57 protein-coding genes and 1 pseudogene (2 of these 58 running past the window's edge) are annotated in these 57,671 nt (G+C 39.5%); 16 read left to right on the forward strand and 42 right to left on the reverse strand.

All coding sequences use genetic code 11. From position 1 onward, the window contains the following. The 11 genes and pseudogenes from BTR25_RS08685 to BTR25_RS08740 form a co-directional block, all read right to left on the reverse strand. Positions 1–343, reverse strand: the 5' portion of a protein-coding gene (locus BTR25_RS08685) for an ECF transporter S component (RefSeq protein WP_075687670.1). It extends 209 nt beyond the left edge of the window; only the first 343 of its 552 coding nucleotides appear in the window; it begins with the start codon at positions 341–343; its stop codon lies off the left edge, out of view. Between the two features lie 24 nt (positions 344–367). Further along, the gene (locus tag BTR25_RS08690) at positions 368–1,210 is read right to left on the reverse strand and encodes an energy-coupling factor transporter transmembrane component T family protein (protein WP_075687671.1); all 843 of its coding nucleotides are present in this window, start codon (positions 1,208–1,210) and stop codon (positions 368–370) included. Then, positions 1,203–2,087, reverse strand: coding sequence for an energy-coupling factor transporter ATPase (locus BTR25_RS08695; protein WP_075687672.1), 885 nt, complete (start codon positions 2,085–2,087; stop codon positions 1,203–1,205). The genes BTR25_RS08690 and BTR25_RS08695 overlap by 8 nt, the downstream gene beginning before the upstream one ends. Next, positions 2,087–2,950, reverse strand: coding sequence for an energy-coupling factor transporter ATPase (locus BTR25_RS08700; protein ID WP_075687673.1), 864 nt, complete (start codon positions 2,948–2,950; stop codon positions 2,087–2,089). Before BTR25_RS08700 ends, BTR25_RS08695 begins: the two co-directional genes overlap by 1 nt. A 258-nt stretch (positions 2,951–3,208) precedes the next feature. Then, a complete protein-coding gene (tkt, locus tag BTR25_RS08705; RefSeq protein ID WP_075687674.1) occupies positions 3,209–5,221 on the reverse strand; it encodes a transketolase in 2,013 nt (670 codons plus the stop codon). Between the two features lie 66 nt (positions 5,222–5,287). Continuing rightward, a pseudogene (gene larC, locus BTR25_RS28095) lies at positions 5,288–6,829 on the reverse strand (nickel pincer cofactor biosynthesis protein LarC). Continuing rightward, positions 6,810–7,580 (reverse strand): nickel pincer cofactor biosynthesis protein LarB, encoded by a 771-nt coding sequence (larB, locus tag BTR25_RS08720; protein ID WP_075687677.1) that lies wholly within the window; start codon positions 7,578–7,580, stop codon positions 6,810–6,812. The pseudogene larC and the gene larB overlap by 20 nt, the downstream one beginning before the upstream one ends. A 302-nt stretch (positions 7,581–7,882) precedes the next feature. Continuing rightward, the gene (locus BTR25_RS08725; protein WP_075687678.1) at positions 7,883–9,355 is read right to left on the reverse strand and encodes a gluconokinase; all 1,473 of its coding nucleotides are present in this window, start codon (positions 9,353–9,355) and stop codon (positions 7,883–7,885) included. A gap of 95 nt (positions 9,356–9,450) precedes the next feature. Then, entirely contained in the window at positions 9,451–10,251 is an 801-nt protein-coding gene (larE, locus tag BTR25_RS08730) for an ATP-dependent sacrificial sulfur transferase LarE (protein ID WP_075687679.1), read from the reverse strand. A 136-nt stretch (positions 10,252–10,387) separates the two neighbouring features. After that, on the reverse strand, positions 10,388–11,158 hold the full coding sequence (locus BTR25_RS08735; protein ID WP_075687680.1) for an SDR family oxidoreductase: 771 nt from the start codon (positions 11,156–11,158) through the stop codon (positions 10,388–10,390). Between the two features lie 29 nt (positions 11,159–11,187). Continuing rightward, positions 11,188–12,456, reverse strand: a complete 1,269-nt coding sequence (locus BTR25_RS08740) for a nickel pincer cofactor-dependent isomerase, group 22 (protein ID WP_075687681.1) — start codon at positions 12,454–12,456, stop codon at positions 11,188–11,190. Positions 12,457–12,714: 258 nt separating this feature from the next. Here BTR25_RS08740 and BTR25_RS08745 point away from each other — a divergent pair, with 258 nt between their 5' ends. Then, a complete protein-coding gene (locus tag BTR25_RS08745; RefSeq protein WP_075687682.1) occupies positions 12,715–13,899 on the forward strand; it encodes an ROK family transcriptional regulator in 1,185 nt (394 codons plus the stop codon). A 45-nt stretch (positions 13,900–13,944) separates the two neighbouring features. On the opposite strand, the gene BTR25_RS08750 is transcribed toward BTR25_RS08745, so the two are convergent. The 8 genes from BTR25_RS08750 to uxaC all read right to left on the reverse strand — a co-directional run bounded on the left by BTR25_RS08750 (position 13,945) and on the right by uxaC (position 24,106). Continuing rightward, positions 13,945–15,411 (reverse strand): MFS transporter, encoded by a 1,467-nt coding sequence (locus BTR25_RS08750; protein ID WP_075687683.1) that lies wholly within the window; start codon positions 15,409–15,411, stop codon positions 13,945–13,947. Between the two features lie 470 nt (positions 15,412–15,881). After that, on the reverse strand, positions 15,882–16,745 hold the full coding sequence (locus BTR25_RS08755; protein ID WP_075687684.1) for a sugar phosphate isomerase/epimerase family protein: 864 nt from the start codon (positions 16,743–16,745) through the stop codon (positions 15,882–15,884). Beyond that, positions 16,742–17,752, reverse strand: a complete 1,011-nt coding sequence (locus BTR25_RS08760; protein ID WP_075687685.1) for a Gfo/Idh/MocA family protein — start codon at positions 17,750–17,752, stop codon at positions 16,742–16,744. The genes BTR25_RS08755 and BTR25_RS08760 overlap by 4 nt, the downstream gene beginning before the upstream one ends. Before the next feature lie 66 nt (positions 17,753–17,818). Continuing rightward, a complete protein-coding gene (locus BTR25_RS08765) occupies positions 17,819–18,979 on the reverse strand; it encodes a Gfo/Idh/MocA family protein (RefSeq protein WP_075687686.1) in 1,161 nt (386 codons plus the stop codon). A gap of 90 nt (positions 18,980–19,069) precedes the next feature. Further along, complete coding sequence (locus BTR25_RS08770; protein WP_075687687.1) at positions 19,070–19,948, reverse strand: sugar phosphate isomerase/epimerase family protein; 879 nt, start codon at positions 19,946–19,948, stop codon at positions 19,070–19,072. A 30-nt stretch (positions 19,949–19,978) separates the two neighbouring features. Further along, positions 19,979–20,884 (reverse strand): AraC family transcriptional regulator, encoded by a 906-nt coding sequence (locus tag BTR25_RS08775; protein WP_083652302.1) that lies wholly within the window; start codon positions 20,882–20,884, stop codon positions 19,979–19,981. A 238-nt stretch (positions 20,885–21,122) separates the two neighbouring features. Then, on the reverse strand, positions 21,123–22,535 hold the full coding sequence (gene gndA, locus BTR25_RS08780) for an NADP-dependent phosphogluconate dehydrogenase (protein WP_075687688.1): 1,413 nt from the start codon (positions 22,533–22,535) through the stop codon (positions 21,123–21,125). Positions 22,536–22,702: 167 nt separating this feature from the next. Then, positions 22,703–24,106: a glucuronate isomerase gene (gene uxaC, locus BTR25_RS08785; protein WP_075687689.1), complete on the reverse strand. Its 1,404-nt coding sequence runs from the start codon at positions 24,104–24,106 to the stop codon at positions 22,703–22,705. Positions 24,107–24,378: 272 nt separating this feature from the next. On the opposite strand from uxaC, the gene BTR25_RS08790 reads away from it, so the two are divergent. After that, a complete protein-coding gene (locus BTR25_RS08790; RefSeq protein WP_075687749.1) occupies positions 24,379–25,542 on the forward strand; it encodes an ROK family transcriptional regulator in 1,164 nt (387 codons plus the stop codon). A 279-nt stretch (positions 25,543–25,821) separates the two neighbouring features. Here BTR25_RS08790 and BTR25_RS08795 read toward each other — a convergent pair whose 3' ends face one another. The 3 genes from BTR25_RS08795 to BTR25_RS08805 form a co-directional block, all read right to left on the reverse strand. Further along, positions 25,822–26,427, reverse strand: a complete 606-nt coding sequence (locus BTR25_RS08795; protein ID WP_075687690.1) for an exonuclease domain-containing protein — start codon at positions 26,425–26,427, stop codon at positions 25,822–25,824. A gap of 93 nt (positions 26,428–26,520) precedes the next feature. Continuing rightward, complete coding sequence (locus BTR25_RS08800) at positions 26,521–27,090, reverse strand: TetR/AcrR family transcriptional regulator (RefSeq protein WP_075687691.1); 570 nt, start codon at positions 27,088–27,090, stop codon at positions 26,521–26,523. 14 nt (positions 27,091–27,104) lie between these two features. Next, positions 27,105–27,812 carry an MBL fold metallo-hydrolase gene (locus BTR25_RS08805; RefSeq protein ID WP_075687692.1) on the reverse strand — a complete coding sequence of 236 codons (708 nt, stop codon included), beginning with the start codon at positions 27,810–27,812 and terminating at the stop codon, positions 27,105–27,107. Between the two features lie 377 nt (positions 27,813–28,189). On the opposite strand from BTR25_RS08805, the gene BTR25_RS08810 reads away from it, so the two are divergent. Further along, complete coding sequence (locus BTR25_RS08810) at positions 28,190–28,696, forward strand: DoxX family membrane protein (RefSeq protein ID WP_075687693.1); 507 nt, start codon at positions 28,190–28,192, stop codon at positions 28,694–28,696. A gap of 36 nt (positions 28,697–28,732) precedes the next feature. On the opposite strand, the gene BTR25_RS08815 is transcribed toward BTR25_RS08810, so the two are convergent. Then, the gene (locus tag BTR25_RS08815; protein ID WP_075687694.1) at positions 28,733–28,963 is read right to left on the reverse strand and encodes a hypothetical protein; all 231 of its coding nucleotides are present in this window, start codon (positions 28,961–28,963) and stop codon (positions 28,733–28,735) included. A 204-nt stretch (positions 28,964–29,167) separates the two neighbouring features. On the opposite strand from BTR25_RS08815, the gene BTR25_RS08820 reads away from it, so the two are divergent. Beyond that, on the forward strand, positions 29,168–29,947 hold the full coding sequence (locus BTR25_RS08820) for a TerC family protein (RefSeq protein ID WP_075687695.1): 780 nt from the start codon (positions 29,168–29,170) through the stop codon (positions 29,945–29,947). Positions 29,948–30,012: 65 nt separating this feature from the next. On the opposite strand, the gene BTR25_RS08825 is transcribed toward BTR25_RS08820, so the two are convergent. From BTR25_RS08825 to BTR25_RS08860, 8 genes are all read right to left on the reverse strand, one after another. Next, on the reverse strand, positions 30,013–30,798 hold the full coding sequence (locus tag BTR25_RS08825) for an energy-coupling factor ABC transporter ATP-binding protein (RefSeq protein ID WP_075687696.1): 786 nt from the start codon (positions 30,796–30,798) through the stop codon (positions 30,013–30,015). After that, entirely contained in the window at positions 30,782–31,639 is an 858-nt protein-coding gene (locus tag BTR25_RS08830; protein ID WP_075687697.1) for an energy-coupling factor ABC transporter ATP-binding protein, read from the reverse strand. The genes BTR25_RS08825 and BTR25_RS08830 overlap by 17 nt, the downstream gene beginning before the upstream one ends. Beyond that, positions 31,636–32,403, reverse strand: a complete 768-nt coding sequence (locus BTR25_RS08835; protein WP_075687698.1) for an energy-coupling factor transporter transmembrane component T family protein — start codon at positions 32,401–32,403, stop codon at positions 31,636–31,638. Before BTR25_RS08835 ends, BTR25_RS08830 begins: the two co-directional genes overlap by 4 nt. Before the next feature lie 29 nt (positions 32,404–32,432). Continuing rightward, positions 32,433–33,038 carry an ECF transporter S component gene (locus BTR25_RS08840; protein WP_075687699.1) on the reverse strand — a complete coding sequence of 202 codons (606 nt, stop codon included), beginning with the start codon at positions 33,036–33,038 and terminating at the stop codon, positions 32,433–32,435. A 16-nt stretch (positions 33,039–33,054) separates the two neighbouring features. Continuing rightward, a complete protein-coding gene (locus tag BTR25_RS08845; protein WP_075687700.1) occupies positions 33,055–33,807 on the reverse strand; it encodes a nucleoside phosphorylase in 753 nt (250 codons plus the stop codon). A gap of 115 nt (positions 33,808–33,922) precedes the next feature. Beyond that, positions 33,923–34,414, reverse strand: coding sequence for a GNAT family N-acetyltransferase (locus tag BTR25_RS08850; protein ID WP_075687701.1), 492 nt, complete (start codon positions 34,412–34,414; stop codon positions 33,923–33,925). Between the two features lie 58 nt (positions 34,415–34,472). Further along, positions 34,473–35,789 carry a DUF4179 domain-containing protein gene (locus tag BTR25_RS08855; protein WP_075687702.1) on the reverse strand — a complete coding sequence of 439 codons (1,317 nt, stop codon included), beginning with the start codon at positions 35,787–35,789 and terminating at the stop codon, positions 34,473–34,475. Continuing rightward, on the reverse strand, positions 35,782–36,306 hold the full coding sequence (locus BTR25_RS08860; RefSeq protein WP_075687703.1) for a sigma-70 family RNA polymerase sigma factor: 525 nt from the start codon (positions 36,304–36,306) through the stop codon (positions 35,782–35,784). Before BTR25_RS08860 ends, BTR25_RS08855 begins: the two co-directional genes overlap by 8 nt. Before the next feature lie 361 nt (positions 36,307–36,667). Between BTR25_RS08860 and BTR25_RS08865 the strand changes: the two genes are divergently transcribed. From BTR25_RS08865 to BTR25_RS08895, 7 genes are all read left to right on the forward strand, one after another. Next, complete coding sequence (locus BTR25_RS08865; protein WP_075687704.1) at positions 36,668–37,462, forward strand: nucleotidyltransferase domain-containing protein; 795 nt, start codon at positions 36,668–36,670, stop codon at positions 37,460–37,462. A 242-nt stretch (positions 37,463–37,704) separates the two neighbouring features. Beyond that, on the forward strand, positions 37,705–39,006 hold the full coding sequence (locus tag BTR25_RS08870; protein ID WP_075687705.1) for an NCS2 family permease: 1,302 nt from the start codon (positions 37,705–37,707) through the stop codon (positions 39,004–39,006). Between the two features lie 152 nt (positions 39,007–39,158). Further along, on the forward strand, positions 39,159–40,340 hold the full coding sequence (locus BTR25_RS08875) for a chromate transporter (RefSeq protein WP_075687706.1): 1,182 nt from the start codon (positions 39,159–39,161) through the stop codon (positions 40,338–40,340). A 544-nt stretch (positions 40,341–40,884) separates the two neighbouring features. Beyond that, positions 40,885–42,393, forward strand: coding sequence for an ATP-binding protein (locus BTR25_RS08880; protein ID WP_083652303.1), 1,509 nt, complete (start codon positions 40,885–40,887; stop codon positions 42,391–42,393). A 124-nt stretch (positions 42,394–42,517) separates the two neighbouring features. Next, positions 42,518–43,081, forward strand: a complete 564-nt coding sequence (locus BTR25_RS08885) for a biotin transporter BioY (RefSeq protein WP_075687707.1) — start codon at positions 42,518–42,520, stop codon at positions 43,079–43,081. A 30-nt stretch (positions 43,082–43,111) separates the two neighbouring features. Next, positions 43,112–44,557 (forward strand): AMP-binding protein, encoded by a 1,446-nt coding sequence (locus BTR25_RS08890; RefSeq protein ID WP_075687708.1) that lies wholly within the window; start codon positions 43,112–43,114, stop codon positions 44,555–44,557. After that, complete coding sequence (locus BTR25_RS08895) at positions 44,553–45,653, forward strand: acetyl-CoA C-acyltransferase (RefSeq protein ID WP_075687709.1); 1,101 nt, start codon at positions 44,553–44,555, stop codon at positions 45,651–45,653. The genes BTR25_RS08890 and BTR25_RS08895 overlap by 5 nt, the downstream gene beginning before the upstream one ends. 42 nt (positions 45,654–45,695) lie before the next feature. On the opposite strand, the gene BTR25_RS08900 is transcribed toward BTR25_RS08895, so the two are convergent. Then, positions 45,696–46,730 carry a GGDEF domain-containing protein gene (locus BTR25_RS08900; RefSeq protein ID WP_075687710.1) on the reverse strand — a complete coding sequence of 345 codons (1,035 nt, stop codon included), beginning with the start codon at positions 46,728–46,730 and terminating at the stop codon, positions 45,696–45,698. 245 nt (positions 46,731–46,975) lie between these two features. On the opposite strand from BTR25_RS08900, the gene BTR25_RS08905 reads away from it, so the two are divergent. Further along, positions 46,976–47,752 (forward strand): alpha/beta hydrolase, encoded by a 777-nt coding sequence (locus BTR25_RS08905; RefSeq protein ID WP_075687711.1) that lies wholly within the window; start codon positions 46,976–46,978, stop codon positions 47,750–47,752. A gap of 48 nt (positions 47,753–47,800) precedes the next feature. On the opposite strand, the gene BTR25_RS08910 is transcribed toward BTR25_RS08905, so the two are convergent. Then, on the reverse strand, positions 47,801–48,256 hold the full coding sequence (locus BTR25_RS08910; protein ID WP_075687712.1) for a DUF2269 family protein: 456 nt from the start codon (positions 48,254–48,256) through the stop codon (positions 47,801–47,803). 203 nt (positions 48,257–48,459) lie between these two features. On the opposite strand from BTR25_RS08910, the gene BTR25_RS08915 reads away from it, so the two are divergent. The 3 genes from BTR25_RS08915 to BTR25_RS08925 all read left to right on the forward strand — a co-directional run bounded on the left by BTR25_RS08915 (position 48,460) and on the right by BTR25_RS08925 (position 50,468). Further along, on the forward strand, positions 48,460–48,846 hold the full coding sequence (locus BTR25_RS08915) for a YbaN family protein (protein WP_254842662.1): 387 nt from the start codon (positions 48,460–48,462) through the stop codon (positions 48,844–48,846). 339 nt (positions 48,847–49,185) lie between these two features. After that, positions 49,186–49,674, forward strand: coding sequence for a DUF2243 domain-containing protein (locus tag BTR25_RS08920; RefSeq protein WP_075687713.1), 489 nt, complete (start codon positions 49,186–49,188; stop codon positions 49,672–49,674). Beyond that, complete coding sequence (locus tag BTR25_RS08925) at positions 49,671–50,468, forward strand: cytochrome c oxidase assembly protein (RefSeq protein WP_075687714.1); 798 nt, start codon at positions 49,671–49,673, stop codon at positions 50,466–50,468. Before BTR25_RS08920 ends, BTR25_RS08925 begins: the two co-directional genes overlap by 4 nt. A gap of 52 nt (positions 50,469–50,520) precedes the next feature. Here BTR25_RS08925 and BTR25_RS08930 read toward each other — a convergent pair whose 3' ends face one another. After that, entirely contained in the window at positions 50,521–51,027 is a 507-nt protein-coding gene (locus tag BTR25_RS08930) for a GNAT family N-acetyltransferase (protein WP_075687715.1), read from the reverse strand. A 25-nt stretch (positions 51,028–51,052) separates the two neighbouring features. Next, positions 51,053–51,589, reverse strand: a complete 537-nt coding sequence (locus tag BTR25_RS08935) for an HD domain-containing protein (protein WP_075687716.1) — start codon at positions 51,587–51,589, stop codon at positions 51,053–51,055. A gap of 76 nt (positions 51,590–51,665) precedes the next feature. Here BTR25_RS08935 and BTR25_RS08940 point away from each other — a divergent pair, with 76 nt between their 5' ends. Next, positions 51,666–52,688 carry a phosphotransferase gene (locus BTR25_RS08940; protein WP_075687717.1) on the forward strand — a complete coding sequence of 341 codons (1,023 nt, stop codon included), beginning with the start codon at positions 51,666–51,668 and terminating at the stop codon, positions 52,686–52,688. Between the two features lie 55 nt (positions 52,689–52,743). Here the strand turns inward: BTR25_RS08940 and BTR25_RS08945 are convergent, their stop codons facing one another. The 7 genes from BTR25_RS08945 to BTR25_RS08975 all read right to left on the reverse strand — a co-directional run. Beyond that, complete coding sequence (locus BTR25_RS08945) at positions 52,744–53,166, reverse strand: DUF1801 domain-containing protein (protein ID WP_075687718.1); 423 nt, start codon at positions 53,164–53,166, stop codon at positions 52,744–52,746. An 18-nt stretch (positions 53,167–53,184) separates the two neighbouring features. Continuing rightward, positions 53,185–53,382, reverse strand: a complete 198-nt coding sequence (locus BTR25_RS08950) for a hypothetical protein (RefSeq protein ID WP_075687719.1) — start codon at positions 53,380–53,382, stop codon at positions 53,185–53,187. Positions 53,383–53,395: 13 nt separating this feature from the next. Further along, positions 53,396–54,136 (reverse strand): metallophosphoesterase family protein, encoded by a 741-nt coding sequence (locus BTR25_RS08955; RefSeq protein WP_075687720.1) that lies wholly within the window; start codon positions 54,134–54,136, stop codon positions 53,396–53,398. Between the two features lie 48 nt (positions 54,137–54,184). Beyond that, positions 54,185–54,751, reverse strand: coding sequence for a hypothetical protein (locus tag BTR25_RS08960; RefSeq protein ID WP_075687721.1), 567 nt, complete (start codon positions 54,749–54,751; stop codon positions 54,185–54,187). Positions 54,752–54,991: 240 nt separating this feature from the next. Continuing rightward, on the reverse strand, positions 54,992–55,276 hold the full coding sequence (locus BTR25_RS08965; RefSeq protein ID WP_075687722.1) for a YggT family protein: 285 nt from the start codon (positions 55,274–55,276) through the stop codon (positions 54,992–54,994). Positions 55,277–55,521: 245 nt separating this feature from the next. Continuing rightward, positions 55,522–56,040 (reverse strand): RNA polymerase sigma factor, encoded by a 519-nt coding sequence (locus BTR25_RS08970; RefSeq protein ID WP_254842663.1) that lies wholly within the window; start codon positions 56,038–56,040, stop codon positions 55,522–55,524. 30 nt (positions 56,041–56,070) lie between these two features. Then, positions 56,071–57,671: the 3' portion of a histidine kinase dimerization/phospho-acceptor domain-containing protein gene (locus tag BTR25_RS08975; protein WP_075687723.1), read on the reverse strand. The gene runs 625 nt beyond the window's last position; 1,601 of the gene's 2,226 nt are visible here — the last part of the coding sequence; its start codon lies beyond the right edge, outside the window — the gene reads right to left on this strand; it ends in the stop codon at positions 56,071–56,073.

Below are 57,671 nucleotides of genomic sequence, written 5' to 3' on the forward strand. Positions count from 1 at the left end.
CTGTACCAACTGCTAAATATTCACTTTTACGGCGAATTCCAACGTACACCAGCCATGCAACGACCCCGATAAAAATCCGGGGCAGAATCGCTACTAATGGATCTTTAAACAAAGGAACAGTTGCATTTAAGAAAGATGAAACACCAAATATAAGGCCGACGATTGCTCCAACAACTGTTCCTTGCATAATCCCACCAATGATGGCTGGAATGTGCATGATGGTTGCATTTCCAGCTGCAGTTGGCACAGGTATATATCCTAGACGTGTGACGCCAAGCAGGATAGCGATCGCACCGAGTACACCTGCAATAACTATATTTCTGACAGTTAATGTGCCTTTCATTCTTTACTCCCCCTTTAGATAATATTAATAAGGAAACGGATAAAACAGTAAGAGTGCTGAAACGATTAGTCCGATGAGTAACACTAGATAATCCTTCGTCAATGCTTTGTATACAGAATAGGTGCTCCGGTCATTCCCTGGCGTATAACAGCGGGATTCCATCGCAAGAATCAAATCCTCTGCCCTTGATAGTGCTGTATTAAAAAGCGGAATGATAATCGGAAACATATCCTTTGTACGCTGAATGATTCTCCACCAGCTCCCAGAACCGAAATCAGCTCCCCTCGATGCCTGTGCCTTCATCATTTTTTCCATTTCCATCGCAAAGGTTGGGACAAAGCGAATGGCGATTGTAATGATAAGAGACAGCTCGTGTACAGGGAATTTAATCTTTTTCAAAGGGCTTAACAGGCTTTGGATAGCATGTGTAAGCTCCGTTGTCGAGGTGGAAAGTGTGAGCACACTACTCAAGAAAATAATCTCAACAAACCGTACAGCAGAAACAATCACTAAGCGGATACTCTCGCTTGTAATTAAAACAACTCCATATTCAACATAAACGGTTCCTCCAGAAAAGACCTTTCCCTGAAAAAGCAGCTGGAGGATGGCCAGTATAATAATAAAAGGAATCGCCGGCTTAACACCTGACAGACCATAGCTAATTGGGATTTTTGAAGCCCAGAATAAATATAAAGATAATAACAATCCAATGGCATTTCCTACATAACTGGTATTTAGGGCGATTGCTAAAACAAGAATGGTGAAGGCTAACAGCTTGACCCTCGGGTCTAGACGATGAATAAAAGACCCTGTTGGGACGTATTGACCAATGGTAATATTCCTTGATAAATCAAATTCACTAGCCACGCTGCTCTCCTCCTTTGCTTGCAAGTGCCTTAATAATTTCATTTGAAGCTTCTGCAATGGTAAAGGCAGCTGGATTTACCTCGTAACCAAGATCGGTCAGACGATAGAGAACTTGTACGGTTTCTGGTGTTCCGATTTGATAACGCTGGAGTTTTTCCTTGTCTGTAAAAATCTCCTCAGGTGTCCCCGTCAACACATTCGTTCCGCCCGACATCACAACCATTCGATCTGCTAAATAAGCAACCTCCTCCATATTGTGAGAGACAAAGACAACAGTTAATTTTTCTACCTCATTTAAGTATTTTATCTTTTCTAGTAATTCATTCCGTGACTTAGGATCAAGCCCAGCAGTTGGTTCATCTAAGACCAAAATACTTGGCTTTAATGCTAAAATGCCAGCAAGTGCTACCTTTCGCTTTTGTCCCCCGCTTAGGGCAAACGTCTGTCGATCTTTCATTTCCTCAAAATCTAAACCAACCATCTCCATTGCCCATTTCACACGGTCCCTTACTTCCTTTAGCGGAAGTCCTAATTTAAACGGACCATATGCAATATCATCCCCAACTAATTTTTCAAAAATTTGGTCCTCAGGATTTTGAAACACCAGACCAACTTCACGACGCAGCTTTTTCATATTTAGTTTTTTATTTGATAAGTCCTGACCCTTAATAATGACTTTGCCTGAATCAGGTCTAATCAGGCCATTAAAATGCTGAATAAGCGTCGATTTGCCAGAGCCAGTATGTCCAATGATTGCGATGCATTCACCTTCTTCAACAACCAAACTCGTTTCTCTTAATGCTACATGCTCCATAGGCGTCCCCTGCATATAGGTATGCGACAGGTTTTCGACTTTGATTAGAGGCTTATTAGACATCACTTCACCTCCTCGGCATTCAAACTAGTGAAGTTCGTTACTTCCTTTATCAACTCTTCTTCTTGGACTAAGTCCTTTGAAAAAGAGGTGTATACATTATGTATCGATTCAGCCATTTGGCTAATAACAGGTACATCTAATTGCAAGGCCACAAGTTCCTCTTTATGCTTAAAGATGTCTAGCGGTGTTCCATCCATTACAATTTTACCATCTTCAATAACAATGATTCGATCGGCTTCAGCTGCTTCTGACATTCTGTGGGTCACCGTAATAATGGTCATACCCATGCTATTCATCTTCCTCATCACCTGAAGGACCTCATTTCGGCCAAAGCTGTCGAGCATACTTGTAGCTTCATCAAAAACGATACATTCCGGCTGCATGGCTAGCACACCGGCAATGGCCACTCGTTGCTTTTGCCCGCCTGAAAGATGGTGTGGGGGGCGACTACGAAACTCGGACATTTTCACAACCTCTAGTGCTTCATCGATTCTTTTTTTCATTTCATCTCTTGGTACACCAATATTCTCTAATCCAAAGGCAACATCTTCCTCTACAATCGTTGCCACAATTTGATTATCCGGGTGCTGAAAGACCATACCCACTGCTTTACGGATTTCCACTTTTCTATTATTTTCCTTCGTGTTGATTCCGTTCACCCACACGTCACCAGACTCTGGTGTTAATAACCCGTTAAGATGCTTTGAAAGCGTTGATTTTCCCGAACCATTATGACCGATAATCGCTACATACTCACCTGGTTTAATCGAAAAGGATATATCTTTTAGAACAGAAACGGAGGTATTTTCATTAATTTTGTAAGAAAAGCTTACATTCTCTAGGCGTACGATTGATTCTGTCATTTTTATATCCCCCTCTTCTATTATTTTAATAATATTCTGAATGTTATTCAACACAAGTTATTTGTTAACAAAATATATAATAGCACGATAGTAACAGTAGAGCATGCCATTTAGCTAAACTTCTCCATTATTAGACAAAAAAAGGAGTCAGACCTCTTTTGTTATAGTCTGACCTTATTATTATTGAAATTACATAGAACCATATAAAAAGGCGCCCCTAAAGTTAGACCTTTGGGACACCCACTTTTTACATGATGATTAGTTCATCACCGTTTTAAAAGTTGATACAACATTTTCTACCGTAAATCCATACTCTTGTAATAATTTATCAGCTGGGGCAGAGGCTCCGAATTGGTTGATCGCAATGACTTTTCCTTGATCACCAATATATTCTCTCCAGCCAATTGATGAGCCCATTTCTACAGCTAGGCGTGCTTTTATATTTTTTGGAAGAACACTTTCTTTATACTCAGCAGTTTGCTTCTCAAAACGATCCCAGCTCGGCAAGCTGACAACAGAAACAAGGATTCCTTCTGTCTCGAGTTCCTTTTGTGCAGCCAATACTAGAGATACTTCAGAACCAGTTGCTAATAACACACCTGTGGCTTCCCCATTTGCTGGTGACACCACATATGCTCCTTTTTTTACACCTTCATAAACGGTTTCTTGGTCAAGGCTCAAAGTCGGTAGTCCTTGGCGAGTTAACACAAGTGCTGTTGGTGTGTCTGTGCTTTCAATGGCAAGACGCCATGCTGCAACGGTTTCCTTCGCTTCCGCTGGACGGATAATGGAAAGACCTGGCATTGCACGAAGGGCTGCCAACTGTTCAACAGGCTCATGTGTTGGCCCATCTTCACCAACGGCAATACTATCATGTGTAAATACATACGTAACCGGAAGCTTCATTAACGCAGCAAGACGGATTGCTGGACGTAAATAATCAGAGAACACGAAGAAGGTTGCTCCAAATACTTTTACACCGCCATGTAGAGCCATACCATTAATTGCTGCACCCATAGCAAATTCGCGAACACCAAACCAAATATTACGTGCTGCAAAGCTGTCTAAACCATAGTTCTTTTCAGATGTAATAAGAGTTTTATTTGAGCCTGCCAAGTCTGCAGAACCCCCAATTAACTGTGGAATCGCAACAGCCGCAGCATTTAATGCTTTTCCAGAAGAATCACGGGTAGCAATGGATGTGCCTGCTTCAAAGCTCGGTAATGACTGTTCCCAATTCTCAGGAAGTTTACCTGCTAAGGCTGCTTCAAATTGCTCTGCAAGTTCTGGATAGTGTCCTTTGTAACTATTGAACAGCTCATTCCAAGCACTTTCCTTTTCTTGACCCGCTTTTGCAAGCTCTTGATAATGTGCTGTAACCTCTTCTGGTACAAAGAATGGCTCTTCTGCCGTCCAGCCGTAAGCTTCTTTTGTCAATGTGATTTCGGCATCCCCAAGTGGAGAACCATGTGATGCTGATTTACCAGATTTATTCGGTGAGCCAAAACCAATTACCGTTTTTACTTCAATTAAAGTTGGGCGCTCTAAATCAGCTTTTGCTTCTTGAAGAGCTTCTTGAATAGCGTCTTGGTCATTTCCGTCCTCCACACGGATCACCTGCCAGCCATACGCTTTAAAACGGTCTTCTACACTTTCAGAGAAGGATAGATTCAAGTCGCCGTCTAGTGAAATATCATTTGAATCGTACATAACAACCAAGCGGCCTAGCTTTAAGTGGCCAGCAAGTGATGCTGCCTCTGCCGAAACACCTTCCATTAAGTCCCCGTCACCACATATGCTGTATGTAAAGTGATTAACAATTTCATAGTTTTCTTTATTATAAGTTTCAGCAAGATGTCTTTCAGCCATTGCCATACCAACAGCCATTGCAACACCTTGGCCGAGAGGTCCTGTGGTCGCTTCTACTCCAGCAGTATGACCGAATTCTGGATGTCCAGGAGTTTTACTGCCCCATTGACGGAAATTCTTTAAATCTTCCATCGATACATCGTAACCAAATAGATGGAGCATGCTGTATAAAAGCATAGAGCCATGGCCTGCAGATAAGACAAAACGGTCACGGTTAAACCAATTTGGATTGAAAGGGTTATGATTCATCTCTTTTGACCATAGAGTATAAGCCATTGGTGCAGCCCCCATCGGCATTCCAGGGTGACCAGAATTCGCTTTTTGAATGGCATCAATTGATAATGTACGGATGCTGTTAATCGCTAGTTGATCAATTTTGGTTTCATTTACTAGTGTTGTCATTTTTTTAGCCCCTATTCTATTAAAATCTTAATCTACTATCCTTGGAGAGACTAGAAAGGTTTTAGTTCACCTTTCTTGGTTTAAAGCCTTCCAAACTTGCTCATAGACCTTTTTCAAAGGAACTTGATACTGTTTGGCAATCGCTTTACACTCATCATATTCTGGAGCATGCTGCACGGATTGTCCATCTAACATACCTTCTTTAACCGTCACTTCGCCCCACTCGGTGGATACTTTTATATATCTGCGTTCGAGTCGGTGCACCGTTAGCGGGTAATACCGAACACCGAGCGTGGTCGTTTCATGAAAAAGAATTTCTCTCATTTTGTGAACATTGTTGCGAGAACATAGAAGCTGCAGTAAAACACCCGGGCGGTTTTTTTTCATATAAATGGGTGTATAGTAAACATCATTCGCCCCAGCCTCAAAAAGCAGGTCCATCACATAACCAAGCCATTCTCCAGGAATGTCATCGAGATTCACTTCCATTTTCAGCATTTGGTTATCGATATGTTCAAAATCAGGAGGACGGTTTGTTTCCATCATGCATGCTCCTTTCATGTGTCCCCAGGAAAAGTTTTCTTATTGTCCAATGATAACACGAAGTACATTCGGATGTGTTGAAAATGTCTTGGTGCCAGCTCCATAGCCAATCGCCTCAACCCTCATCGACGGAAGAGTACAAAATTCTTCTGCTAAGACTGCAACGATTGCAGCACCTGTCGGAGTGGTTAATTCACCGCGGATGGTGGTCTGCTCAAGCGGCACTCCTTTTAAGATCTCAAGTGTTGCCGGTGCAGGGACAGGGTAAATCCCATGGTCTATATGAATTTTCCCGAATCCTACAGGTACAGATGATGCTTTTACGACAGGGTTACCTAATTGTTCGAGTAAAATCGCTGCTCCAACGATATCAATAATAGAATCAACTGCGCCTACTTCATGAAAATGTACCTTTTCTAGTGGAATTCCATGAATTAAGCCTTCTGCCTCACCAATTTTCTTGAAAATTTTCAAGGCAAGGGTTTCTACTTGCTCTGAAAATCCAGCACTTTTAATGAGATGAACAATTTCACTATACGCACGATGATCGTGGTGGTGATGGTGAGTGTCGCTATGCCCATGATCATGATGGTGTTCATGAGTGTCGCTATGCCCATGATCATGATGGTGTTCATGAGTGTGGCTGTGCCCATGATCATGATGGTGTTCATGAGTATGGCTGTGCTCAAGGTCGTGAGTGTGTTCATGTGTATGGCTGTGCTCAGGGTCGTGAGTGTGTTCATGTGTATGGCTGTGCTCAGGGTCGTGAGTGTGTTTATGTGTATGGCTGTGCTCAGGGTCGTGAGTGTGTTCATGTGTGTGGCTGTGCTCAGGGTCGTGAGTGTGTTCATGTGTGTGGTGGTCATTTATGAGCACTACATCAAACTTCGTACTAGTTATTCCATTTTTAATGACCTTGGTCCATTTCAATTCATACTCATCTTCAAGCTTCAGCTTATTTAACTCTTTGGCAAGATGATTGGGATTGGCTCCTGCATCAATAAGAGCCCCGATTACCATATCACCGCTAATTCCTGAAAAACAATCAAAATAAAGTGTCTTCATTCTTTGCCCCTCTTTGTGCAATTTGGTCGATTAATACAGCGTTATATCCTCCACCAAAACCATTATCAATATTTACGACACTGATTCCGGAGGCACACGAGTTTAACATTGTAAGTAAAGCAGATAACCCGTTGAAGTTCGCTCCGTACCCAACACTAGTTGGAACAGCAATTACCGGGTGCGAGACGAGACCGCCTACTACGCTTGGTAACGCCCCTTCCATTCCGGCTACCACAACTGAGACCGTTGCGTTTTGAATTTCTTCCGCATGACTTAGAAGGCGGTGAATTCCAGCAACACCTACATCATATATACGGTGGACTTTGCTCCCAAGAATCTCTGCGGTGACGGCTGCTTCCTCCGCCACTCTTAAATCCGAAGTGCCCGCAGCCACCACAGCAATGTAACCTTGATGGTCCCGCTTTATATCGGTCTCATCCTGCCAGGATAGAATTTGTGCAACCTCGTGATAACGAAATTCCGGACAAGCCGCCTGAACGACTGCTGCTTTCTCGTTTGATATTCTTGTGACCATTACTTGGCTGTTCCTCACCCGCAACGACTGTATAATAGCGATAATCTGCTCTGCCGTCTTCCCTTCACCAAAGACCACCTCAGGAAAGCCCTGTCGTTTTTTTCGATGATGATCAACCTTTGCAAATCCCAAATCTTCAAAAGTTGCTAGTTGTTTCTTTGCATCTTCAATACTAAGGGTACCTTTTTGGACTTGTTCTAAAATGTCTTCAAGCACACGAATCCCCCTTTATTTCAATAATAAGTATCAGGCCTGATGGACGCTCCAAGAGGACTGATTGCAACATTTTCAACCACTTTCGACTTTTTCTTCCAGCACGGGCAACAGGGGACTCCTTTGGTTACCTTGCCCTCACTTTTTCATCCAGCACGGGCATCAGGGGACTCCTTTGGTTACCTTGCCCTCACTTTTTCGTACAGCACGGGCATCAGTTGACTCCTTTGGTTACCTTGCTCTCACTTTGCTACATGAACGCTCCATGAGAACCGAGTTCAACATCCCATTCCATACTCTTACTATTAAAAATGCTTTGCAATGTCTCTGGCAAGTTTTTCATAGTTTTCATATAAAGCTTGATACACCTTACTGCTATCTTTATTAGGCAACACTGGTGAACCCATAGGAATATTTTCTTTAATCTCTTCAAATGAATTAGCTCTGCCAGTGGCTACTAACGCTGTCCAGGCAGCACCCCATGCTGCACTGTGATGACTTTCTGAAACATAAATTTCGGCACCAAATAGATCAGCCAACATCTGCATCCATAACCTAGACCGTGACAAGCCGCCATTCACATAAATCTTTTTTGGCTCACCCGCTAATCTTTCCAGTGCTTTTCCGATCTGATAGAGATTAAAGGTGATGCCTTCTAGGACGGCACGAATAAAATGTTCCTTTTTATGAGTAATCGTTACTCCGTAGAAATTTCCTTTTGCGCGCTGGTTCCAGAGTGGAGCTCGTTCTCCATTCAGATATGGCAGAAACACCATTCCATCTGCACCTGGAGCTACTTTTTCAGCATCTGCTAAAAATTCACCAAAGTCTTGTTTGTCATTAAGAAGGTCCTTCAGCCATTGCAAAGCAATACCGCCATTATTCGTAGGTCCGCCAATAATCGAAGAATCTGCTGTAAACGAATAGCAAAAGGTCTCACGGTTTTCATCCATTTTTACACCATTAGTAATTTGACGAATGGCCCCGCTTGTTCCAACAGAAATAGCCACTTCTCCTGGTAGAATTGCCCCAATCCCTAAGTTGGCCAGCTGTCCGTCTGCTGCTCCTATTACAAATGGCAGGTTTCGGTTTATGCCTATTTCATCAGCAAGCTCAGCCTTAATTTCTGTCAGAATTTCTGTCGGTGGGACAATCTTTGAGAGCTGGTCTCTATGAACGCCTATTAGTTCTAATAATTCTTGATCCCAATCCAGCTTGTCCGGGTTAAATAATCCAGTTGCCGATGCCATAGAGTAATCAATTACTCTTTGATCAAACCAACGCAAACAAAGATATTCCTTAATGGACATAAAGTAGGAAGCCTCTTGAAACGGCTCGTACCCGTTTTCATTCATCCATAATAATTTTAAGAATGGTGTCATGGGATGAATCGGGGTTCCTGTTCTCGCATAGACATCGTTTCCGATGGTCGCTTGAATTTTTTCAGCCTGTGGATAGCTCCTTCCATCTGCCCAAATTAGTGCTGGAGAGAGCGGGAGCCCTTCCTTATTTACACAAATGATCGAATGCATCGCGGCTGAGAATCCTAGTGCTGCGATGTCATCCTTACTGACCTTTGCTTTTTCTAAGGCAGTGCGAATGGCAAGGACCGCAGAACGTTCAATTTCAACCGGATCCTGTTCTACCCAACCTTGCTGCGGGTAATAGGAGGTGTTCATTTTCTCCTCTTCAGCAATTAGCTTTCCATTTAGGTTAAAGACACATGCTTTTACACTAGTTGTCCCAATATCAAGTCCTATACAATAGTCTCTTGGCATGATCATCTTCCTTTTCCCTCACAATTTTCTCTATGCTAAAACAAAAGGCCTTGGGGTTCACCCAAAGCCATCTGTTTTAGGCTGTATAAAAAACTTTATGATAATACTTTATTCATACTTCCGCTCTTATACCCTATTAAATCTAACGTAATATATTTATAACCATATTCCTGAAAAGCGTGGACAATGGAGTCATGATACTCAAGAACCGTCTTCATGTCATTTGGCTCTACTTCAATTCTTGCGATATCTTGATGTGTCCGCACCCGTACCTGGCGAATATGAAGATTTTTCAGGTAAGCTTCTGCCTTTTCTACCTTTGTCAGCTTTTCTTTTGTAATGTACTCTCCATAAGCAATTCTAGACGATAAACAAGCAAATGACGGCTTATTCCAGGTTGGCAGGTCAAATTGCTGTGACAGCTCCCTAATTTCCTGCTTAAATAGATTCGCTTCAAGCAGCGGTCCGCGAATGCCCTTTTCCTTTGCGGCCTTCATTCCAGGGCGGTGCTCATTCAAATCGTCTGCAATCACACCGTACACCACATTCCGAAAGCCCTTTTGTTCCAAAACGGGAAGAATATGATCGAATAAACTGCTTTTACAAAAATAACAACGGTTTCGATCGTTCTCAGCATACCCTGGGATAGCTAGTTCAGAAGTCTCAATCACTTGATGCTTCGCTCCGATTTTTTCTGCTAAGATTTTTGCTTCTTCAAGCTCACTAGAGGGATATGTCTCAGAATCCGCCGTAACTGCGAGGACTTTGTCAGGACCAAGTGTGCTGACAGCGGCCTGTAACAGAAACGTACTATCCACTCCACCTGAGAAGGCAACAACCACTGATTCCATTTCTCGAAGAATAGACTGCAATTTTTGATATTTCTCTGTTAACACCGTCTCATCTCCCTTCATGATGTACTTTAAAAAAGGAATTCCTGATATATCAGCATTTTAACAGATACAATCAAAATCCCCCATAATTCCAGCCATTGATAATTTATTTGGCTGGACAATAAATTATGTCCTTTGATTAAATGGTCATCGCTCCAAAACCGCCATCTACACGGATTAACGCTCCTGTCACAAAGCTCGAAGCCTTATCCGATGCCAGCCAAACCGTCGCTCCCTGCAGTTCTTCTGCTTCCCCAAAGCGCTGCATCGGAGTATGTCTCATAATGGATTCGATTCGGTCAGGATCTAATATTTTGCGGTTTTGTTCCGCTGGGAAGAATCCAGGAATAATTGCATTTACACGAATACCATTTGGAGCAAATTCACGTGCTAAGAACTGAGTCACACTGTTTAAACCTGCTTTTGATACGGAATAAGTAAATACTCTTGAAAGCGGAGTGGTGGATGATACAGAAGAAATATTAATAATACTTCCTTGTCGCTCCTGCTCAATCATTCTTTTTGCAAAGATCTGGCAGGTTAACACAATCCCTTTCAAGTTAATATCCATTATTTTATCGTACTCGTCCATACCAAGTTCAAAAAATGGTGTCGGACTGTTGGTACCTGGTGCATTCAACAAAACATCCCAGCCGCCAGACCACTTTTCAATTTCATCTGCCACTTGAAGCAACGACTCCTTTGAACTGACATCCGCAGAAAAGGCCTTCGCTTCTCCACCCTCGTTAATGATTTCTTTTACCACTTCTTCTGCTGTCTGTAAGTTACGGCCCACAATAGCAACCTTCGCCCCGTGTGCTGCTAATCCTTTGGCCATTGCTGAACCCAACACACCATTTCCACCGATTGCAACTGCTGTTTTCCCCGTTAAATCAAATAGATTCATCATGTCTACTCTCCCCTTAATCGTCTGTTTTTTTAGAATAAATTACCCTTTTCATCAAATGGCAGTTCATATAGATCAGTCATAACTTCCATATTTTGATGCTCTTTTACATAGCCGACTAATTCTTCTGATACCTCTATTTCGCTAAGTTCGAGGGTGTTTTTTATGCGGACCAACTTCACTTTCGTGAAATCTAAAATATTACAGGTTTTAACGGCTGCCTTAATTGCTTCTAAATCATTAGCTAAGGTCGTTGCTATTTTAGTAGGTGCGACAACGGTTGAAGTTAAACCGTTTGCATAGGTTACTTCTAAATCCATCCTGTCAACCAGACGCTGGGTTGTAAAGTCAGCCGTTCCGACACCGTTTGCATTTCCCTCTGTCTGCGGTGTTAGACCTAGTACAACCATTTTATTTACATCTGGACCACCATAAGCGTATGGGGTTGGGTAACGCCCTGTAATATTGGGGTCCATACCATCTCCAGAGATGTTCTTGCCAATCTGGTCAATAATCAGGACATCTAATTGGTCAAAGAATAGCTTTGGCAACAATTCCTTTGCCTTGACCTGCAAATCTACTTCTCTTTCATTTATTTCCTCGGGTGTCAATACATCTACGATGGCAACCTTATCAAAGGCATTTTCTATCGTAGCTACTCCAAATAGAACTGGCTTTTTTTCCATAATCATCTTTGCCATGGCAGGCACATTTTCTGCCATATATTTAAAGCCTAATTGATGGCAGGCTTCAGCACCTCTTTGCTTACCTAAGCCAATACTAATCATCTTCATAATCCCGCTCTCAACAGGACCGCGAAAGGCGGTATGCGGCTTTACTCGGTTAAGAACCACAATTCCATCCGCTTCTGAAGCATATTGATCTACATAAACAGGTAGTCCGTTCTCTAATTCACCAATCTTAACTACCTCCATAGTAGAACGAATCTCACAGCCTACACTTTCTTCTGTCACACCAAGATGAGCTAAAACCTCACTCTGCCCTTCAGCAGTGGCACCGCCATGACTTCCCATACTCGGAACTATAAATGGCTTTGCTCCTAAATCTTTTAAAAACTTTACCGTCACGGCTGTTAACTCCACCAGGCGGTCGAGCCCTCTTGAGCCAACCGCGATTGCAATGTTCATTCCTGGCTTAACTTTCTCCTGAATACGATCTTGATTGAGTTTTTCTAATAGCGCCTGCTCAAGGTCCTCAATTTTTGAATCGTCAAATTTCACTTTTACTTTAACCATCTTAGGTACTGGAATATCTTTTAAAAGCTCTTGAAGAATACCCATTCACACGTCACTCCTTTTCTATAGGTAAGTTTTCCTCGAGGGATTAAATTCCATGTATGGAAAAAACAACATCATTCAAGCTAGAGATTGTAATCCCTTTCAATCTAATCCATTATCGGGATTTAAAGTTATTTTTATTTGTTTGTTCACCAAACAAATTATTAATTGTATAATATCATTACGGCCATTCTCCGTCAACGCTTTTATAGCATTGCATCTAAATTAATAATAAATAAAAATAACAAGGTGGTGGACTGCATGGTCACGGGTGATGCAGCCTATATAAAAAAAATCAACCGCTCGCTCATTATTAGTAAGATTATTGAGCACGGCATGATTTCTCGGGCAGCTTTAGCAAAAATAACTGGCTTGAACAAAGCGACCATTTCTGTACAAGTTGCAGATTTATTATCAGAAGAACTAATTATCGAAACCCAGCAGGAGCATAAGAATCTAGGCAGGCGCCCCATCATGCTTTCGATTAACCAATTGGCAGGATTTGCTTTAGGCATAGACCTTGATCAAAACAGTGTCTCTTTTACATTATGCAATTTAAATGGAACTCCGCTCGAGTCTAAATCATTAGAATTGGACACCACTGATTATGATGTGATTCAAGAATTGTTAATCAAAGAGATTACATTCTATAAACAGAAATGTTCTCTAGAACCTTACGGACTAATCGGTGTAGTAATTGGAATTCACGGAATTGTAAATAATGATGAAATGATCTATTTTGTCCCTCACCATCAATGGCATAACAAAGATCTAAAATCCGACCTAACAAATGAAACCGGTGTCAATGTTTACTTGGAAAATAACGCGAACTTGTGCTCATTTGCCGAGGTAGTTTATAAACATTATCAAAGCAAGAACTTATTATCGGTTAGTCTATATTCAGGTATCGGCCTGGGGATAATGGTAAATGGTAGATTGCTTAAAGGTTTTGACGGGTTTGCGGGTGAGATTGGTCATATGATTGTGGTCCCTGATGGACACCCTTGCAGATGCGGAAATTTAGGCTGTTGGGAACAATATGCCTCAGAGTCAAATTTTATTAAACAATTGGCTGATAGACAAAACAAAAAAGAGATTACGTATGAGGACATTGAACATTGGCTGAAAACAAAAGACTCCATCACCTATAAGCTAATGAAAGACTATATCAAGTTCTTATCAATAGGGCTTAATAATATGATTAATCTTTATAACCCAGAAATTCTAGTCATTAATAGTGAACTACTGCCAATGTATCCTGGTGCACTAATAGAAATAAATAACCACCTGACATCTAATGTTGGTCATTATCGAAAACTGCTAATATCTGACTTCGGCAAAGAGGCATGCAGCCATGGTGCATGTGCATTGGCAATCAAGAAGTTTTTAGGTGTTTCCAAGTTATGTTTAACTTCTCATGAACCAATAATTCAAAACGGTGTATAAACAAAGACCCCAGCACTCCGCCGGGGTCTTTATTTTGTATTCGTTTTACGCAATCTTTTCAATAGAGTTTTTTGATTTTTTCGCAGCAATGCTTTCTTGGATTTCTTCCATTTTCTTATCATCAAGTTCATAGCGAGACATTGTTAGACCGGAAACAAGCAATGCTACAGCGGGAACAGCAAAAGCTAAAATAATTGTTACAAGTTTTAATTCTGGTGTTAACGTATCCGTTACTGTTGGGAATGCATCTTTAAACCCGATTAACGCTACTGCAAAACCAACAATTGCTGGTGCTAAAGATGTAATTAATTTATCAATGAAAGAGAACAATGTTCCGATCATACCTGGTACATATCTTCCAGATTTATTTGTTTCATAATCGGATACATCTGCGATCATTGGATTAACAAGTGTTGATGGCACGCCGCCAAAGCCCATTGCCATTGTGTATAAAACAAGGAACAAGATTGTTGTGATTCCAATGTTAGACATGGAGATGCTTGAACCATCTATTAAACTAAACATTGCAATTAATGTGACGAAAGCACCTAATGCAATCCAAGTTGAGAAAAGGAAAGCTTTCTTCATACCTGTTTTTCTTGCTTTTGCCACGGCCCAGAAAGTAATTAATAGAGTTGGAACAATAGTAATCATCGAGACTGTACCGCTCAACGCATAATCACCGATTAAGATCGCAAACAACATCACCATAACTACTGAGTGGCGCAAAAGTGAGAATGCTAATTTGTCAACCGTTACAGCAAAAATCAGCTTTAGTAATGGTTTATTTCCTCTTAGAAGCGGCCAGAAATCGCGGAATTTAGTTTTAACTGTTTCTTCGGCTAATCCAAAATACTCTTTCTTGTCTTTGCTAGAGATTCCAATTACGGCTATTACGGTAAATACTCCTGAAAGAATAAGAGCTAGAGTGTTTAATTCAGTGAATAAGTTCAAATTAAAGTTGCCATGTTTTTTAATTAAATAAGAAGCTACATAAACTTGTCCGCCTGTGAAAAGCAATGTGTTGTAAATTCCATCAAATACTGCGAATAAAGGACGCTGTTTAGGGTCATTTGTTAAAACAGTTTGCGCTGCCTTTGTAACGGAAGTTTGACATGTATATCCAATAATATGAATCGCATAGATTAAGATAAAGAATAGCAGTCTGAATGATTCCGGTAAAATGTGTGTAACATTATATAATACTAGTATAGTAGCTGCTAAGATGATATTTCCAATCACCATAAAGGGCCGGAACTTTCCGAACTTACCTTCTGTTTTATCTACCAGAAAACCAATGATTGGATCGGTAACTCCGTCCCAAATTCTCATACTCATTAAGATGGTACTTACTACAACTACAGCAATACCGGCAAATCCTGCGGCGTAGTATGATACGAAGGCCAAAATAAACATGTAAAGATTTGTTGCAGTGTTATTTAAAGCAAAGAAACCAATTTCCCAAAGTTTTGCCCTATTGTATTGCTGATTATTAACTGTGGCTGTTACCATATCTCAGCATCCTCCCACAAGCGATTTAACCGCTTTCATTAAAGTTAATGTTTGATTACTCCTTTTGGAAAATTCATCCTTTGATTAGTTTAGTGAACTAACTAATCACTGTGCTTTTATCATAATTGAATCCGCTTTCATACGCAAGCTATTTTATCATTTTTATGGAGACTATTACTTAGCTAACCCCTCCTCTGTGAAAACCTTTTCATTCACAAAAATAAAAACTGTTATTTACTATTATTCTTTTTAGTTAGTTTAGTGAACTAACTAACTATTAAATAAACAATATCACCTCTGCTTTCGACAGTCAATAGGTTTTAAATTCTTCAAATATTTTGTTTCCAAATCGTTTTTTTGTTGACAAATCATGATGAAAACCCTTTTATTAAAATAATTTAGTCGGATTTTTGCAACTCAAAAAGCAGCAGGCTCCCGCTACTTTTTCAAATCATTTTTCATTCAATCTATTAAAACCAGTCAGCGTATCCTAGTTTTCTTAAGTGCTCAGCAGAGTCTTTTAGGCAATCAAATGGATCGCGACCATATAAATCATCCTGCTCTACTAAGAAGTATTGTGCTCCGCTTTCTAGGCCTGCTTCAATAATTGCTTTAAGGTCCAGACTGCCCGCACCAAGCTCTGCAAATTGGATGACGTTATTGAAGGCATTGAAGAACTTAGTAGGCTCAAATCCGCCTTCTAGTACACTTAAATCAATTTGTCCGATACGGTAGTCTTTCAAGTGAATCAAAGAAATACGGCCTGCGTAATTCTTTAATACTTCAACAGGATTTAGACCGCCGCGGTGGATCCAGTGAACATCCATTTCAAAACCAATTTTAGTAGTATTGTTCTTAATAATGTCTAATAGGTACTCCCCATCATATTTTTGGAATTCAATATGGTGGTTATGGTAATACAATTCGATACCCTGCTCGGCTAATTTATCTGCAACCTCATCACATTTTTGTACAAACTCCATAATCTTATCTTTATGACCAATTGTCGTAAAAGGAAGCATACCGATACGCAGGAAGCTACAGTTTAATGTCTTACAATCTCTTACAATTTTATCGAAATCATTTGACAAGGTCTCTCCCGGCATACCTGGCATCATTGGCTCTAGAGCGGCTGAAAGGGCAGCAATTTTGATATCAAAATCTTCACTTGCTCTTTTTAACTCCGCAACATTTTCAGAGGACATTGGAATTTGTGAGACTTCTACAGCACCATAGCCAAGCTCTCTTACTTGTCTTAATGTCTCATAAACACCTAGTTCTTCTACTTTACCTTTTAACATCATCATTTGAACGCCTATTTTACCCTTTTTCATTGAAATACCTCCATTATTATTGGTTGTTTTTTCTCTGATGACAGGTGAATCGCATCAATTATGGCAATTGATGCGAGTGCATCTTTTGCATGAATATAATTTTGACTGCCTTCCATAATGGCAGAATAGAATTGATTAATGGTCTTCGCATGACTGGCACCGTAATAATGCTTTGAACCCGGCAGCTTCGCATCCTCCATCAACTCTTCTTTTTCCCCTGCTTCATTGACTCTTATGAGAATGCTATCTTTGATCATTAACCTTTCATTTTCAAAAAGAACCTCAAGTTCGACGCTCGAATTATCTGCATTTGCATTCGTTGCAAAGAATAACCCCTTTGCCCCATTTTTAAACTGTATATGAGCGGAAGCTGTATCTTCCACCTCAATGTTATAATCCAACAATTGATCAACTGAACCTCTAATTGACTCAATTTCACCGCCAACAAGGTGCATTAAGTCTAAGGTATGCAGTGCTTGGTTGATCATTACTCCGCCGCCGGCATACTTCCATTTCCCGCGCCACGGCTTCAAATCATAGTATTCTTTTGACCGAAACCAAGCCACTAGACCTTTGACACCTTTGATAGGGCCAAGCTCTCCTGAACTGATTATCTCTTGAAGTTTTTCAAATGATTCATTGTTGCGATTTTGCAGACAAACCCCGATGTTAATGTTTCTGTATTCTTCCTCTAATTTCACTAGAGCAAGACCCTCTTCAGTATTCAAACCCAATGGTTTTTCTAGAAAAACATGAACACCTTTTTCGACACAGGCCTTCGTAACAGGGTAGTGTAGATAATGTGGCAAACATACATGAACACAATCCAAATCTTCTTTTTCCAGCATTACTTCATAGTTGCTGTAAAAGTTTGTTCCCGGTACTGAATTCGATAATGCTTCGTCAATATCACACACAGCCACCAGCTCAGCGTTTTGATTAGCTTTGATTGCTGGAATATGAATATGCGAGATGGTCCCAAGCCCTATAACTGCTACTTTTAGCATGAGCTCCTCCTTTTTTGAAACGAACTCAAAGCTAATATAGCAATGAGTTCCTTTCATGTGTTGGATTTATTTTCTAACCGGATATTTTCCTTCTTCGGCAATTCGTTTATTTAATTCTTCCAAGAATAAATCTTCATCAAATGGTATTTCCACTTCTTTGCCTAACCAGTTTGACAGGTGCATCGCATTTGCAAGTCTAACACCGTTAATACCGTCACTGCCAGGTGCTAATAATGGTGTACCTTCTACAATCGCAGAAGCAAAGTCCTCTAATACAGCAATGTGCTGTTGGCCCCAAACATTTCCAAAATCAAGTACCTCTTCAGTGAAAATATCACCCGTTCCGCCGCCCATAAAAATCTTCATGACATCTGACATATCCATGTTAGAACTCATTTCATTTTCAGATTTTTTCAGGCGCTTGATGGTTACTTTCTTACTATCGTCTACCACGATTTTTCCTTTATCACCTAAGATTTCTAAACGGTCTGTCCCTACTACATCGTGTGTACGTGTTACAAATACACCAGTAGCACCATTTCCATAATCAAAAAGTGCAGTCACATCGTCTTCAACGACAATATTTCTCTGGTAGCCATAGTTTACTTTTGAATAAACCTTTTTCGGCATGCCGCAAATCCATTGAAGCAAATCAATTTGGTGTGGTGCTTGGTTTACAAGGACACCTCCGCCTTCTCCGCCCCAAGTTGCTCTCCATTCACTTTGATCGTAGTACCCCTGAGGTCTCCACCAGGTAGTAATAATCCAGTTGGTACTGCGAATGCTGCCGATCTCACCATTATCAATCATTTCTTTTACTTTTTTATAGAGTGGATTTGTACGCTGGTTAAAGAAGATTGCAAACTTAACGTCAGGCTTTGTTGCGGCAAAGTCGTTTAACTCTTTCACTTGTTTTGTATAAACACCAGCTGGTTTTTCCACTAAGGCATGAATATTTCTTTTTAGTGATTCGATTCCCATTTCAGGATGGAGATAATGCGGAACCGTTGTCACGACTGCATCAACGTCACCGCTTTCAAGCATATCGATATAATTATCATAGAAAGGAACACCTGGATACTTCTCTTCTGCTACTAGTTTTTTAGCAGGATCGTTATCACAGATCGCACCAATCACCATGTTTTTAACTTTGCCTTCCGAAATGAAATTAGCGTACATACCACCTTCTGCACCTAATCCAATAATCCCTAATCTTACATCAGCCATAATTAATTTCCCTCGCTTTCAATTTTTTTAAGAATTTCTAGGAGTCATGGGGACGGTTCTACTGCTTCTACGGAAGCAGTAGAACCGTCCCTATATTTCCATTTTTTTAAGAATGTCTAGAAGTGCTTCATATTGAAGTTTGTAGCCGCCTGCACCATCAAGCCCTTTGTTGTTTTTTATGACCTCCGTTGCATCCTCAAGCTCTAAATCCTTTAGAGAATCAAAGAGAACTAGGTGTGGTTCTAGAGTTAAAAAGCCTTTGTAGCCGCTTGCAATAAACTGAGCTAATATTTCAGGTATTTTACCTTCACCAGTTCCACAAACAACATTTTGGCTGTCAGCTGTTACCGCATCCTTTATGTGAATATAAACAATCTCACCTTTTAAGAGATCGTAACACTCCCCAGTGTCCTCACCGCACTGGACGAAATTAGCAAAGTCGAAAATCCCTTTAAAGTAAGGTGAATCCACTTCTGTCAGAATCTCATGGCAACGTCTCGCGATATCACCAAAGATATCCTTTTCATTTTCATGCAGCAATATCACATTGTACTTTGATGCAATTGCTGTAAATTCCTTTAGCTTACGAACAACTTCACCGCGATATTGATCTGCATTCTCACCCTTAGGAATATAGAAACTAAAGATACGCATATACTTGCAATCTAGTAAGTTGCTAATTTTACAAAGCGTGTCCAGCATAAGCTTTTGTTTAGCAAAGCCTTCTTCATCGTTGATGAAAACTTTACCGATAGGTGAACCGATGGAAGATACACTAATTCCAGCCTTTTGAAGCCTAGGCTGCACCTTTTCTTTGATTTCATCAACAGTAAAATCACCAATATTTTTCCCATCAATACCACGAAGTGAAATATATTCCATACCTAGATTTGATACAACTTTCAGCTGAGTATCAAAATCGGATGAAATTTCATCTGAAAACCCTGAAATCAATAAGTCCTGACTCATTTAGGCTTTTCCTCCTTTTTTACAGGCTGTCTAAGGCCTTACTTTCTTATTCCGATACTGTGTTGGAGTCATTCCAACCTTTTCTTTAAAAAAGCGGCTGAAATGCGCCACACTCTCAAATCCGGTTGCACGCGAAACCTCAGTAAGTGTTTGATTAAGCTCCATTTCTAACAAATACTTCACCTGATTGAGCCGGCACCCCATTACATATTCCATTACAGTAAAACCGGTCACATCTTTAAAAACATGCGAAGCATAGTATTTACTCAGACTTAATTCCGAGGCTATTCGGTCTAAACTAATTTTTTCTGAATAATGATCATTAATCCAAGAAGCTATAGCTTCCGCATGAAGTTCCTTTTCGGTTTTATTGCTTGATATCTGAGCCAATTCCTTTTGACTCATTTTATAAATTCTTATCAATAACTGAACTAATTCAAGTTTCACTTCAGCTTCTAATAGTACATTCTTTCTGCCAGTTCGCTGCATTTCTTTATCAATATTTGCTAACGAGATAGCGATTTCTTTTATTCGTCCATCAACAAATTGCCCTGATTCATCATAGCCGGTTCGGAGCAGGCAATTATTAAGTTTTTTAAACGGGTCTAACAAATTTGGTATTCCCAGTCCCATTAAAGATTCCTGCAGCCAAATCGGTGAAAAGTGAAGCATACTCCTTGTGTACGTACTATCTGTACCCGGATTTGCTTTATGCAACGTCATACCATCTAAAAGGATAATATCACCAGGCTGTAACTCATAGATCCGGTTGTTAATTAAATACTTACAATCACCCGAGTGGAAGAAATAAATTTCATATTCTTGATGGGAATGATAATCAAATGGGCCGAACTCCAATCCTTTTGCCCGATAGAATGCGGTGACCCACTCATCCATGATTTTCTTTTTGTAGAAAGTGACCTTTGTCTTGTCCATTACTTTCACACCCTTAGAAGTAAGCGCTAACAAACAGATTTGTTAAGTGACTGTACTTATATTTTATTGCACACAGAAGCAAAAAGCATTCTCCATAACTGCTCAAAAACACATGTTTTTTGACTCATATTGCTTTTTGATTTTTATCCTTAGTCAAATGATAATAAAAAAAGAGAGACAAAACAGCTCTACCTGAGCCAGCATTTGTCTCTTTTTGTTGTGTTCAAAATTAAATTGATTATTCCATCCAGTTTGTATGGAAAATTCCTTCTTTATCCGTGCGCTGATAAGTATGTGCACCAAAGTAATCACGCTGCGCCTGCAGTAAATTTGCTGGAAGTGTTTCTGTGCGATAGCTATCATAGTAAGCAATTGCACTTGCAAAAGCAGGAACCGGAATTCCTCGTTCAATGGCAACAGCTAGCACTTGACGCAATGCCTGTTGATAATTTTCAGCAATTTCTTTAAAGTAAGGATCCAATAAAAGGTTAGCAAGCTCTGAATCACGGTCATAAGCGTCCTTTATTTTTTGTAAGAATTGCGCACGAATGATACAGCCACCGCGGAAAATCATTGCGATATCGCCGTAGCGAAGATTCCAATCATACTCTTCCGATGCTGCACGCATTTGAGCAAACCCTTGTGAATAGGACACAATTTTACTCATATATAGTGCTTTGCGGACTGCTTCAATTAACTCTTCTTTACTTCCGTTAAAAGGAGTTACTTCTGGTCCTGATAAAATTTGGCTTGCTTTAACACGCTCTTCTTTCATTGCTGAAATAAAACGGGAAAATACAGACTCGGTAATAATTGGCAGAGGTACACCAAGGTCTAATGCATTTTGGCTTGTCCATTTACCAGTACCTTTTTGGCCAGCAGTATCTAGAATTAGGTCTACGATTGGTTTACCAGTTTCTTCGTCCACCTTTGTGAAGATATCAGCTGTAATTTCAATTAGGTAACTGTCTAACTCACCTTTATTCCAATCAGCAAATACTTCGTGAAGTTCCTGAGCGTTTAGGCCAAGAATATTTTTCATAATAAAATAAGCTTCACAAATTAATTGCATATCGCCATACTCTATGCCGTTATGAACCATTTTCACATAATGACCTGCACCGTTTGGTCCAATATATGTACAGCATGGGTCGCCTTCAACCTTTGCTGAAATGGCTTCAAAAATTGGCTGTACAAGCTCATACGCTTCTTTCTTACCGCCAGGCATGATCGAAGGACCTTTTAATGCACCCTCTTCTCCACCAGAAACTCCTGTACCGATAAAGTGAAAGCCTGCTGTTTCAAGATCTTTATTCCGTCTAATTGTATCTTGGAAGAAGGTATTACCGCCATCAATTAGGATATCGCCTTCTTCAAGATATGGTTTTAATGAATCGATTGTTGCATCAGTTGCTGTACCCGCTTTTACCATTAAAAGAATTTTTCTTGGTTTTTCTAAGGAACCTGCAAATTCTTCAATTGTACGAGCTCCAACAAAGTTTTTGCCTTCCGCTTCATTCTTTAAAAACTCCTCTGTTTTATCAAACGAACGGTTAAAGACAGCCACAGAATAACCACGGCTTTCAATATTTAAAGCAAGGTTTTTACCCATAACGGCTAAACCAACGACACCAATTTGCTGTTTAGACATGTTTATCCCTCTTTCATTCTTAATGTTTCTAGATAACCATAAACTTTAGTATATTACAAGGATAAAGTATTAACTAATTTAGTTCATCATTATCATTCTCTTTTTTTGTCATTTAACACAAATTATTTTTGAATTTTTTCTAAAATAATTTGCAGCTAGCTGAAGCTTTACCTTTGCAGAAAGAATTTTTCTGCATTATGGTAGCCAATATTTTTAACCATATTCTCTAGGAATTCCATATCCGTTGGAACTAATCCTTTTTCTACCCAATCCCCCAGCAAGTTACAAAGTATTCTGCGGAAGTAATCGTGGCGAGCAAAGGATAGGAAGCTGCGGGAATCGGTAAGCATCCCAATAAAATGACTTAAGAGCCCTACGTTCGCTAAATCCTTCATTTGTCTTTCCATACCATCGATATGGTCTAAGTGCCACCATCCAGAACCTAACTGTACCTTACCTGGAACTCCTTCCTCGTAGAAATTGCCCATCATGCCTGCTAAAACCGGATTATCCTTTTGATTTAAATTAAATAACACTGTTCTTGGAAGAGCATCCTGTTGATCGAGTGCATCAAGGAAACGTGAGATCCCTTCGGCAAAATTTGTCTCGCCAACAGAATCAAACCCAGTGTCAGGACCTAGCAGGTTCGTCATTTTCGTATTATTACTGCGCATCGCACCCATATGAAGCTGCATGACCCATTCTTTCTCTGCATACATTTTCCCCAGCTCAGTTAATAAAAACGATCTGTACGAGGTTATGTCCGCTTCAGATAGCTCTTCATCTCTCATTCGTTTCTCGAAAATAGCTTGAATTTCCTCTTTTGTGGTTTGTACATAGTCCATTTTTTGAATATCATGGTCAGAGGCGCGGCCGCCATGTTCATGGAAATAATCTACACGCTGCTTTAGGGCCTGCAAGAAATGATCAAGAGAAGCAACCGTAAAACCTGAGACGTTCTCCAATTTCTCAATCCAGCGCTTAAAGGTTGGGCGTTCAATGAAAAGAGCCCCGTCTGGCCGGAAGGTTGGTGCAATCATGGCATGAAAAGATTCGTCATTTGTCAATAATTTGTGATATTCAAGTGTAGAAACTGGATCATCTGTAGTACCGATAAACTTAACATTTGATCTTTCAATAAAACCTCTTGGTCTAAAGTCTGGTTTTTTCAGTTTATCGTTACATTCATCGAAGATTTCACGTGCTGAATGTTTGTTAAGAATTTTATCTATTCCAAAAAACATTCTCAGTTCCATATGTGTCCAATGATATAGGGGATTGCCCATTAAATGCTGAACCGTATCGGCCCATGCAGAGAATTTTTCCCAATCGGAAGCACTTCCAGTAATATATTTCTCACCAATCCCATGCATCCGCATTGCACGCCATTTATAATGATCCCCGCCTAGCCATACTTCTGTTATGTTTTTATAGGGATTGTTTTCCCAAACCTCTTGAGGGCTTAAGTGACAATGAAAATCAAAAATAGGTAACCCTTTGACCGCGTTTTCATAAAGCCTAACAGCACTATCATTATCTAGTAAAAAGTTTGTATTTAAAAAGCCTTTCAAAGTATTCCCTCCTAAGTTAATATGGTATTACCAGCTTGCTGAAAACCCTTTCAAAACTAGAACTAGCGTTTTTTAGTGTCTATTTCTAATTAATTTGTTTATTACGTCTAATTAATTTGTTTATTAAACAAATTATATACCAATAAATTAACATGAATAGTTTATTTAGTCAATTAACAATTATAAAACAATGACTTCTTTTGGGTTTTAAGAAATAGAAACTGGTATAATACTGATAGATAGATTAGGAGAAGTTCGAAATGAGGGATACTATGGTCACAGGTGATGCAGCTTATATAAAAAAAATAAATCGCTCAATTATCTTAAAGGAAATTATCGCAGAAGGATTGATTTCAAGAGCTGATCTTTCAAAGCTTACTAATTTAACACGCGCAACAATTTCAGCACAGGTAGCTGATTTATTAGATGAAGGTCTAATTGTCGAGACACAGCTTGAGCACTTTTCCGTCGGCAGAAAGCCCATTATGCTATCATTAAATGAGCATGCCGGGTATGCACTTGGAATTGACTTGGACTACGCAAATATTACATTTACACTATCAGATTTATTAGGGAACAGCATTACAGGTTATACAGTTGAGATTGACACAACCGAATACTCGGATATTCTTAAGATTTTAATCCAGGAGATAAACAAATACAAATCGTTATATCAGGATAGCAAATATGGGATTGTCGGGATTGTAATTGCCATCCACGGACTTGTTTCTATAGATGAAGTCATTCATTTTGTACCTCGTCTAAACTGGAATAATATTCATCTAAAAGATGACCTGCAGCAGGAAGTTGGAATCAACGTCTATCTTGAAAATAACGCAAACTTGTCTGCCTTTGCAGAACGGGTCTTTGTTCACCACGAAACAGATAACTTAATCAGTACAAGCCTCTATTCTGGTATCGGCCTTGGTATGATGATGAATAATAGTTTCTTTGAGGGTCATGATGGGTTTGCCGGTGAAGTTGGGCATATGATCATCGTTCCTGGGGGCAAACCATGCAGCTGCGGAAATAAAGGGTGCTGGGAAAAATACGCCTCTGAATCGAGTATTTTTGAATATTTCGCAGAAAAAAGGCAAATCAAAAATCTTAGTTATGACCATTTTCAAAAATGGATTGATGAGAACGACGAAGAAGTCATCGAACAGCTGGAACAGATGACCTATTACCTATCTATCGGTTTAAATAATATGATTAATATTTATAACCCTGACCTGCTAGTATTAGACACAGAACTACTGCGGATATATCCAAATGCATTGCAAAAGATTAAAGATAATCTAAACTCATCCATCAGCCATTATCGTGATTTATCCATATCTTCTATTGGGAAGAAATCCTCTGTAATGGGTGCATGTGCACTTGCTATAAAGCAATTCCTTGATGTTCCAATGCTGAATTTACCTTATGAAAGATAACTAAGAGCAAGTCCTTCATTCCGTTATGAAGGGCTTTTCTCTTTGTATTGAAGTTTGCTGTTGATTTATGCTCCAGGTGCTTCGCCTTCCGCAGAAGGTCCGGGGAGCGGAGACAATCTAGCACTTGTTTCAGTGGACTTTGTCCCGCGACTTGCTCCCCGAAAAGTTACCTCGCTTTCGGGCAACGACATCCTTGGTCTTACCTCATTCAGTAATTTTAAAAATGACATATTCCAAAAGAGCCAAATACAAAAAAACTAATCAAGTGTTTGATTAGTTTTAACCTAGCTTTTTTATTGCAGCTGCTGGCTTATATTTTTTCATTGGTCCTTTTTCTAATACTTCCTGTAGATAAAGATTTCCAATAGGACTAGTTTTTTTGAGCAACTCCACTAAATATGTAATATCATCAAGTGCTCTATGTGTCTGGTAATTTGCAATGTTATGCGCTTGTAACAACGTAAGCAGCTTTCCATTTTGAAAACCATAATTTTTCCATGGGACCCCTCTCATRGTACAGTACCAATTCAAGTCATTTACTTCAGGATACATATAGTAGAGAAAACTGCGGTCAAAGGAAGCATTATGGGCAAAGACCGAATCCGCTCGATGAAAATAGGTTTTGATTTTACTATCAAAAAAGGTTTTCCCGCTTACTAACTCATAAGGGATTCCATGCACCCTATATGCTCTTTCATAATTACTCTTAGCTGAGCTAGATAGCGGCTCTCTTAAGAATGAGTCCTGCTCGATCACTTCTATAATTTCACCCGTATCCGTCCGGTAGGTAAATAGTTTTAATGCGAGTTCAATTACTTCATCAGTGGTAGGTCCTAAGCCTGTTGTCTCAACATCTATCGCTAAACCAAATTCCTGTTTATACAAGACGCTCACCCTTTAATCCAATATTTCTCCTATTATACCATCAAAAGAAGAAAAATCCCGTCAAACTACCGGGATTTTTTCTTACCTTTGACTTCAATTCTCTTTCATTCCATTGATGAATGCTTGAATAATAATTTCTAAGCTTTCATCCAAATCTAACGCTAGTTTAAATCCACCCTTTTGCTCTAGCGATGAAAAACCATGCAGGATACTGCGGAGACCTCTTACTGCATGCAGTGCGCGGTCCCCTTTCAACTCATAGGACTGTAACACTCGAACGGAGAGATTTACAATTTTTGCTCCTGCATTTTGTACCTCCTCCGCTTCCATGTCGGGGGCAAACAAAGTAGCTTCATATATTCCAGGGTGCTTCCTGGCAAAATTCACATAGGTCATGCTGATTGCAAGAAGGGCTTGATCTCCCGACACACCAATGGCCGATTGAGACATCTCCTCATATAGTTTATGAAGTCCGTAAATGGCTAACTCTTTCCTCAATCCCGACAGCCCATCAAAATGGTTATATAAAGAAGGGGGACGAATTCCTAAATTTTTTGCTAAGTTCGCCAAAGTTACTTCCTGTATTCCCTTCCTGTCGGCAAGTTCTCCTGCTGCTTGGAGGATTGTATTACGATCGAGAGCAAATTTCGGTCTTGGTGACATCTATGTTGACTCCTTTATCCTAGTTTTTTTTCTAAATGATTAATAGCTTCCTCTATACCCTTCAACGGATTTTCAATCATTTCTCCATGACCAACCGCTAGCAGTTTTGGTTGATATCCTTTTAATTTCTTCGCGCTTTTTAGTGCAGTTACCTTACTCCATGTGGCAAAAGCAGGGAAAGGAAACAACAGTCTAAAATCCCCTGCGACCGCTAAACCACCTCTTGTTTGGAATGCGTCTCCTGCAATTAGCGCGTTAGTGCGTGTATCTAACAGCGATATCGAACCTGGAGTATGCCCCGGAGTTTCAATGACAATTAGAGAGCCAACACGATCCCCCTCTTTTAACAAAATATTGGCCCTCGTTTTTAATTTTTTCGGAACGCCGCCCTTAATAGCCGTTTGATCTTCATGCGGGTCAAGTGAAACATCACCATTCATCAACCGATGATCCCGTACTGAAATATAGACTGGCACGTCTGGAAGCACTTCTCTGATGGCATCAAGTGCCCCAACATGGTCCTCATGAGCATGGGTCAAAATAATTTTGCTGATTGGCTTTCCAATCTCTTCAGCCGCTCTTAAAATCGCCTTTGCACTATACGGTAGAGCAGCGTCAATTAAGGATAATCCCTCACCTTCCTCAACTAGATAGCAGTTTACCGGAAACACATTCGTCATAAAACTAACTTGAAATAAATGTCCATTTTGGATAACTCTCATTTAAATCAGCCCCTTAACTAATATCGTTAGTTTTATCTTAACTAACTATGTTAGTTTTATCAAGAATTTTTTTATAAAATTTTCCATTTAATGATCTGTTAATAATTTGTTCACAGCTTTTTTACGAAATTGTGAAATGGTGAGCATTTTGCCCTTAACTCGAGATTAATTTGTTATATTGTGAGTGTAGTAATTATATAAAACTTATCAACAAGGGAGATGCATTAAAATGTTGGGAACCAAAACGCCAGTTCAATAATCTGTCAAAACATTTTATACAAACTGTGAACTTATCACTATACCTATGTTATTAACAGTAAAAAACAAATATAGTAAACCTATCAAAAACAATTAAAAATTGAAAGGCGGAATATAAAATGTTTAATAAATTTTTAAGAGAAAATAAAATTGCAGCAGCTATTTTAACAGTTTTTCGATTATACCTTGGATACACTTGGTTTACAGCAGGTTTAGGAAAGCTTACTGGCGGTTTCGATGCTTCAGGATATTTAGGAAATGCAGTTGCTAATCCCGTTAAAGGCCCAGATGGCAGCATGGTTTATGGTTGGTATGCTAACTTCTTAGAAAGCTTTGCATTGCCAAACATCGAATTGTTCAATGTACTTGTTCCTTGGGGCGAAACATTAATTGGTTTAGGGCTATTACTTGGATGCTTAACAACAGCAGCTATATTCTTTGGTTTAGTGATGAACTTCTCTTTCTTTTTAGCAGGAACTGTATCTCATAACCCAACAGACATCTTCTTAGGCTTCATCATCTTGACTGCCGGGTTTAACGCTGGCCGCTTTGGTTTAGATCGCTGGGTAGTACCTTTCATTCGTAAAACTGTACTAAAAGGCAATGCAACGAAGCAACACGCATAATAGCAATTTAAAAACGCCTCAAATTGAGGCGTTTTTTTAATAGCTATTATCTTCTTCACCGTTTTCAAAACCGGTCCGCTCTTGATACCAATTTATAAGCTGAGTAAGGATGGTAAATACAAGGAAGAAATTCATGGCCCAAACATTAACAAATGGAGCGATACCACCAAACTCAATCCCATGATACCCTTTTAGCTTCATCACAATCATTGATTCAATGAAAACTAGAATAAACCCAAGTACTCCTGCGACAGCCATCCGAATCATTTTTCTTCCCCTCCGTTTTGTATAGCGAATTAAAAAATTGTCAGTTTTGTGAACTTTATGCACTTATTATATGGCAATTCTTAACGTTATCACAACTACTTTCCCCTAAATTGTTAAATTTTCTAACGAAAAAACTAATCTGCATTAAATGCCTATTTACAATCAACAATAATATAAGAAATGTCGTTGAAAGGCGGGATCTCTTTGGATACAGCAATGCTACTAGAGTATGCGTGGGTCTTACTCGTACTGATCGGCTTAGAAGGTATTTTGGCAGCAGATAATGCATTGGTTATTGCGATTATGGTCAAGCACTTACCAGAAGATACTCGAAAGAAGGCACTATTTTATGGTTTAGCTGGTGCATTTGTGTTTCGTTTTGGTTCATTATTTATTATCTCCTTCCTTGTTGATGTCTGGCAGGTTCAAGCAATAGGTGCAGTGTATTTACTTTTCATTGCCCTTAACCACATTGTTAAGAAATTTGTTTTAAAGAAGGATGGACATACGAAAGGAAAAGCAGAAAAACCTGCGTCTGGTTTTTGGATGACGGTATTAAAGGTAGAGTTAGCGGACCTCGCTTTTGCGGTGGATGCCATTTTGGCAGCCGTTGCATTTGCAGTAGCCCTTCCAGAGACACCCCTGCCCAATATCGGTGGCTTAGATGGCGGACAATTTTTAGTTATCTTCGCTGGCGGGGTAATAGGATTAGTAATCATGAGATTCGCGGCCAATTTCTTTGTCGGATTGCTCCACCGAAAACCAGGACTTGAAACAGCAGCCTTTCTGATCGTTGGGTGGGTTGGAGTCAAGTTAGCTGTATATACACTTGGTCATGAAGATTTACAGATTATTTCTAAGGAGTTTCCAAAATCCCCTGAGTGGAAGATCACCTTTTGGATTGTATTATTATTAATTGGTGTAGCAGGCTGGTTCCTTTCTAAAGATAAAAGTGAGGGTGCCGAGCCGATTGAAGGTCATTAAGGAGAGCCCCTGTAATCTTTTTACAAAGATAACCCTCTTTCCAAAAATAGCCAAACAGTTAAAACTCACTGTTTGGCTATAAATTCCTCCACCGTTAAAATCGTTTCATTAAACCCAAGTCCCTTAGCTAATTGGGTTATACCTGGAGGTTCAACATGGGCTTCTAGAAGCTTGTCCGTTCTTGAAAAAACATGCCTAGTATCATTGTCGAGGAGGATTTTCCCCTGACTCATCACAATCGTTCGATCGAAATTCTCTGCCACGAAATCCATGTCATGGATAATCGTCATTACCAGTTTATTTTTTTCCTTTAAAGACCTGATTATTTCCTTTATCTTTTGTTTTCCAGCGTAATCCTGCGCAATCGTGGGCTCGTCAAGAATGATAATATCAGTGTCCATTGCTACAATTGATGCAATACAGAGAAGCTTTTTCTCCGATAAACTCAAATCGTGTGGATTAATATCGAGTTTGTCGTCTAACCCCACCATTTTTAAAGCAGCAATCGCATTTCCCTTTGCCCTTTCACGTTCCATTTTTATATTAAGCGGTCCATACATGACTTCATCTAGGACACTTCGTTTAAAAATTTGATCATTTGGATTTTGAAAGACAAGTCCGATGATCTTAGCAAGTTCTGCAGCTGTTGATTTTTTTACATCTATATTACCTATCTTGATTTCTCCAGTAAATGGCTTTAATAAACCTTTTAATAGCTTTACCAAAGTCGTTTTACCGGCACCATTTTGACCAATAATAGCTGTAGAACGGTGGTCCAGCTCTAGATTTATTCCTGTTAAGACAGGTTCACCCTCTGTATAGGAAAATGATAGATTAGCTATTTTGATCATCTCTTCGCCCCCCTAATACTGCCGTAGCATCAGCTAAGGTAACTGGGTAATAATCCGTTCCGGCCTTTTTAATCCCCAGGGCTTTACAAACCCTTGTAAAGACAGGCGGGACAACACCATGGGTCTCTAGGTCCTCTTTAGAAAATATCTTTTCTGGTGTGTCAAAATCAATTACCTTTCCTTCATCTAACAACAGGACACGATTGCAATGCTCTGCCACTTTTTCCATTTTATGCTCTGCCATTACGACGGTTATACCTTGTTTACTCAAATCTTTAATCGCCCGAAATACTTCCTCCGAGCCTTCTGGGTCTAGTTGGGAGGTTGGTTCGTCCAATACAAGAATCTCTGGCTTCATAGCAATAATACTGGCTATGGCCATTCGCTGCATTTGCCCTCCTGATAGATCAAAGGGATTATGATGCTTTACATGGGCTATTTGTAATAGGTCCAGCACATAATCAACCCTCTCCGTAATTTCTGCCCGAGGAATAGCGATATTTTCAAGACCAAAAGCAATTTCCTCATACACCGTCATTTTTGAACCTGTAACCTGGGTAAATGGATTTTGAAAAACTATGCCTACTTTTAACGAAGTCTCTGCAATGGAATGTTCCTTTATCTCAAGACCATCCACAAGTACTTTACCGCCATATGCCCCCTTATAAAAATGAGGAACGAGTCCAACAATTGCTTGGCATAAAGTGGATTTACCTGCACCATTTTTTCCAATGATACCGATAAACTCACCTTGTTCTACCTCAAAGGACATGTTATCAAGGACCAATGCATCAGAGGATGGATATTTATATTTTAAGCCTTCGACGACAATTTTTTTCATCCGATAACCCTCCAACCAATAGCCCCTATGGTGAGCAGCAGCATGACAAACTGAATTCCTTTACTATGTACATATTTCTTTTCTTCATATAAGAAGGTTTTCGGAGACTCTGAATTGAAACCTCTTACCTCCAATGCCATGGCCCTCTCCTTCGTATTAATTAACGAGCCTAACACTACTGGTCCTAACAAAGGTAGAAAGGCCTTTACCCTGACAATTAAATTCCCCTCCGTCTCCATCCCTCGTGACCGTTGAGCATCCATAATCGTGTCCATTGAACTCATCATTTCTGGAATGATTTGAAAAACCGAAATAATTACATATCCAATCCGCGGTGACAAACCTTTGCGAACAAGAGATTCTACCAAATCAGATGGTTTTGTCGTAAGAACAAGGATCATGAATGCTCCAACAATATTGATTACTCTGAGCGTAATCATTAAGGAATATAGCAGTCCTTCTTTATACATGGTGAAGGGTCCAATATCGAATAAAGCCGTTTCATTTTCAGGCTTAAATAATCCTTGAATGATGACCACTGTAATCAGCACAAGGAATACAAAACCAAAAATAGGCAGTGTATTTCGAAATACTCTTGCAATGAACAGCAGCGTAATACTGATAGCCACACATATGATGGTAATGGTGAATGTAGGTAAAATAATCGGAATCAATACTGCAAAAAGAATGTAGTAGATTTTTGTAAATGGGTCAATATCATGGATGACCGTATCTCTTTCTGCATAAAGGCTAATCGATTTCAACTGCATTCACCACTTTCTTTACACAAGGCTTAATCAAGTGTTTCTAATTTATTATTATTGTCATATAATTGCACGACATTACGCGGCAATCCTCTGTAGATACCATAGCTAATTAACACGACAAGTAACTTATCAGGAACATCTACTACAATTTCATCAAGGAAACTTGCTAACCAAATGGAGTCTGTATTAGCTAGGACAATGGCAAACAGTGCATCTCCCCAGATGTTTCCTGTTTGACCGCCCCAGAAAGCAATGTTAATTGGTGTAGAAACGATCGTTGCGACAAGACCGATGATTAAACCAGCAACAACAGCTTTACCCCAACTAGAGATGAATCCTTTATAAAATAAGATCCCGACTGTTAAACCAATCGCAACGCTTGTAATACCATAGACAAAGGAAATGGGATCGACTGTAAGACCATAAATAATATTATTAATTGCTCCTGCTAATGCGCCGATCACAGGTCCTGCCAACATACTTGCCAAAACTGTTCCAATTGAATCCAGCCACAACGGCAGCTTTAATAATCCTGCAAATAGCTTTCCAATATAGTTAATACCAATCGCCGCTGGAATCAGTACTAGAGCAGCAGTAGAAAAGCGGAATGACCACATGCCTTGTTTTTTCATCAATAAAAACCCCCTTTTATTGTTTCACTAAATGATCATACGTTACAATAGCGTCAAGTGCAGTCATAATCTCGTTTACTTCTCCCTGCTTGCTATTGTTTTTTTCATCAATATAATCATTAATTCCCCCCTCTAAATTCCCCTCTTGTTCAACAACGACATTCAATATGGAAGCGGTTTTGATCCCGCGAAGTCCGCCAATTACAAAAAGTGCTGCAGTTTCCATGTCTGATGCAAGGATCCCTTTTTCTGACCAGTATCTATCGATTTCTTGTTCTTTATCAGTATAAAAGCTGTCATGACATCTGACAATACCTGTATAGTGTTTAACTTTCTTGCTCTTCGCCGCTTCGATGACGTGAAAAAGTAATTCGGTATCAGGGATGGCTGGATAAGCTTTGTTGATATAGGCATACGAAGCACCGTCATTTCGAACGGCACCGGAGGCTATTACCAAATCTCCTATCTTGAGCTGCGGCTGCAATGCCCCGCAGCTGCCAATTCGGATCATGGTTTTTATCCCAATATTCCTCAACTCCTCTACAGCAATTCCTGCTGAAACGCCGCCAATACCAGTCGAAGTAACAAGCACTCGGATACCTTTATAGGTACCGATAACCGTCTTAAATTCGCGATTTGTTGACAGCTGCTCAGCGTTTTCTAGAAATTTTGCCACTTCATCGACACGCCCTGGATCACCGGGCAGTAAGGCATAGTGAACATCTTCCATTCTTCCTATTCTAATATGTGGTTGTAAGGTACTCTCCATAAATGACTCCTTTCTATTACAAATTGGTGTTAGGTGTATTTTGTTCCTTTTCAGTATTATTTTACCAAACAGAAAGAAAAAAAAGAGCAAAATCGCTCTTTTTATTAAGTAGATATTAATTTTTAAGTTTTACTAGCATATCCCAAGATGTTCCGTCTATTCCTATTTTCTTAAAGCCCAACCTTTCATAGAGCCGGAGTGCACGGTTATTAGGATCTACACTCAGTGACACCTGCTCAAATCCTGACTCCTTTGTTAATGTCAGCATTTCTTCAAGCAGGGCTGTACCTATTCCCTCTCCCCTGTATTCAGGGAGGAGTGCCATTCCTAACAAAGGGGTTTGAGTGTCTACAAAACCATACGTCTTATTCGTTTCATCAAATAATCTGACCCAAACAGCCCCTACAGGTGATTCTCCCGACGTTGCAATCAGGGCTGCATCCCCCTTACGTCCCCAATCTTTTAAGGACTTCGATATTTCTGGGTCCTTTAGCATATCTTTTGAGGGCCGTGGCTCTCCTTCTGGCACGTATATAGCTTGATATAACATTTCCCATAGAAATTTCTCATCTGTCTCGTTACTTGCTCTAATCCGATAATGGTTCATACGTTCCTCCCATTTATTTTGTAGTTCAAAGTATTTGACGAAGGTGATTGAAGAAAGTTCATTTAATTTTCACTTTCCCATATCCCTCAATCCAAGCTGGGAAGAAGGATAGTTCGAGTGAAATAGGATTCATTTCATCTTGCAGCTCTGGAATTTTAATACCAAACTCGATCTTCCCTTCGTATGGTCCGGAGGTAGAAGATTCAGGACTGTCTAATAGATTTCCATTCTTATCCCTTACATCTGAAAAAGGGTGATAATGAAATTCTCCATCAGAACGCATTTTTAACATGATGTACTTTCCATCCACTACTACATCACTGAAAAGGTTACCCTCGGGCTGACTAAGAATCTTCTCTGCTTGGGTATCAACTACAACCCTTGCATCCTCTCGATCTACCGCCTGAATTTTATTTAGCACTAGATATAATTCCTTTGGATCGCGAAAGTAATTGCTCTGTAAATAAAGAATCTTTTCATTTTCAGAAATATGGCTTGCTGTGACTCCATCTGCTATTTTATTCCATACTTCCCCGTTTTCATCGACGAGTCGTAAATCATCAAAGTTCAAAAGCTTTTTGGTGTTATTTGGATCTAGCTTTACATGAACAGCTACTCTTAATGGATAGATTTTTGCATCTACGAAGGTAATTTTTTGTCCTTCGATGGTTACGGATTTATTTAAAACATAAGTCTTTTTCTTTTTGATTTCTTTTTTCAATTGAAACTGAAGGGTATACTCTTCTGTCTGATTGTCACCCTTTACTTTTACTTTCAGTTCAAACTCTCGTGCGGTTAATGGAGCCTGAAAAGTATATTCCAGCATGTCATTACCAAAGCTTTTGCCATCCTTCGAACTTAAGGATCTTCCAAACGAAAAGGATCCGATGTTGATATCCACATCTGTACCCTTCAAACGAACCTCCTCGACGACCATTTCACTCTGCTTCTGCTCAGATTGCAGGGAATAAAATAACACTAAGGCATCTTCATCCGCAATGGCACCATCAAGCGTGAAAGTAAAACCATTTTTTTTCTGTGATATTCCGAGTTCTTCGTAATAGTCATTCTCAATCGCGAGCATCTTTCCTTTATCATTACGGATAACTTCAACCAATTTCTCCATACCCGGGATGACGGCAATATACTCTGCAAAAGCTGGTGAAAGACGAATGGATGTAAAAAAACTAATAAATACAATGGCCGCAGCAGCTAAGCTAAATAACCACTTCTTTTTCTTAGCCTTAGGCTTGTTCTCTAGCTTTGCTTTCTGGAATCCTGCTAAAATGGCTTCGTCCAGTCTATTTTCAGCGATATTAATATGATCATAGCTTGTTTTATAGTCTCTTAATTTTTCCTCTTCCTTTTCAAACATGCAGATCGCCGCCTTTCTCACCTAGTTTTTCCCTCAGGGCCTTTAATGCTTTATTAAGCCAGGTCTTTACCGTGCCTTCCGGACATCTCATGGAGACTGCAATTTCTTTTATTTTCATATCATTAAAATATTTAAGCGTAAGAATTTCCCGCGATTTCTCATCAAGCTCCAACATCGCATCCTTCAGTTCCATCGCTGAGTGGTTTTCTGTAAATCCTTGCTGAAGAATCAGTTCGTCGTTTAAAATGACACGTTTATTTTTCTTCAACTGATCATTACAATAATTAATCATGATTCGAATGAGCCAGGTTTTAAAGAATGACGGCTCTTTTAACTTCCCCACACACTTGTAGGCACGGTAAGTAACCTCTTGAATGGCTTCAAGTGCCTCTTCTTCATTTCTTAAAAAAGAAAGTGCGGTTTTATATAAATCTAGCTTGTATAACTGTATTAGTTGTAAAAACGCCACATCATTGCCTTTAATGGCATCCTTCACTAGTTGAATATCTGCATTCAAACCCCTGTCCCCCTAACATTCCTGCCTATCTACATATTAGACCATTGAGATCTGAAAAAGTTTTAAGATAATATACTTTTTTATTAGGCTGTGTTAATGGATGCTGTTGATTTTAGAACCTGTTGATTGGAGTGAAAGGCGCTTGACTCCTGCGGGATGTACGAGCTGAGTGAGACCCCACAGGTGCGAAGCTGTAATAGGCTCACGGGCGAGCCCGCGGAAAGCATAGCGCCTGTAGCGTAAATCAACAGCCTAGTTTAACACAGCCTTTTATTAAAGGGATATTTTCGATATTTGGCTAATTAATAAGTGAAATAATATCCAAAATGGATAAAGTAATTAACAGGAAGGGGTGTTTCGCTTGAAGGACCATATAGTAGAAGTGCTTAAGCAAATCGAACAGGAATATGACGTGAAGGTTCTTTATGCTTGTGAATCCGGCAGCCGTGCCTGGGGCTTTCCATCTAAGGATAGTGATTATGATGTACGGTTTATTTATGTTCATCAAATGGACTGGTACCTGTCAATTGACCAGCGGCGTGATGTGATTGAGGTTCCGAAGCATGATAAAATTTCTATTCCGGTACATGAATTACTGGATGTAAGCGGCTGGGAGCTAACAAAGGCGTTAAAGTTATTCAGAAAGTCCAATCCACCGTTATTGGAATGGCTAAACTCCACGATTGTGTACCATCAGTCCTACTCAACCACGGAACAACTTAACAAGTTAGCAGACGCGATTTTTGCTCCTAACTCATGTGTTTATCATTATTTAAATATGGCTAAGGGAAATTATCGTGATTATTTGCACCGCGAGGAAGTCAAAATTAAAAAGTACTTCTATGTCCTCCGACCCATTTTGGCAGCAAAGTGGATTGAAAAATACAACACCATTCCTCCCCTGGAATTTCAAATTTTGTTAAAAGATATTATTCCAGCTGATGAGTTAAGCGATTCGATCCACCGATTATTGGAGAGAAAGATTGCAGGAGAGGAACTCAACCTTGAGCCAAAAATTGAAGTAATCAATCAATACCTCAATCATGAAATCGAACATTTGGAAGAGTACGCAAAAGGATTAAAGGTGGAAATTCTCGATCCTACAGAAAAGCTTAACCAGCTGTTTAGAAACACGTTGAAGGAAGTTTGGCATTAGCAAATTTTTAGAAATGCTCTTCAAATTTAGAAGGGCATTTTTCATTGTAGATTTAGGCCCTTTTCTCTAGAATTCACGACCTTGGAGAATGATTTTTTTATATTAAGGATAGTATAAACATACTCAGAATTGTGAACATTTGGTGATTACTAGTTTTTTATAAATTCCCTCTTGAAAATACCATTAAAAACGAATATTATAATAAAGTTATTAAAAAACGTTCGTGTTTTGGAGGAACTATCATGTTTAAGTTAAAAGAAAATCAAACAACTGCAAGAACCGAATTAGTTGCAGGCATAACGACCTTCTTTACAATGGTCTATATCGTTATTGTTAATCCAGTCATTTTATCTGATGCTGGGGTTCCATTTGACCAAGTATTCACAGCTACGATTATTGCAGCAGTTATTGGTACTTTGTGGATGGCCTTTTTTGCCAATTATCCTATTGCAATCGCCCCCGGCATGGGACTGAATGCGTATTTCGCCTACTCTGTTGTCGGCGGCCAGCAAGAGATTAGTTATCAAACCGCTTTTGCAGCTGTTTTCATAGCCGGTGTTCTTTTCATCATCCTTTCGTTAACACCCTTTAGAGAAAAATTAATTGATTCTATTCCAGAAAGTCTCAAGCACGGAATTACTGCTGGAATTGGATTATTTATTGCTTTTATCGGCTTAAGGCTGACAAAGATCATCACTGCACATCCCACAAACCTAGTTGGATTAGGTGATCTTCACTCACCTTCTGCTTTGTTGGCACTTGCTGGTCTAGCCATAACACTAGTCTTAATGGTGCTTCGCGTTAATGGTGCTTTGTTCTTCGGAATGATTATTACAGGATTGATCGCCTTTTTCACTAACCAACTATCCTTTGATCAAGGTTTTGTTTCACTTCCGTCACTACCTGAGGGACTGATTGTAGCGAACCCGATTACAGCGCTAACTGACGTCATACAGCACAGCCTTTATGCAGTCGTCTTTTCTTTTATCCTTGTAACGATTTTCGATACTACTGGAACGATGATTGGAGTAGCAAATCAGGCTGGTCTAATGAAAAATGGGAAATTACCACGTGCACGTCAAGCCTTACTCTCTGATTCAATTGCTACAGGAGTCGGTGCCATGTTTGGTACAAGTCCAACAACAGCCTATATTGAGTCGTCTTCAGGAGTTGCAGCAGGCGGACGAACAGGTTTAACTTCCTTAACCGTTGCGGTCCTATTTATTGTCTCAGCGTTCTTTGGTCCGTTAGTTGGATCAGTGTCGGGGATTTCAGCGATCACAGCACCTGCTCTCATCATTGTCGGCAGTATGATGATGGGAAGCATTGCAAAAATCCGCTGGGACGAGCTAGATGAAGCCTTCCCTGCTTTCATCACCGTTTTAAGTATGCCGTTAACTTCTAGTATTGCAACGGGGATTGCTTTAGGGTTTATCAGCTATCCACTTCTAAAGGTATTCAAAGGGAAATGGCGTGAGGTTCACCCTCTTCTATATGTATTTGCAGTCCTATTCTTTTACCAGCTTGCCTTCTTGCCTCATTAATTAAGTAAAATCCCTTTGAGCTTAGAGATCCTTCTCTAAGCTCTTTTATGTTAAGAGAAGGTAAATTTTTCACAACATAAATGATAAAACTAAATTTTAATGATAAACTCTTACTATCGATTTTCAGACATAAAGATAGAAGGTGAATTTACATGAATCGAAATAAAAGCACTAGTGCGCTCTTAGAGATTCTTTTTGTTTCAGCAAGACTTGGATTTACTTCGTTTGGCGGACCGATTGCCCATTTAGGTTATTTCCATGAGGAATATGTTCGCAGAAGGAAGTGGATGGATGAAAAAAGCTATGCGGATTTAGTTTCCCTTTGTCAGTTCCTCCCTGGTCCAGCAAGCAGTCAGGTAGGAATTGGGATTGGTGTGATGAGGGCTGGCGTGTTAGGTGGAATCGTTTCTTTTATTGGATTTACTCTTCCCTCAGTGATTGCCTTAATCTTATTCGCACTTATTCTCCAAGGGCTCGACGTAGCTGATGCTGGCTGGATTCATGGTTTAAAAATCGTGGCTGTGGCAGTTGTAGCCCATGCGATTCTAGGAATGGCTCAGAAACTAACGCCTGATTCTAATCGAAAAGCGATTGCCTTATTTGCTTTAATTGTAGTCCTCCTTTGGCAAACAGCCTTTACCCAGGTAGGTGTGATCCTTATTTCGGCTTTAGCTGGTTTTCTTCTGTATAGGAACCACGCTGATGAAGATAACTCGAGAATGCATTTTCCTATTTCTCGAAGGTTTGCAACCATTTGTCTGGCCTTATTTTTTGGATTACTCGTGCTTTTACCGATTTTGCGAGAAGTGACTTCGCTTCATTGGATTGCTATGTTTGACAGCTTTTACCGCTCAGGTTCCTTAGTATTTGGCGGGGGTCATGTGGTTTTACCTTTACTGGAACGCGAATTCGTTCCTACAGGCTTTCTTAGTGAGGAAGCATTTTTAGCGGGTTATGGCGCAGCACAAGCAGTACCGGGTCCCTTGTTTACTTTTGCTGCCTATATTGGTGCGGTGATGAATGGCTGGATTGGCGGCTTAATTGCGACCATTGCCATTTTCTTACCAGCTTTTCTGCTCATCTTGGGATCATTGCCGTTTTGGGATACGCTGCGCCGTAACCCGAAAATAAAAGGTGCCTTAATGGGCGTAAATGCAGCGGTTGTAGGAATTTTAATTGCGGCTTTTTATCACCCGATATGGACCAGTTCAATATTAGCACCAATCGACTTTGCCTTTGCTGCCGTACTATTTAGTATGCTAGTCTATTGGAAGCTTCCACCATGGATCATCGTAGTAGCCGGTGCAATCGGCGGCTGGCTTTTGGCATTATAATGATAAGCTATTTAAAAGGTATTGTTTATTAATAAATGTTGATTGGAGCGGAAGGGACAGCCCGCGGAAAGCGAAGTACCTGGAGCTACAATCAGCTACCAATGATTAAAATAATCTTCATAATTTCCACACAACTTATCTATACAATCTACACAAGTTTCTTTTATTATAAAGATAACTTATTTAGGACTTAGGGTTTAAGGAACCTTATTCTTAAAACTTCCCATAATTTTGCTTGGTACCCTTGTACCAAGCTTCTTTTTTACCTAAAGATGTATCTTCATAATTTCCACACAACTTCCCTATAACTTCTACAAATGTTTATCTTATGATAGGAGTATCTTAATTGAGTTAGGGTTTTTGGAACCTTATTCTTAAAACTTCCCATAATTGGCTTGGTACCCGTGTACCAAGCTCTTTTTTTTGCAACTAAATCTAATTCATTTTACAAATCTTCCCAATTGTAAATAATTGTTTTTACTATATTCCAAATGGAAAAAATAGTAGAATATAACTAATTGACGATTAAAGGAGAAGGGTCTTTTTGTCTTTATTTCACACTCCAAAGTTCAACTTCCTAAAGATCATACTATATATCCTGATAACAATTATTCCAACATTAGCGATTAGTTATAGCCTTGCTCAAAACGAAGTCGAGGAAACCGAGCAGCAATATAAGATTAAAGCACAAGAATATGCTAATTATCATGCAATGAATATCGAAAATTTCCTTGGTGAAACCATTGGCCGTCTAGAAATGCTAGCTACCGCCTTAAAAATTCACCATAATAATCTTTTGAATATTGAACAAATCCTAATTGAAACTCAAGAAAAAGATTCTCGTTTCTCTGGACTATATTGGGCAACACCCAGTGGTGACTTACTTATTAGTACAAACCCAACGACGACTCAGGTCAATGTAGCTGATCGTTCTTACTTTCAGGAGGTACTAGCAACAGAAAACACAAGTATTTCTGGGGCACATATTGGCAGAGTAACAGGAAGGTTTATTATCACCATTGCTACTCCAATTATTGAAAGTGGAAAAGCCCATGGAGTTCTTATGGCCAGTTTGAGGATCGATGAAATTGAAGCTGCGATGCGGCAGTTAACGAAAGAAGAAAATATTAAGGTTACGGATCCATCAGGACAGATATTAATAGATGTTGGGAAAGTAAATTCTGAAAACAGAACTGTCCATTATAGTTTTGATATCTCACAGGTTCCATGGACAGTAACTGCCATGTTAAATTCAGCAAGCAAAAACATATTTCATCACACCTTTATTCAATATATGATCATCTTTTTGACGATAACCAACATATTATTCTTATTGGCTCAAAACTTACTTCTTAGAAAAAAGGTAATAAAAGAAAAAGAACAAACCGAACTACATAAGCTTGAACTAATTGGGAACTTAGCCGCTAGTACAGCACATGAAATTAGGAACCCATTAACGGGAATTAAGGGGTTAGTGAAACTCTTAAGCGAGGAGCACTCTGATAAAAAATCACAAACTTATTTTAAAGTAATCCAGCAGGAAGTGGACCGCATCAATGTAATCGTAAGTGAATTGTTAGTCCTCGGAAAGCCCACTGCCTATGCTTTAGAAACCTGTAATGCGAATGAAATTATGAAAGAGATTGAGCCTATTATTCATTCAGAGGCCAACTTCATGAATGTACAGCTTTCTATCCATTATACTGATAAACAACTCCCTATTTCCTGTGTAAAGGATCATGTGAAACAAGTAGTATTAAATTTGGCAAAAAACTCATTACAAGCAATGCCTTACGGTGGAAAGTTAACAATCACCACAGAGAAACTTGCCAACACTTGTGTGATTACAGTGGTAGATAACGGAATCGGAATGCAAAAGGAACAGCTTAATCAAGCATTCAATCCATTTTACACATTAAAGAAAGATGGCTCAGGCCTCGGCTTAACGGTATGCAAACGAATTATAGAAACCTATAATGGCCACATCATGATTGAGAGTGTTCCTGATCAAGGAACACAAGTAGAAATTACGCTCCCATTATCTATTGAATAAAAACATGAATTATGTTCCGCACTTCAATATATGTTAACCAGATAATAAAAATAGTTGACATAAATACAACCCAAATAATAAAATAAAAATTAAGAAATAAACACCAATTATTGGGGGTTGGAGAATGAAAGTATTAGATATTACATATGTAGGGTTATTAGCTGCTTTTATGGGCGTATTGGGATTTGTTCCACCTATCATGCTCTCGTTTACACCTGTACCCATTACCTTGCAAACATTAGGAGTCCTGTTGGCAGGAGGCGTTTTAGGGGCTAGACTAGGAGCATGGAGTATGACTGTTTTCTTGTTAGTTGTTGCCGCAGGTGCACCATTATTATCCGGAGGCCGAGGCGGAATTGGTGTGTTTGTCGGACCAAGTGCTGGCTACTTGTTTTCCTACCCACTCGCTGCATTTGTTATTGGATATCTCGTTCACCGTTTTCAAACACTACGTCTAAGAAATATTTTACTAGTAAACCTGACAGTAGGGATTTTTCTCATTTATCTGATTGGGATTCCTGTACAGGCCTTTATCATGGATATTAAAGTAATAGAGGCAATTAAAGTAAGCCTTGTCTATATCCCTGGTGATGTATTGAAAGCAACGGTTGCATCAATTCTTGTTTTTAGGCTGTTAAAATCACCTGTCATTAAACGAAACTTGTACAAAAATGCAGAGACACTTTAAGTGTCTCTTTTTTTAAAAGGAGGTGTTAGTTTGGCTGCTATAACAGATTCCTATATAAACCATCCCCCCGATAAGATTGCCATTCAAACACTTCATGAGAAAATCACTTATCAGGATTGGCAGGTCAGAGTTGCTCAAACAGCCAATTGGCTCGATTCTATTGAACTAACGAATACAAAAACAGTTGGCGTATTGCTTCCTAACGGCATCCCTTTTCTCCAAATGTTCACAGGTGCCTCCGCTGCTGGCTGGACAACTGTTCTCTTTGATATAAAGTGGACAGAGACTGAACTGCAGAAACGGATTTTGCTTTCATCCCCCTCCATCTTTATTACCTCTAGGGCACTATTCCCAATCGTTAAGCACCTTCATTCACGGATCTTGATCTGGGAAGAATGCTGCATTGAGATTGAGCAGAATATTGTCGATAGAACAATTGTGATGGATGGTAAGCTTCCCTTTTATATGGGCTTTACTTCAGGAACCACTGGTGAACCAAAGGCATTTATTCGATCACATGACTCTTGGTTATCAAGCTTTGACTGTACCCGTTATGACTTCCATATCAGCGAAAACGACCAAGTCCTAATTCCTGGTGCACTGATTCATTCCCACTTTCTCTATGGGGTGATTAGTACCTTATCTATTGGCGGAACGGTTATTTTGCTTGAAAAGTTTTCCCCGAGCCTAGTACTGGATTTTCTAACAGCTGAACCAATTACTGTTATGTATCTTGTTCCAACCATGATTTCTACATTATTAAAAGAGAACCGCAGAATTGAAAAACCGATCAAGCTCCTCTCTTCAGGGGCTAAATGGGAAGAACACTCTAAGCAGCAAATCCGCTCTCTTTTCCCCCATTTGAACATGTATGAATTTTATGGGGCAAGCGAACTGAGCTTTGTTACTGTCTTACGTCATGAGGAAGGTCGACTCAAGCCACAATCAGTTGGAAAACCATGTCACAATGTTGAAATTCAAATCCGTAGTGAGGCTTCTCAACTTTCCTTGCCAAACGAAGTTGGAAAAATTTTTGTAAGAAGTAACATGATTTTTAGTGGCTACCTCGACTCAAAGGTGGTAATTGAGGATAATGGCTGGATGACCGTTGACGATATCGGATATCTTGATGAAGATGGTTTCCTCTATATTTCTGGAAGAGAAAAGAACATGATTTTGTATGGGGGCATTAATATTTTTCCAGAGGAAGTTGAAAAGGTTTTAGCTGAGCATCCAGACGTAGAGGAAGTAGCGGTTATTGGAATTCCAGACCCGCACTGGGGGGAATTGGTCTGTGCAGTCATAAAAGGAAAACCTGAAAAATTGGAACTTCAAAGACTATGCAGAAACCGTTTATCTTCTTATAAAGTGCCTCGTAAATGGGTATTTATTGATAAAATGCCGCATACCGCAAGTGGAAAGATCGCACGGGCACAATTGAAAAGTTTACTAGAAAGCAAGGTGATAAGCCATTAGTAGAGCCGTTATTGTTCAGGCAAAAAGGACACCCATAGGGAAAAAGAATGGAATATTCCAATCCCTACAGGTCCATGAATTAACTGCTCCTCTCCTTCGACATTTAGCAAACGGGATTGAGGAAAAAGTTAACGATGTGATAATAGGAAATGTGACTGGCCCCGGAGGCAACATTGGACGTTTATCTGTATTAGAAGCAGGTCTTCCGCTTACCATTCCAGGATTAACACTGGACCGGCAATGCAGCGCAGGACTTGAAGCCATCCGGATGGCCTGCTATTTAATCCAGGGAGGGGCGGGACATTGTTATATCGCAGGAGGTGTTGAGAGCACCAGTACATCCCCTTACACAAAGCGGGCTCGTTTTTCACCAGATCGGATTGGCGACCCCGATATGATTAAAGCAGCTGAATATGTGGCACAAAAATATAGAATTACCAAAGACCAGCAGGATGAGTATGCATTATTAAGTTATGAGCGGAGCTGGGGTGCATTTGAACATGGCCTGTATGAGGAAGAAATTCTTAAGGTTGGTCAGTGGCATAGGGATGAAGAACTTTTTAAAAAAAGGAATATGATGGCTTTATTAAAACGTGCAAAACCTATACTTGCCGGTGATTCCAGTACGGTTACAGCCGCCAATAGCTGCGGAATTCATGATGGTGCAGCTGCCGCTCTAATATTGGAAGAGAATACAGCATTGAAACTTGGGTATAAACCTGTCCTTCGTTTTGTTGACAGCGAGGTCGCAGCCGTACACCCACATTATCCTGGGGCTGCACCTATACCAGCAATTAAGATGCTGCTTAATCGAAATATGCTTAGCATCGAGGATATTGATATGATTGAGATTAATGAAGCCTTTTCCTCAAAAGTCGTTGCCTGTGCTCTAGAACTTTCCATTCCCTTAAAAAAAGTAAATAGTAGTGGCGGAGCCTTAACTCTAGGCCATCCATACGGAGCATCAGGTGCGATCCTAGTCACAAGGATTTTACACGAAGTTCAGCAAAGGAAAAAGGCTAAATATGCCTTAGCGGCGATTGGAAGCGGCGGCGGCATTGGCTTAGCGGTTTTGTTTGAAACGATACACGAATAAAAAAGTCGGGTGCAATTTAATGGTTGCACCCGACTTTTTTGATCAGCTAACAAAACTAACGCAATTTCGTCCATAATCTTTTGATTTGTATAATCCTCTGTCTACTCGATTTAACAGCGAATCGATACTATCATTGTGATGATAATTCGTAACACCAAAACTTGCCGTCAGCTTACCCGCACCCCTAAATTCATGTACAGCTACCCTTTCCCTAAGGTTCTCCGCCAGTTTAACAGTGTCTGCACCTGATTGATTGGAGATGATGACGAACTCTTCACCACCCCATCGGCCAAAGAATTCTTGATTGGATAGATGACCTTGGATTAGACCAGCCAGTTCAACTAAGACCGCATCACCAATTTTATGACCATAATAGTCATTTACCTGTTTAAAGTGGTCAATATCAAAAAAGATGATGGAGAAATCCTCTTTTTTTCTTTTTGCTTCCTCTAGTTTTGTTTCCATCACTTCATCGATCTGGAGCCGATTGGCAATGTTTGTTAATGAATCAATATAAGCATGTTTTTTGAACATTTCTAAATCGGCATAGGTTCTAAATACATTTTGTGCATAGTAGAGAACGATAATATAAACAAGATTAGCAAAGTAAAATTGTCCTAGTGAATCAATAGATTCAGAATCCAACCCATTAATATAGAAAAGTCCATTTACTAGGGTAATGACAAATATAGCGATAGAAAAGTAGAACCCTCTTCTCGTCCCAAGAGTTAAAAAGATAAATAATAGATAAATTGGCATCCAAACGATAAAATCACCTAAAGATCCGCCGCTGACTGCCATATAATTATCTAATGCATCATAAAAGGTCGTAATGTGATAAAAACTGACTAAAGCCAAATTAGAATATTCCGTAAAAGGGATATACTTATTTTTTAGTAAAAAAAACCAACTGATACTGAACCAAATGGCAAGGATACTATTGATTCCGGTATTGAATGCACTGGAGATATCATATTGAAGAATCGTATTGGTAATTAGGGAGAGAACAATGCAAGGGATGACCCATAGATAAATACCCCGCTTTAATTCTGCAAGCGTTTCAAATTTGACCTTCATACCGTTCACTCCCCAGTCATTCAAATTAGCTTCGTCCTGCCTGCTCCCAATTTAAAATCTCTACATTTATTTCAGATTCGATTAAATTCGATTCAAAACGGGAGTTCTTTGTAATTTAATTGTAAATCTACAAGAAGTACTATAGCAATGTCTAAATCATTACATTTTTCGACATTCCTATTAAATTAGGAATATATTTAATATTATGTTAAATTACTATTAGATAAGAATGGAGGGTGGACAAGTTGGTAGAAATATTCTCTATATATATGTGTTCATTCCAGCAGGAAAGAATGATTCGAGTTTATCTTCCGAAAAGTTACCAGGAAGGTGCTAAGAGATATCCCGTTTTATATATGCATGACGGGCAAAATGTGTTTGAGGATGAAGGCTCAATAAAAGGGGTTTCCTTAGGTTTAAAGGACTATCTAGATGAGAAGTCGCTAGAAATTATTGTCGTTGCCATTGACTTAAACACGGAAGGCGAAGAGCGCATAAATGAGTACTGCCCTTGGTTGCACGGTGAGACGGCAAAAGAAATATTAGGATATGCCTGCCCCTCTGGCGGCAAAGGCGAAGAGTATTTGGACTTTATTATCAGTGAGCTTAAACCATTCATAGACCGTAAGTATCGGACAATTGAAAACGAAACTTCAATGGCAGGAATCTCACTAGGAGCCTTAATCTCTACATATGCAGCATGCCGATATCCGCATGTTTTTAAGAAAATAGCGGCCTTATCACCTGGTTACTACCGAAACCTAGAGGAAATTGAAAAGTTTATCGTTCAGTCTGACCTTTCCGGAGTGGAGAAGTTTTACATGGACTTTGGCACAAAAGAACTAGGAGAAGATGAAGCATTACAATTTCGATTCTCTACTATGATTTCTGGAGTTTATGAAATGCTAGATAATAAGATACCAGACACTAAATACGAAACGATCGAAAAGGGCGAGCATAACTATGCATCGTTTAAAACAAGAATTCCTCATGTAATATCTTACTTATATTCTGATCTTTAATAGTAAAAACAGAAAGGGTATGGCTGAAAAATAGCCATACCCTTTCTGTTAAAAAGGTTTTAGGATCATCAAGGTAATAATGATGATGAAAATGATGTTTTCCAAATATTCATAGCGGAAAAGTGTTTTTGATAGTTGGTAGTACTTTTCAGGAATGGCTTCCCCTTTATGTATCTCTAGTAATTCTTTAATGGGCTTTGACCTCGGTGAAAGCACTAGTGGACCAATTGCTAGAGCCGCCAAAAATAGAACAAGACTGGTTACATACCATCCCATTTGAAATAAGCTTGGATTCAAAGCACCCATGGCTAATCCAGTAATCAGCAGCATTAATCCTCCGATCATAACAAATATATGCAGCTTATGCCTAACCGCGTAAGAATGTCTCAATTCCGTCATGGTTTTTCCAGATTTGACGACGGTTGTTAAAATAAAGCCAGGTCCCATACCAATAATTGCAGAGAAAACATGTAGAAAAACCAAGACTTTATAGAAAGTAATCATAGAATGCCTCCGTAAACTATTAAAACTGAAAGTGGAATCGCCGAAATTTGTCAGGCAATCTTGTAATATGTCCCAGGAAATTGTCATATGTATTGCTAATTTGTCGAATTCCTTATTATGACTTCTTTCATATTATCATATAATTAGAATAGAACGCATTCTTCATTTTTTAATAAATAACGACTAAAAATAGAAAGGGGGCATTGGTCATTAAGAAATTTGTAAATGTTATTTATATTATTTTGGGATTTATCGCCCTTGGGTTTGGTGTTCTGGGTCTTATTCTGCCTGTCTTGCCAACAACTCCCCTTTTGCTGCTGGCATCGTACTTTTTTGTTAAAGGGTCGGAAAAGTTTGAGCGCTGGTTCAAAGGTACAAATCTTTACAAACGGCACCTTGAGAGCTTTATTCGTGAAAGATCCATGACCTTAAAACAAAAGCTTACTATCCTTTTATTTGCAGACATTATGATTGCAATTCCATTCTTCCTAATGAACAGCTTTATTTTTAGAGTCACTCTCATTGCCATTGTATTCTATAAATATTACTATTTTATTTATAAGATAAAAACGATACCAGAAAAAAACTAGTAAAAACAAGGAGGTACCTTAGCAGGGTGCCTCCTTTCAACTATTTTGATTTTATTAATAATCCTCCTTTTATCGTAAATACTATCATTAACGCTATAGGTAACTAGGAGGACTTCGCGGGAATGAATCACGAACAGGTCAAACTAACAGCAGCTGAATTGTCGAACTTATGGGCTAGTTATCTTTCAGACAGTATGTCCATTTGTAGTTTAAAGCAAATATCTGGAACATGTAGAAGATGTTGATATAAAACCACTTATAACCCATGCCTTCGTCGGTTGGATAATTATAAAGCGATGTTAATCAGAAATAACATGAAGGAGAGATATATGTACACCTATGACTACTAAATCATCATATAAAACTCGTGCTACCTACTCTAAACGTAATTTATTATCAGGAGTTCTCTTTGGAATTGGTCTTGCTGCATTTATTGATGAGACCGTCTTTCATCAATTGTTACATTGGCATCATTTTTATGATAAATCTACAACGAGTGTGGGCCTAGTTTCAGATGGATTGTTTCATGCCTTTAGCTGGTTTGCAACAATCTGGGCAGGTTTTCTTTTTTCTGATCTTCGCCGTAGAAACGCCTTAGTCATAAAAGTATGGGTGGCTGGATTATTATTAGGGGCTGGCGGGTTTCAATTTTACGATGGCACGATCCAGCATAAAATCATGCGGATCCACCAGATTCGATATGACGTTGATGTATTCCCATATGATCTAACTTGGAATATCATTGCAGTAGCTATGATTTTAGGCGGGGCATACTTGCTGCTTCGTTCACAACCGCAGGCTCGCTTAGAAGGAGGCCCTGTTAGTTGAGTCATAGTCATATTCAACATAGTAGCGGGTATTTAGCTGAAATCGTTTTAACTGTCTTTTTCATACTGCTGTTGGTCTCATATCTTCTAGCAGGTTTCATGTCCAGCCGTCGTTATAAACCATGGCCTAAGCATCGATATGCTCTTTGGGTAATGGGGATTCTTTGTGCTGCCTCTTCCGTGATCGGACCCATCGCAAACCGTTCCCATCATGATTTCACTTGGCATATGGTAGGACATCTGCTTCTTGGTATGCTTGCCCCACTCTTGATTGCATTAAGTGCACCGATGACTTTGTTTCTGCGAATGGTCAGTGTCCGTACCGGCCGGCTTATATCCCTTTTTCTAAAAAGCGGCCTCATTCGCTTTCTAAGTAATCCGATTGTTGCTTCGATCTTTAACTTTGGTGGGTTATGGCTCCTCTATACCACTAGCCTTTATTCTGAAATGCTGCAGAGTATGCTTCTTCATGTCATTGTGCACATACATGTCTTTTTAGCAGGCTATCTTTTCACTATTTCTATGATATATATTGATCCTATTGCTCATCGTACAAGTCATGCCTTCCGGGCGACAGTCTTGGTTTTATCCCTAGCAAGCCATGCTATCCTATCAAAGTACATTTATGCATATCCGCCTTCAGGAATACCACGGGGACAAGCAGAAACAGGCGGAATGTTAATGTACTATGGCGGAGATTTTATTGATCTTATTCTAATCTGGATCCTATGCTGGGAGTGGTATAAAGCGTCCAGGCCTCGTAGTAACATACTCCTTGAGAATAGTAGTGCTTAAATTCTGTTTTGCAGAAGAATGCCGGTACTCTCCAAGAGACGTATCGGCATCTTTATTTAATATGCAAATCCATATGTTCCTCATCATAATAAACACCCTTTACGATTAATGCTTTCTTTTCAGATCCAAACACGCTGAAACCTAGATTAGTATACAGCTTCTTTGCTTTCTCATTAGAGGCTACTACGGATAAATTTATTTTTTCTATCCTATCAATCGTTGTTGCTTTTTGTATTGCGGCTGTAAGCAATGCTTTTCCTACACCTAAGCCTTGTTTCTTCGGTGTTACATACATCGCAAAAATATTGGCTCGATGCTTTAGTTTTTCCTTTTTCTCTAGCATCAGCGTAACCATGCCAATGAGCTCTTTTTCCTCAAATGCCCCAAAGGTGTAGATTCCCTCTGTTGTAAAATCTCTGGCTGCTTGTTCTAAAGGATTTTCCCTCATAACCGCTTCTTCATAGCTGGTTGAAAAAGCTTCAGGGTTTTCCTTTAAAGCTTCTAACCTTAAAAGCCAGTATTGATGTGCATCTGTAGGGGCTAGCAATCTAATCTCCATAATCGTCCCCCCTCTTCTAATGAAACTATGTGAATAACCTTTCTACCTCTGTTTTTAATTCCTCTAGTAGCGGGAAACTTGATTGATGCCCCAGACTTTCAACCATATTTGTATAGTACCATTTTTGCTGTTCCTTCCCTGCATTAAATCTGGACCAAACAGAATCCCCTACCTGCTCGTAATCCTTATAGATACTTTTAATATTATGAAGCTTATCCGCACAAGCGACAATTCTGATTTCCTCTGATGCTATTTTTAAAAAATCAATGGTATGGTCTTTCCGTTCCTGCCACGAAAGACTCTTATCAGGCTCTGAGCATCCAGCGACAATCTCAGCAATCTTTGGCCCAAACTCTCTTTTAATATCCTCTAATGTAAGCTTTGTATCTTCAACCGTATCATGCAAAATCCCCGCAGCCACCAACTCGTCACGGCACCCTGCCTTCATTAAAATCATTCCAACTGCAACTGGGTGAGTGAAGTAAGGAATGTCTGTATTTTTCCTAACCTGTCCAAGATGTCCCTTACTCGCTATCTGAAGTGCCTTTTCAATTAACTCCATCTAAACATCCTCCTCAAAAATACGTATTCCATGCTATACTAATCCTAACTTTTTAATAATGGGAAAGGATCATGGTATGAAAATAACCTTAGAGACAATTGATGATATTTTAGTTCATTTTTTTCAGGAAAAACCTCCTTGGGTTGTCAGCACGGGCAAAAGCGGCTACAACAACACAACAAGGTATGTAAGCGTCGAGGATAAAAAATATATTCTTCGAGTATACGAAACACATAAAGACGCATCAAAGGTTGAGCTGGAACACGAAGTTTTGGTGAAACTATCAGAAGGAGCGAAACTGCCCTTTCAAGTTCCCGTGCCTGTGCCTGCAGCTAATGAGGAAACGCTAGTTCGTTTGCAAGACGGCTCGAATAGAATTGCTTGTCTTTATCAATATATCGAAGGGGAAAATCCTAAATTTGAGAGTAGAGAAGTAGTATCTTCTTTTGGATTAAGCTCTGCACTCTTGTTACAGGCTATGGAAAAAATAAAGCTTAAACAGCCCTTTGTGTACCGTCCTTATTATGAAATTGAAAACGCATATCCCAATTGTCCGATTGAGCAGGTAGTGAAGTGGTGCAGCACTCCTCCTGAGGAGTTTCTCGAATATAGTATAGAACTAAAAAAAATCTCCGATCAAATCGTCCATTTTATTAATTATGTCCCGCAATTAAAAAGACTCCCTCATCAACTCATTCATGGCGATTTAAACGAGTCCAATGTATTGGTTGGGAATGATCATAGAATTAATGCCATCTTAGATTTTGAATTCGCAACTCAGGACTTACGTGTAATGGAAGCAGCCGTGTGTATTGCCGAAATAGCCGTGAAGGAGCCAAATCCTACGAAACTACACGAAAAGATCCATATTTACCTAGCAGCATTCTCCTCTGTTGTGAGCCTAACACCTGAGGAAAAGGATGCACTTCCATTGTTAATTACGCTCAGACGTTTGGATGTTTTTGTACACTTTTTAGCGAGATATTTAGACGGAATTGACCAGGATCATATCTTGAAGGAGCAGATTGTAAAAACAAATGACCATTTGTATTGGTTAGAAGATACAGGCAGACAATTGTTAGGTCTTGAGTACAAATGAAGTATCAGTAGCCAAAAGCCAAGTATCAACTATTTGGCTTTTGGCTATTGTTCGATTATTGGTTGGGATAGGTTTCCTGCAAGAATTTAATCGATTGTGTGATTAACTCTTTTAAAACATCCGTATCGATGTCAGCAACTTTATTAACGTAAACACAAGCTTTTCCTGATGTATGCTTTCCAAATCTCTTCAGAAGCTCTTCACGGGCCGTATCACCCGTTGCAAAATACAGGCTTATTTTTGCCTTCCTCGGAGAAAAGCCTACTAATGGTGCATCGCCCTCATGTCCAGATTCATATTTATAATGATATGAGCCAAATCCGATAATACTCGGCCCCCACATACTTGCCTGATAACCAGAAGTCTCTGTAAAAATATCCAGCAGTTTATAGGCATCTTCCCGTTTTTTCGGACTATCAACGGCTTCAATAAATTCTATGACACTATGATCCGTTTCCTTTGTTTTTAATTCATACATTTTTGAAATCCCCCCATTCTATTTCCTTTTTTTAAGTACATCCATTATGTAAAAGAGTTGAGTAATCACGAAAGATACCAGGATGATCAGGATCATTCCAATGAAGACAAGTAAATCAATATCACTGGACCCCGCTGAAAATAATGCAGGAATAGTAAAAAATAACGCTACTGCAACAAACACTGTCATGAAAAAGATACTAACATAACGTCCCACTTGCTGACTCCCCCTATTTCTTTAAACCACGATATCGTGCAGTTGTGAGTTCTTGAATATATGACTCAAGCTCAGGCATCTCCATTTCCTTTGCCACTCTAATCGATTGTTCAATATCATAGGGTACACGGATTTGCTGGATGGAAAAACTGCTCGGTTCCTCACGACCAAATTCTCCTTCCAAAATAGTATAAGAGGCTTGGGTAATTTCAAGCGGATTTCCAACACTTCCTACATTACAAAGAGTCCTGCCATTGAAATTTTGAATGTAGGCATTATGAATATCTCCATAGCACACAACATCCGGCTGGCGATTGCCCAATATATTTTCTGTATGAATGGTATTTTCAAAAAGACTTATACGCTTTTCCATTGGGTCCCATGGCTGTACTCGTTCATATAGACTTCTAGGCGAGGCATGAAACATTCTGATTAGTCTTCCACTCATGACAAATTCAGCGGAGAAAGGAAGATTCTTTAAATAATCCTGATGTTTTGAAGTTAGCTGGTTTTGATGCCAGTTTAACGTTTCAGAATCGGTTGGATTGGTAATAAAGTCATCCCAATTCCCTTTTACGACAGTTCTGCAGGTTTCTTCAATTCTTTCAACTGCCTTACTGGACTCGGGTCCTTTTCCAACTAGGTCGCCCAAACAAATAATCCACTCGATCTCTCTTGCCTGTATGTCTTTAAGAACCGATTGTAAGGCAGGAATATTGCCATGTATGTCCGATATCACTGCTATTTTATCCAAATATCTTTACCATCCTTATTTCTTATAGTATTATACTTACTTCCAAAATCATCTTGATAATCTATTAAAAAAACCTCTCCATACCAAATAGTTTAATTCAGTGACTGCTTTCGTCAGCTCAAGCCAATTATTCAGGCAATTGAAGCCTATCTTTTCAGACGCTGATGACGCTTCAATCGTTTCATCTGGGGCTGTTTTTTTCTCTACCTTTTCAGGAATGTCCTTCACCATAGCGGATTTAGTTTCGGGCTCTGTTTTGAGTTCAAGTTCGGGTTCGAGTTCAGCTTTGAGGTCGAGTTCGGGGTCGAGTTCAATCTCAACACCAGACATAGACATGGCAGCTTCACGGATGACATTTTTCATTTCCACTTTAGAAAAGTCACGAATCGAAATCCAGCCCCGGGAATCAACCAAGTAGCCATTCTTTTGAATCGTTTCTTCCGACATATATTTCCCGACCACATATCCATTTCCGCTCGGCTGTACTTGGGTTGCAAGCACTTGACCTCGCTGCTTACTCTCTGGGTAAATAAAACTTACTCTGCCATTACTAATTTCCTTTTTCTTTAACTTAAACGACTGAAAAATTGCTTTCTTTTCCTCAAAAGATAACACCTGGATTGCTCCCCTTTCCTTTCTGAGTTTATTTTATTATGTGATTTGACCTTATCCATATATGTAACGTCTAGCAAGTTGGTATTGAGCAAAATACCTTATGTTTATAGACTTCTCTATTTAATCATCTTATCCTGCAAAAAATTTCCTAAAAATAAAAAAGACGAATCGTTGATGAAAGATCCGTCCTTTTTGTTGAAATTATTTTATTTTTTTTCATAGCAACAACCATGGCCAAAGTTATACTGCCCCAATCATCCCTAATAATTCACCCAGCCCCATTAAAGCAAAGCTCCCTAGATAGCGGTAAGCAATCAACGCGACGATAGGTGAAAGGTCGATCATACCAAGCGGCGGGATAAACTTTCTGAAAATAGATAAGTAAGGTTCCACCAACCTCCCAATCAACATGCCCACTTTTGACGTGCTAAATTTAGGAAACCAAGATCCAAAAATGGAGATTATAATTAACCAATAATAAAGATCAAATGCAAATTGTCCAACTTGTAAAATGTAAGAGCCCATACAATATATCTTCCCGTCTGTAGAAATTTTTTTACCATACCCTATACGTTTAACCATTGATAAGGTTTCAAAAAATCTGATTTTCTTAGGCAACTGTCTGTGCGTTACTTTAAATCTTATTAAATTTCTCCGCAAAAGACAAGGTAATCACCTTAAAAATGTCGATATTACAATATATTAAATAGGCCGGTCATTCATACCAGCCTTTTACTTTGCCCCTATTCTCTATGATTATTTTGCATCCATTACGCGCTTCTAGCTTCCAAAACAAGAAATCTAAGTCTTTTCTTCGCCCGGTAAATCTTTGTTTTTACAGTAGCAGGTTTAAGATGGAGAACATGGGCTATTTCTTCTTCCTTTAAACCTTTCAGCAAACGTAGAATCAGCAGCTCTTGCTGTTCAAGGGACAGTTTTCTAATTCCATTCTTGATTTCTTCCAGCAGGAATCCTGCCTCTACTATTTGCTCTATCGTTTCCTTCGTCTCCTTTCCAAGAAATTCAAGCATTTCCCGCTCCATCAAAATGGCTTTGTTTTTCTTTTCTCTCCTAGCGATATCAATCGCAGTCCTGGTGGCAATAACCGATAACCATGCTCCTATTTTCCCATTATCTTCAAGTGTATCTGCTTTATTAAATGCTTTTATAAAAGTCTCTTGAACCACATCCTCTGCCAGGAACTTGTCCCTAGTAATTGAGTAGCCAATTAGAAAAAGCCGCTTATAAAAAAGTGAATATAAATCAGTAAAATGAATTGTGCCGTTCAAAACCTCACCTCCATCCATCATTGAAAGACTCTAATCCTCCAGCTTCAACGAAATATTGACTTTAAATAAATCACCATCCGCTTCAAAGTCGAGGCTTCCTTCATGAAGGTCAACGATTGATTTTACAATCGCAAGCCCTAGACCTGACCCCTCTGTGTGCCTTGATTGATCTCCGCGTTTAAATCGTTCCAATAGCTCATCAACATTTTCACTGAGCTCATATTTAGAAACATTCTTGAAGGTTACAATCGCCTGACTATCCACTGTTTTGACGGATATATATACTCTTGTATTTTCCAACGAATATTTAAGGACATTACCAATTAAATTATCAAAAACACGCCACATTTTTTGTCCATCAACAAGGGCGTAAACAGGCTGATCCGCTTTTGTAACCCGAAAGTGAAGATTTGATTGAGATATCGTTTCATCATACTCCGCCAAAGCCTGCTCAAGCAGCTGGTTCAAATCGATCTTCTCCTTTGTCAGCTGTACACTTCCACTTGTCATTTTCGATACTTCAAATAAGTCATCAATCAGTACCTTGAGCCGTTTTGATTTCCGGTCGATAACCTCAAGATAGGCGTCACGATCTCCTTGTGATAAGTCCTCTGTCTTTAACAATTCTGTATACGTAATAATTGAAGTGAGCGGTGTCCTGAGGTCATGGCTGACGTTTGTAATCAGCTCCGTTTTCAGACGTTCACTCTTTGCCTGCTCTGATTGAGACTTTTTCACACCTTGTTTTAATAGATTAAGATTTGCTGCAAGAGATGCAAGAACCGTCTTCCCAACTACCGGCAGATCCTCTCCCTGTTTTCCAGCGGCAAGTTCGTTTGTTTTTTCTATGATGCGGTTGAAATAACCGACTTTTTTCATTATTTGTAGACCAAGCGGGACAGCAACAATGGCCAGCAATATCGCATAAAAGACCAAAAAGAATGGCTCTGCTGCTACCACAATAACCGCCGCACCTAGCATAAATACAACGATGAAAACAAAGAAAACCTGCGCCCCCGTACTTTGGTCCAAAAACGCATCAGTAAAGTTATGCTTTGCTCGATGGTAGAGTGTTCTCCCGTTCTTCCAGATGAAGTTTGAAAGGCTCTTATCCCACTCCGCCCAATTAGTGAAATCTACCTTTAGAAGCTTTCCCTGAATGATTACCAATGTTATAAATAGTGCACCCGCAACTAGACTTAAGATAACCTCTGTCCCCCAAACATACGGGTCTTGATTTATATATAATATTCCATCGCTTACCACGGCTATAAACAGTGCCATACCGATGACTGCAATGCTTAAAAGAATCAGCCTGACATCAATTGGTAGTTTATTATAATAGGGTCTCCATTTCTCAATACCAGCCGGAACTGCCTTTGCTTTTCTAGCAGTTAAAAGGCAAATAACCAGAAGTATTAAGCTAACTAAGCTATTAGCTAATAGCAGCATTTGATCCTGCTTATAGTTTTCAGCTTCAACCATGAGCCAGTCAGTCGATGGTAGGGTTTTGGAGATAGCGATCTTTCCTTCAAACAAACCATCGGTACTAAAAAGTGCTGACCCTTCCATTACTTCTTTACCAGAGAGATCGTAATAATTACTGAAGAATTTCCCTGGGACATTATATT

This window comes from Bacillus sp. MRMR6, assembly GCF_001940785.1.
Lineage (GTDB): Bacteria > Bacillota > Bacilli > Bacillales > Cytobacillaceae > Neobacillus.

What these genes read in the sequence shown, in the direction of transcription:
- BTR25_RS08695 (WP_075687672.1), bottom strand. Translation starts at nt 2,087, where the DNA reads ATGTCTAATAAGCCTCTAATCAAAGTCGAAAACCTGTCGCATACCTAT.
- BTR25_RS08700 (WP_075687673.1), bottom strand. Translation starts at nt 2,950, where the DNA reads ATGACAGAATCAATCGTACGCCTAGAGAATGTAAGCTTTTCTTACAAA.
- tkt (WP_075687674.1), bottom strand. Translation starts at nt 5,221, where the DNA reads ATGACAACACTAGTAAATGAAACCAAAATTGATCAACTAGCGATTAAC.
- BTR25_RS08725 (WP_075687678.1), bottom strand. Translation starts at nt 9,355, where the DNA reads ATGCCAAGAGACTATTGTATAGGACTTGATATTGGGACAACTAGTGTA.
- BTR25_RS08735 (WP_075687680.1), bottom strand. Translation starts at nt 11,158, where the DNA reads ATGATGAATCTATTTGATTTAACGGGGAAAACAGCAGTTGCAATCGGT.
- BTR25_RS08740 (WP_075687681.1), bottom strand. Translation starts at nt 12,456, where the DNA reads ATGGGTATTCTTCAAGAGCTTTTAAAAGATATTCCAGTACCTAAGATG.
- BTR25_RS08745 (WP_075687682.1), top strand. Translation starts at nt 12,715, where the DNA reads ATGGTCACGGGTGATGCAGCCTATATAAAAAAAATCAACCGCTCGCTC.
- BTR25_RS08750 (WP_075687683.1), bottom strand. Translation starts at nt 15,411, where the DNA reads ATGGTAACAGCCACAGTTAATAATCAGCAATACAATAGGGCAAAACTT.
- BTR25_RS08755 (WP_075687684.1), bottom strand. Translation starts at nt 16,745, where the DNA reads ATGAAAAAGGGTAAAATAGGCGTTCAAATGATGATGTTAAAAGGTAAA.
- BTR25_RS08760 (WP_075687685.1), bottom strand. Translation starts at nt 17,752, where the DNA reads ATGCTAAAAGTAGCAGTTATAGGGCTTGGGACCATCTCGCATATTCAT.
- BTR25_RS08765 (WP_075687686.1), bottom strand. Translation starts at nt 18,979, where the DNA reads ATGGCTGATGTAAGATTAGGGATTATTGGATTAGGTGCAGAAGGTGGT.
- BTR25_RS08770 (WP_075687687.1), bottom strand. Translation starts at nt 19,948, where the DNA reads ATGAGTCAGGACTTATTGATTTCAGGGTTTTCAGATGAAATTTCATCC.
- BTR25_RS08775 (WP_083652302.1), bottom strand. Translation starts at nt 20,884, where the DNA reads ATGGACAAGACAAAGGTCACTTTCTACAAAAAGAAAATCATGGATGAG.
- gndA (WP_075687688.1), bottom strand. Translation starts at nt 22,535, where the DNA reads ATGTCTAAACAGCAAATTGGTGTCGTTGGTTTAGCCGTTATGGGTAAA.
- BTR25_RS08790 (WP_075687749.1), top strand. Translation starts at nt 24,379, where the DNA reads ATGGTCACAGGTGATGCAGCTTATATAAAAAAAATAAATCGCTCAATT.
- BTR25_RS08800 (WP_075687691.1), bottom strand. Translation starts at nt 27,090, where the DNA reads ATGTCACCAAGACCGAAATTTGCTCTCGATCGTAATACAATCCTCCAA.
- BTR25_RS08805 (WP_075687692.1), bottom strand. Translation starts at nt 27,812, where the DNA reads ATGAGAGTTATCCAAAATGGACATTTATTTCAAGTTAGTTTTATGACG.
- BTR25_RS08810 (WP_075687693.1), top strand. Translation starts at nt 28,190, where the DNA reads ATGTTTAATAAATTTTTAAGAGAAAATAAAATTGCAGCAGCTATTTTA.
- BTR25_RS08815 (WP_075687694.1), bottom strand. Translation starts at nt 28,963, where the DNA reads ATGATTCGGATGGCTGTCGCAGGAGTACTTGGGTTTATTCTAGTTTTC.
- BTR25_RS08825 (WP_075687696.1), bottom strand. Translation starts at nt 30,798, where the DNA reads ATGATCAAAATAGCTAATCTATCATTTTCCTATACAGAGGGTGAACCT.
- BTR25_RS08830 (WP_075687697.1), bottom strand. Translation starts at nt 31,639, where the DNA reads ATGAAAAAAATTGTCGTCGAAGGCTTAAAATATAAATATCCATCCTCT.
- BTR25_RS08840 (WP_075687699.1), bottom strand. Translation starts at nt 33,038, where the DNA reads ATGAAAAAACAAGGCATGTGGTCATTCCGCTTTTCTACTGCTGCTCTA.
- BTR25_RS08845 (WP_075687700.1), bottom strand. Translation starts at nt 33,807, where the DNA reads ATGGAGAGTACCTTACAACCACATATTAGAATAGGAAGAATGGAAGAT.
- BTR25_RS08850 (WP_075687701.1), bottom strand. Translation starts at nt 34,414, where the DNA reads ATGAACCATTATCGGATTAGAGCAAGTAACGAGACAGATGAGAAATTT.
- BTR25_RS08855 (WP_075687702.1), bottom strand. Translation starts at nt 35,789, where the DNA reads ATGTTTGAAAAGGAAGAGGAAAAATTAAGAGACTATAAAACAAGCTAT.
- BTR25_RS08870 (WP_075687705.1), top strand. Translation starts at nt 37,705, where the DNA reads ATGTTTAAGTTAAAAGAAAATCAAACAACTGCAAGAACCGAATTAGTT.
- BTR25_RS08875 (WP_075687706.1), top strand. Translation starts at nt 39,159, where the DNA reads ATGAATCGAAATAAAAGCACTAGTGCGCTCTTAGAGATTCTTTTTGTT.
- BTR25_RS08885 (WP_075687707.1), top strand. Translation starts at nt 42,518, where the DNA reads ATGAAAGTATTAGATATTACATATGTAGGGTTATTAGCTGCTTTTATG.
- BTR25_RS08900 (WP_075687710.1), bottom strand. Translation starts at nt 46,730, where the DNA reads ATGAAGGTCAAATTTGAAACGCTTGCAGAATTAAAGCGGGGTATTTAT.
- BTR25_RS08910 (WP_075687712.1), bottom strand. Translation starts at nt 48,256, where the DNA reads ATGATTACTTTCTATAAAGTCTTGGTTTTTCTACATGTTTTCTCTGCA.
- BTR25_RS08920 (WP_075687713.1), top strand. Translation starts at nt 49,186, where the DNA reads ATGACTACTAAATCATCATATAAAACTCGTGCTACCTACTCTAAACGT.
- BTR25_RS08930 (WP_075687715.1), bottom strand. Translation starts at nt 51,027, where the DNA reads ATGGAGATTAGATTGCTAGCCCCTACAGATGCACATCAATACTGGCTT.
- BTR25_RS08935 (WP_075687716.1), bottom strand. Translation starts at nt 51,589, where the DNA reads ATGGAGTTAATTGAAAAGGCACTTCAGATAGCGAGTAAGGGACATCTT.
- BTR25_RS08940 (WP_075687717.1), top strand. Translation starts at nt 51,666, where the DNA reads ATGAAAATAACCTTAGAGACAATTGATGATATTTTAGTTCATTTTTTT.
- BTR25_RS08945 (WP_075687718.1), bottom strand. Translation starts at nt 53,166, where the DNA reads ATGTATGAATTAAAAACAAAGGAAACGGATCATAGTGTCATAGAATTT.
- BTR25_RS08965 (WP_075687722.1), bottom strand. Translation starts at nt 55,276, where the DNA reads ATGGGCTCTTACATTTTACAAGTTGGACAATTTGCATTTGATCTTTAT.